Origin of the sequence: Pseudomonas sp. D(2018), assembly GCF_005502555.1 — a bacterium.
GTDB lineage: Bacteria > Pseudomonadota > Gammaproteobacteria > Pseudomonadales > Pseudomonadaceae > Metapseudomonas > Metapseudomonas resinovorans.
Map to the genome: position 1 here is coordinate 1 of NZ_SCOK01000046.1, position 42,894 is coordinate 42,894.

33 protein-coding genes and 1 pseudogene are annotated in these 42,894 nt (G+C 60.9%); 13 read left to right on the forward strand and 21 right to left on the reverse strand.

What is annotated here, in order from left to right:
- Together FFS60_RS29500 and FFS60_RS22680 are read right to left on the reverse strand one after the other, a co-directional pair.
- On the reverse strand, window positions 1-194 hold a 194-nt coding region (locus tag FFS60_RS29500; RefSeq protein WP_177474084.1), incomplete at its 3' end, for a hypothetical protein.
- An 18-nt stretch (window positions 195-212) separates the two neighbouring features.
- A complete protein-coding gene (locus tag FFS60_RS22680) occupies window positions 213-545 on the reverse strand; it encodes a hypothetical protein (protein WP_137823214.1) in 333 nt (110 codons plus the stop codon).
- Between the two features lie 190 nt (window positions 546-735).
- On the opposite strand from FFS60_RS22680, the gene FFS60_RS22685 reads away from it, so the two are divergent.
- The 4 genes from FFS60_RS22685 to FFS60_RS22700 all read left to right on the forward strand — a co-directional run bounded on the left by FFS60_RS22685 (window position 736) and on the right by FFS60_RS22700 (window position 5,192).
- The gene (locus tag FFS60_RS22685) at window positions 736-1,590 is read left to right on the forward strand and encodes a DUF6502 family protein (RefSeq protein ID WP_028628293.1); all 855 of its coding nucleotides are present in this window, start codon (window positions 736-738) and stop codon (window positions 1,588-1,590) included.
- Window positions 1,587-3,050, forward strand: a complete 1,464-nt coding sequence (locus FFS60_RS22690) for a DUF5666 domain-containing protein (RefSeq protein ID WP_028628294.1) — start codon at window positions 1,587-1,589, stop codon at window positions 3,048-3,050. Before FFS60_RS22685 ends, FFS60_RS22690 begins: the two co-directional genes overlap by 4 nt.
- A gap of 200 nt (window positions 3,051-3,250) precedes the next feature.
- Window positions 3,251-4,006 (forward strand): hypothetical protein, encoded by a 756-nt coding sequence (locus tag FFS60_RS22695; RefSeq protein WP_028628295.1) that lies wholly within the window; start codon window positions 3,251-3,253, stop codon window positions 4,004-4,006.
- Between the two features lie 517 nt (window positions 4,007-4,523).
- Window positions 4,524-5,192 (forward strand): TIGR04211 family SH3 domain-containing protein, encoded by a 669-nt coding sequence (locus FFS60_RS22700; protein WP_028628296.1) that lies wholly within the window; start codon window positions 4,524-4,526, stop codon window positions 5,190-5,192.
- Window positions 5,193-5,238: 46 nt separating this feature from the next.
- Here the strand turns inward: FFS60_RS22700 and FFS60_RS22705 are convergent, their stop codons facing one another.
- Together FFS60_RS22705 and FFS60_RS22710 are read right to left on the reverse strand one after the other, a co-directional pair.
- Window positions 5,239-7,242, reverse strand: coding sequence for a U32 family peptidase (locus tag FFS60_RS22705; RefSeq protein WP_028628297.1), 2,004 nt, complete (start codon window positions 7,240-7,242; stop codon window positions 5,239-5,241).
- Between the two features lie 90 nt (window positions 7,243-7,332).
- Entirely contained in the window at window positions 7,333-7,749 is a 417-nt protein-coding gene (locus FFS60_RS22710) for a PaaI family thioesterase (protein ID WP_028628298.1), read from the reverse strand.
- 163 nt (window positions 7,750-7,912) lie between these two features.
- Here FFS60_RS22710 and FFS60_RS22715 point away from each other — a divergent pair, with 163 nt between their 5' ends.
- Entirely contained in the window at window positions 7,913-8,692 is a 780-nt protein-coding gene (locus tag FFS60_RS22715; RefSeq protein ID WP_028628299.1) for a CHAD domain-containing protein, read from the forward strand.
- Between the two features lie 14 nt (window positions 8,693-8,706).
- On the opposite strand, the gene FFS60_RS22720 is transcribed toward FFS60_RS22715, so the two are convergent.
- Entirely contained in the window at window positions 8,707-9,321 is a 615-nt protein-coding gene (locus FFS60_RS22720) for an NAD(P)H-dependent oxidoreductase (protein ID WP_028628300.1), read from the reverse strand.
- Window positions 9,322-9,429: 108 nt separating this feature from the next.
- Here FFS60_RS22720 and FFS60_RS22725 point away from each other — a divergent pair, with 108 nt between their 5' ends.
- The gene (locus FFS60_RS22725; protein WP_137823215.1) at window positions 9,430-10,041 is read left to right on the forward strand and encodes a TetR/AcrR family transcriptional regulator; all 612 of its coding nucleotides are present in this window, start codon (window positions 9,430-9,432) and stop codon (window positions 10,039-10,041) included.
- Between the two features lie 18 nt (window positions 10,042-10,059).
- Here FFS60_RS22725 and FFS60_RS22730 read toward each other — a convergent pair whose 3' ends face one another.
- From FFS60_RS22730 to FFS60_RS22740, 3 genes are all read right to left on the reverse strand, one after another.
- The gene (locus FFS60_RS22730) at window positions 10,060-10,905 is read right to left on the reverse strand and encodes an alpha/beta fold hydrolase (RefSeq protein WP_137823216.1); all 846 of its coding nucleotides are present in this window, start codon (window positions 10,903-10,905) and stop codon (window positions 10,060-10,062) included.
- A 157-nt stretch (window positions 10,906-11,062) separates the two neighbouring features.
- Window positions 11,063-12,439 carry a Na+/H+ antiporter NhaA gene (nhaA, locus tag FFS60_RS22735; RefSeq protein ID WP_171016559.1) on the reverse strand — a complete coding sequence of 459 codons (1,377 nt, stop codon included), beginning with the start codon at window positions 12,437-12,439 and terminating at the stop codon, window positions 11,063-11,065.
- 153 nt (window positions 12,440-12,592) lie between these two features.
- Window positions 12,593-13,144 (reverse strand): GNAT family N-acetyltransferase, encoded by a 552-nt coding sequence (locus FFS60_RS22740; RefSeq protein ID WP_051246572.1) that lies wholly within the window; start codon window positions 13,142-13,144, stop codon window positions 12,593-12,595.
- Between FFS60_RS22740 and FFS60_RS22745 the strand changes: the two genes are divergently transcribed.
- A complete protein-coding gene (locus FFS60_RS22745; RefSeq protein ID WP_137823217.1) occupies window positions 13,143-13,568 on the forward strand; it encodes a hypothetical protein in 426 nt (141 codons plus the stop codon). The genes FFS60_RS22740 and FFS60_RS22745 overlap by 2 nt on opposite strands.
- A gap of 129 nt (window positions 13,569-13,697) precedes the next feature.
- Here FFS60_RS22745 and FFS60_RS22750 read toward each other — a convergent pair whose 3' ends face one another.
- The 5 genes from FFS60_RS22750 to FFS60_RS22770 form a co-directional block, all read right to left on the reverse strand.
- Complete coding sequence (locus FFS60_RS22750) at window positions 13,698-14,897, reverse strand: serine hydrolase (RefSeq protein WP_137823218.1); 1,200 nt, start codon at window positions 14,895-14,897, stop codon at window positions 13,698-13,700.
- Window positions 14,898-15,013: 116 nt separating this feature from the next.
- Window positions 15,014-15,994: a Rieske 2Fe-2S domain-containing protein gene (locus FFS60_RS22755; protein WP_137823219.1), complete on the reverse strand. Its 981-nt coding sequence runs from the start codon at window positions 15,992-15,994 to the stop codon at window positions 15,014-15,016.
- Between the two features lie 66 nt (window positions 15,995-16,060).
- On the reverse strand, window positions 16,061-17,056 hold the full coding sequence (locus FFS60_RS22760; protein ID WP_171016560.1) for a methyltransferase domain-containing protein: 996 nt from the start codon (window positions 17,054-17,056) through the stop codon (window positions 16,061-16,063).
- A complete protein-coding gene (locus FFS60_RS22765; RefSeq protein ID WP_137823221.1) occupies window positions 17,043-18,383 on the reverse strand; it encodes a cytochrome P450 in 1,341 nt (446 codons plus the stop codon). The genes FFS60_RS22760 and FFS60_RS22765 overlap by 14 nt, the downstream gene beginning before the upstream one ends.
- A 14-nt stretch (window positions 18,384-18,397) precedes the next feature.
- On the reverse strand, window positions 18,398-20,149 hold the full coding sequence (locus tag FFS60_RS22770) for a carbamoyltransferase C-terminal domain-containing protein (protein WP_137823222.1): 1,752 nt from the start codon (window positions 20,147-20,149) through the stop codon (window positions 18,398-18,400).
- A gap of 451 nt (window positions 20,150-20,600) precedes the next feature.
- Between FFS60_RS22770 and FFS60_RS22775 the strand changes: the two are divergent.
- Window positions 20,601-20,910: pseudogene (locus FFS60_RS22775) on the forward strand (IS5/IS1182 family transposase); the annotation flags it as partial.
- Window positions 20,911-20,984: 74 nt separating this feature from the next.
- On the opposite strand, the gene FFS60_RS22780 reads toward FFS60_RS22775, so the two are convergent.
- Together FFS60_RS22780 and FFS60_RS22785 are read right to left on the reverse strand one after the other, a co-directional pair.
- Window positions 20,985-22,241 carry an OprD family porin gene (locus FFS60_RS22780; RefSeq protein ID WP_137823223.1) on the reverse strand — a complete coding sequence of 419 codons (1,257 nt, stop codon included), beginning with the start codon at window positions 22,239-22,241 and terminating at the stop codon, window positions 20,985-20,987.
- A 303-nt stretch (window positions 22,242-22,544) separates the two neighbouring features.
- Window positions 22,545-23,006: a hypothetical protein gene (locus FFS60_RS22785; protein ID WP_137823224.1), complete on the reverse strand. Its 462-nt coding sequence runs from the start codon at window positions 23,004-23,006 to the stop codon at window positions 22,545-22,547.
- Window positions 23,007-23,162: 156 nt separating this feature from the next.
- Here FFS60_RS22785 and FFS60_RS22790 point away from each other — a divergent pair, with 156 nt between their 5' ends.
- Window positions 23,163-23,837: a nitroreductase gene (locus tag FFS60_RS22790; RefSeq protein ID WP_137823225.1), complete on the forward strand. Its 675-nt coding sequence runs from the start codon at window positions 23,163-23,165 to the stop codon at window positions 23,835-23,837.
- 116 nt (window positions 23,838-23,953) lie between these two features.
- Here the strand turns inward: FFS60_RS22790 and FFS60_RS22795 are convergent, their stop codons facing one another.
- Window positions 23,954-25,222, reverse strand: coding sequence for a HAMP domain-containing sensor histidine kinase (locus FFS60_RS22795; RefSeq protein WP_137823226.1), 1,269 nt, complete (start codon window positions 25,220-25,222; stop codon window positions 23,954-23,956).
- Between the two features lie 229 nt (window positions 25,223-25,451).
- Complete coding sequence (locus tag FFS60_RS22800) at window positions 25,452-27,503, reverse strand: multicopper oxidase family protein (protein ID WP_137823227.1); 2,052 nt, start codon at window positions 27,501-27,503, stop codon at window positions 25,452-25,454.
- Window positions 27,504-28,121: 618 nt separating this feature from the next.
- On the opposite strand from FFS60_RS22800, the gene FFS60_RS22810 reads away from it, so the two are divergent.
- Window positions 28,122-28,268, forward strand: coding sequence for a lmo0937 family membrane protein (locus FFS60_RS22810; protein ID WP_137823228.1), 147 nt, complete (start codon window positions 28,122-28,124; stop codon window positions 28,266-28,268).
- A gap of 60 nt (window positions 28,269-28,328) precedes the next feature.
- A complete protein-coding gene (locus FFS60_RS22815; RefSeq protein WP_137823229.1) occupies window positions 28,329-28,475 on the forward strand; it encodes a lmo0937 family membrane protein in 147 nt (48 codons plus the stop codon).
- A gap of 187 nt (window positions 28,476-28,662) precedes the next feature.
- Here the strand turns inward: FFS60_RS22815 and FFS60_RS22820 are convergent, their stop codons facing one another.
- From FFS60_RS22820 to FFS60_RS22830, 3 genes are all read right to left on the reverse strand, one after another.
- Window positions 28,663-37,374 carry a GH36-type glycosyl hydrolase domain-containing protein gene (locus tag FFS60_RS22820; RefSeq protein WP_137823234.1) on the reverse strand — a complete coding sequence of 2,904 codons (8,712 nt, stop codon included), beginning with the start codon at window positions 37,372-37,374 and terminating at the stop codon, window positions 28,663-28,665.
- A gap of 352 nt (window positions 37,375-37,726) precedes the next feature.
- Window positions 37,727-38,149, reverse strand: coding sequence for a cupin domain-containing protein (locus FFS60_RS22825; protein ID WP_028628310.1), 423 nt, complete (start codon window positions 38,147-38,149; stop codon window positions 37,727-37,729).
- Window positions 38,146-38,595 carry a carboxymuconolactone decarboxylase family protein gene (locus FFS60_RS22830; RefSeq protein ID WP_137823230.1) on the reverse strand — a complete coding sequence of 150 codons (450 nt, stop codon included), beginning with the start codon at window positions 38,593-38,595 and terminating at the stop codon, window positions 38,146-38,148. Before FFS60_RS22830 ends, FFS60_RS22825 begins: the two co-directional genes overlap by 4 nt.
- 115 nt (window positions 38,596-38,710) lie before the next feature.
- Here FFS60_RS22830 and FFS60_RS22835 point away from each other — a divergent pair, with 115 nt between their 5' ends.
- Both FFS60_RS22835 and FFS60_RS22840 read left to right on the forward strand, forming a co-directional pair.
- A complete protein-coding gene (locus tag FFS60_RS22835; RefSeq protein WP_137823231.1) occupies window positions 38,711-39,631 on the forward strand; it encodes a LysR family transcriptional regulator in 921 nt (306 codons plus the stop codon).
- 827 nt (window positions 39,632-40,458) lie between these two features.
- Window positions 40,459-41,751, forward strand: a complete 1,293-nt coding sequence (locus FFS60_RS22840) for a site-specific integrase (RefSeq protein WP_171016561.1) — start codon at window positions 40,459-40,461, stop codon at window positions 41,749-41,751.
- A 109-nt stretch (window positions 41,752-41,860) separates the two neighbouring features.
- Here the strand turns inward: FFS60_RS22840 and FFS60_RS22845 are convergent, their stop codons facing one another.
- Window positions 41,861-42,682 carry an inositol monophosphatase family protein gene (locus FFS60_RS22845; protein ID WP_137823232.1) on the reverse strand — a complete coding sequence of 274 codons (822 nt, stop codon included), beginning with the start codon at window positions 42,680-42,682 and terminating at the stop codon, window positions 41,861-41,863.
- Between the last annotated feature and the right edge of the window lie 212 nt (window positions 42,683-42,894).

Here is a 42,894-nt window from a genome sequence, read left to right on the forward strand (position 1 = left end):
GCGGTCATGGAGGTGGCGGTAGTGGCAGTGGAGGCGGTGGCGGCCACGGAGGTGGTGGTAGCGGCAGTGGAGGCGGTGGCGGCCACGGAGGTGGTGGTAGCGGCAGTGGAGGCGGTGGCGGTCATGGAGGTGGCGGCAGTGGCAGTGGCAGTGGCCACGGCGGCGACGGAGGTGGCGGAAGTGGAAGCGGTCACGGCGGCGGCCACAGTGGGTCAGGCCACAGCGGTGATGGTGATGGCAATGGCCACTCCGGCAACAGTGGCCCCGGCAGTGCCAACAGCGGACCTGGCAGCGCCAACAGCGGGCGCGGAAACGACAACGATAATGACCACGATGACGGTGGGCCGCACGGTGTCGGTCATGGTGCGGATGACGGCCCCGGCCATGATGTAGGCGAGGCACATGGCGTCGGTCACGGCGCAGATGATGGTCCCAGCCATGATATGGGCGAAGCTCACGGTGTAGGACATGGGGCAGACGATGGCCCGGCGCATGATGTAGGCGATGATCGCGGCGGCGCCTAGACAGCCACTCCGCGAGCGCACAAAACCCGGCGTGGCTCCGGGTTTTGTGCTACTTGGCTGGAAATGCCGTCGGTTGTGATTGCTTGAGGGAATGGGCTTGGGATAGCCGCTCAATCAGTACCGTAGTAGATGGCGGTTGAAGCTCCGTTCGGATTGCCTGGGGCTGCCTCCCGCATCGACCTTTGTGTTCAGTTCTTCAGGAATGCCTTGAATGCATTTGCCCTCTTTCCCTTCGTCTCTACTGCCGGCGCTCATGCACGTCATGCGCCCGTTAGTGAGACTGATGCTCAGAAAAGGGGTTTCCTATAGCTGTTTCGCCGATTTGCTCAAGGAAGTCTTCGTCGATGTCGCCGAACGCGAGTTCCGCCTCGACGACAAGCCGCCGACTGACAGCAGGATCAGTTTGCTCACCGGCGTACATCGCAAGGACGTCAAACGCCTTCGGTCCAAGGTAGTTGAAGGTGCGAGCAATCTGCCAGAGAACATTTCGTTTGGCGCGCATCTGGTCAGCATATGGCTGAACAGCGCGCCTTTCTGCGCGCAGCCTGGCGAACCGCAGGCGTTGGCTCGCTTGGCCAGCAACGGCGGGGAGCGCTCGTTCGATGCACTGGTAGCGACGGTCAGCAAGGACATCCGTGCTCGCGTTGTGCTGGATGAGTGGCAGCGCCTGGGCATTGTGCGAGTCGATGACCAGGACTGTGTCCACCTGGAGACGATGGCTTTTATTCCACAACGTGGGTTTGACGAGAAGGCAGCCTATTTCCGGCATAACCTTCACGACCATGCCTGCGCGGCCGTACACAACCTTACCGAAGCGTCCGAGCCTTTCTTCGAACGCAGTGTCCACTACGACAGCCTGTCTCCAGCCGGTGTCGATCAGCTACGCGAAGCTGTTCGGGTGGAAGGCATGCAGGTCCTGATCGCGTTCAACCAACTGGCTGCGGAGCTGGAAGACCAGGATGTTCCGAGCCCCGATAGTCGGCAGCGAATCACCATCGGCCTGTACTTCTACACCGAACCCAACCCGTCAACCGTTGCCAATTCCACTGCGGCCGGTTCGTCATGAACATCGCCTCGCGCATTCTTTGCACCCTTGCATTAATAAGCGGGCCTTTGTTGTTCGTCTCGCCCTTGAGCGCAGCACCCGCCTGCCTTGAACCAGGCGGCATGGGCGGGACGGGCGCTGTTGCCACCGGCGGGATCGGTGGCACCGGAGCACCGGCCGACAACGGTGGAATCGGTGGCACTGGAGTGAGGGACGACGACGGCGGAATCGGAGGCACCGGAGCGAGGGACGACGACGGCGGGATTGGGGGTACCGGCATTGTCGGGACCATCACAGGCTTCGGTTCGATCTGCGTCAACGGCGTGGAAGTTCACTTTGACAGCAAGGCCTCGCTCAGCCAGAACGGCGTGCCTGCCAGCAGCAAGGAGCTGGCCATTGGGCAGGTCGTTGCCGTCGAGGCCCACAAGTCCTCGAGAGGGCTGGAAGCCCGAAGCATTGCGATACTCCACGCCTATGAAGGCCCGATTACAGCGGTCAAGCCGGGGGCCGCCTCCATGCGAGTAATGGGGCAACCCGTACGCGTTGCGGCAGACGCCCGTGTGCCGCAGGGCCTGCGTCTTGGCGAATCGGTTCGGGTCAGCGGCTTGCGCAATGCCCGGGGAGAGGTAGTCGCGAGCCGGATTGATCGGGCACCGGACCTTACCCAGGCAAGCGCTATTGGCACCATCGAGCGTGCCGGCGATCTTCAAGGGCTGCCCCTCAGCAAACCGCTGGCGCCAAGCACCGAGGTGCTGGTTCGCGGTACCTGGAATGGACAGCGGCTGAATGTCGCCGAGAGCCGCATCGATCCGGGGCTGCCCTTTGGCGGGCGAGCCCGTAACGCGCTGGTGGAGGGCCTGGTGCGGTCGCAGCACGGAGATCGCATCGAGTTTGGCGGGTTCACGGTCCAACTGGACCGCAGTACATCCTTCGGCAGCTCTCGGCCCGCGGACCTCGCGGTGGATCAGCGCATCCGAGTATTCGGTGTATTCGACAGCGGACGGACCATTCGTGCGGAACGGATCGAACTCGTCCGCGAACGTCCCGAAGGGGCCAATCGGCAAGGTTCCGGTCACATCGACACGGACGCATCCGAATCAGAGCACCACGAGAGCGGTAACTCCGGGCGCGACGGTAACGAATCCCGTCTGCAAAATGACACCGGAGAAACACGGGAGAGAATCGAGCGACGAGAGGAATCCGCCTCTGGTGATTTGGAACGCCGCGAGCGGATAGAAACACGAGAATCAGGCGACCGTCTTGAAACTCGGGAGCGGATCGAAATATTCGAGAACGGTGTACGTGTAGAGCGAATCGAACGGATTGAGAGAATCGAACGACCGGACCGGGCCGACAAGCCGGAACGCGTTGAACGGGTGGAGCGAGTTGAACGCGTTGAGCGCGTCGAGCGGCCCGATCATGTCGAGCGGCCGGAAAAGGTCGAACGGGTCGAACGGTTGGATCATTCCGGCCCGCATTAGGGTGGGTAAACGCAAACAACCGCAGCCATGCACGCCCCAAAACGGAATCCGGCGCGCCGTCTATGCTGGGAAGGGTGTCCCATGCCAGGCGTCAGCCTGGTAGCCAGGAGAACGGATGCCTTTCGTCCTAAGCGGTGAGGCCATCCTCGGGACAACGCATTTGATCTGAGCTTCGATGTCCGTATCGTAACGAGGTAATCATGAGCCCCACGCGCGTGATTTCACCGGGCCTGCTGGTGTTCCTGGCATTGCCGGCCTTGTCGGACGAATTCACGATGTCGATGGGGCTCGATTATTCGCGGGGCGATTATGGAAGCCCGACAACCAGTGAGACCTGGTATGTCCCAGTGGTCGGCAAGTATGAAACCGGCCCGATGATCTACAAGTTGACCATTCCATACCTGCGTATCACCAACCCGGCGGTAGGCCCGGATGGCGAACCCTTGGCGGGTGACGACTGCGGCAGCGTCGAGAGCGGCGTCGGCGACACCGTGGCAAGTGCGGATTACGCACTGCTGGACGGTCGCGATGGAGGTAGCCTGCTGGTGGATCTGGTAGGCAAGGTGAAACTGCCGACGGCCGACGAGAACCATTGTCTCGGAACCGGCAAGACTGACTACTCCGCCCAAGTCGACCTCACTCAAGCCTTCGGTGCAATCAGCGGGTTCGCCACGCTGGGCTGGAAGAAATTCGGCGATCCATCGGATACCGACTTCCGCGATCCAATCTTCACCTCGATCGGCCTGGTCACCCGCTTGGCGCCGGCCACCTCCGTGGGTGCGGCTTACGACTGGCGCGAGAAAGTGACGTCTGATGGTGACGAAATCCAGGAGTTCACCCTGTTCCTGACACAACGGCTCAGCACCGAGTGGAGGGTTCAGCTATATGCGCTCAAGGGATTTTCCGACTCCAGCCCGGATACCGGTGGCGGCTTGGTGCTCAGTCACAGGTTTTGAGCCGAAGACTCATGCACGCGTGAGACGATATTTGTCCCGGTTTTAGTCCGTCGCGAAAATAACCAGGATGGCCCGTGTTATTTTCGCGTTTCCTGTGAAAGTCCTTCGCCGTCTCGCGGCGGTCTGGAGGCTCTGATCTTCGGCACACTCGCTGCCCCAGGTGCTGGCCCGGCACAGCACCGCCGCCCGCCTGCGCCATTCACTGATCATCGGAGCCCAACACGGCACTTGCTCGGGGGGTGATAGCAGGCCCCACGAGCAGACTGACAGAGCATCGCCCGGATGCATTCCCGGAACACCGCCCATCCCGCGCCGGTTATGCGAGTGAACTCCTTCCGGGTGCCCGGTGTCTGTCTGCTGTCGGCCCATTGGGTGGATTGCATGGCCATTCGCTACTTGGGCGGCTGCGCTGTCCTTCGCTCCATCTGATCGCGTTCCTGTCTAGAGCACTTCGCGTGGCCGGCCACTTTCGCGCCCGTATGCCGGGTTTTGTCCCATCGCCATGTGAAGATTGCCCATGCCCCTATCCCGTCATTTCTCCGCCGGTGTTTCTCCGTTCCAGCCTCGCGCCTTCGCTGCCCTCTTGTTGGGTGGCCTGCTGACGGCGGGTGCGCCGGCCCAGGCCGAGGAGCCCGCCGGCAACGTGCGCTGGGTAAGCGACAGCCTGACTACTTACGTGCGCAGCGGCCCGACCGATGGCTACCGCATTGTCGGTACGCTCACTTCAGGGCAGAAGGTTGAGTTGTTGACGACCCAGGGGGACTACAGCCAGGTGCGCGGTGAGAACGGCAGCACCGTGTGGATTCCCAGTCGCGACCTGCAGGAAGTGCCCGGCCAGACCGAGCGCCTGCCTCAACTCGAACAGAAGGTGGCCGAGCTAACCGCCGAACTGGAAGGTATCGACGGCACCTGGAAGACCCGTGTGCAAGGCATGCAGGAGACGCTCGACGCGCGCAAGAAGCTGATCGACGAATTGCAGGCAGCACGCTCGGCACTGGACGCCGAACTGACTCAGGCCCGCACCGAATTGCGCGATGCGCAGGCGCAACTGGGTGAGGAGAACAAGCAGGTATTGATGCGCTACATGGTTTACGGCGGCAGCATCGCCGGTGCCGGGCTGCTCGTCGGTCTGATCCTGCCGACCATGCTGAGGGTGCGGCGCAAGCGTAACGATCAGTGGGTCTGACGACGCGAGAAGCCCATCGGCCTTCCTTGGCGGTGCGCGCCGCAACTCAGTGCGGCGCGCGGTGGCGGATGGTCTTCAGCAGGTCATCGGGGGTGATCTGGCCGACGACGCTGCTCGCTGCGCTGCCCGGTTGAGGCAGGTCGAGAATGTGCCCCTTCATCTTGCCCACCACATGCATCTCGCAGGGTTTGCAGTCGAATTTCAGGGTCAGCACTTCGTCGCCGTGGACCAGTTGCATCGGCGCCACCTTGGTGCGCACGCCCGTGACGCCCTTGGCCTGTTTCGGGCACAGGTTGAAGGAGAAGCGCAGGCAGTGCTTGGTGATCATCACCGGCACTTCGCCGGCCTCTTCATGGGCCTCGTAGGCCGCGTCGATCAGTTGCACGCCGTAGCGGTGGTAGAAGTCGCGCGCTTTCTGGTTGTAGACGTTGTAGAGGAACGACAGGTGCGCCTCGGGGTAGACCGGCGGCGGCACGCTGACGGCCTTGCGGTATCCATGCGGATGGGCGGCAACGCGGGCAGCGGTCAGGGCCTCGATGGCTTCGCGGCGCAGGGCCTTGAGCTGTGAGTTGGGGATGAAGAATGCCTGCGGGGCATCCAGCTCGATCTTCTCGGCGTAGTACTGGGTGGTGCCTAACTGACCGAGCAGGTCGTGCAGTTGTTCCAGGGCCTGTTCGGGCTTGTTCGCTGCGCCGAACGGGCCGTCCAGTGTGACCGACGCGCTCACGCCTTCTTCGCTGGTAGCGACCAGTTCCAGGCGCGCTTCGCGCAGGGTGGCCTTCCACTCGACGCCAATGCGGCGCTCGGCGGAGGTCTTCAGCAAGGCCTGTTGCCAGTTGTGGTCCAGGTTGCGGGAAAGCGGGTGGTTCGGGCGCAGACGGAAGAGCCCGGCCGGCATCTCGTTGGGCTCGACGCGGTAGCGCCAGCGCTTCTCGCCGTCTTCCTCGAACTCATCCTTGAGCTCGGCGATGTTGGCGCGGAAACCCACCACTTCGCGCTTGACCAGCACGTTGAGGCCGTCGCCGTTGGACAGCGGCTCGCGGGTCACGGCGATCAGGTCGCGCTTGCCGACTTTCTCCACTTCGCCAACCAGCAGGCCGGTGAAGGTCGGGGTGTCGAAGGCGCCGATGTCGATCTTGCGTTCGGTGACGAAGTAATCGGTGCTGCCCCGGTGGAAGGTCTTGTCCGGGTCCGGCACGAAGAAGTGGTCGGTACGGCCACTGGAGGCGCGGGCGAGGTCCGGGCGCTCGGCGAGGATGCCGTCCAGGCGCTGGCGGTAGTAAGCGGTGATGTTCTTGACGTAGCTCGCGTCCTTGTAGCGTCCTTCGATCTTGAAGGAGCGCACGCCGGCATCGACCAGGGCGCTGAGGTTGGCGCTCTGGTTATTGTCCTTCATCGACAGCAGGTGCTTCTCGAACGCCACCACGCGACCCTGGTCGTCTTTCAGGGTGTAGGGCAGGCGGCAGGCCTGGGAGCAGTCGCCGCGGTTGGCGCTGCGGCCGGTCTGGGCGTGAGAGATGTTGCACTGCCCGGAGAAGGCGACGCAGAGCGCACCGTGAATGAAGAATTCGATGGCCGCGTCGGTTTCATCGGCAATGGCGCGGATCTGCTTGAGGTTCAGCTCGCGGGCCAGCACCAGTTGGGAGAAGCCGGCCTGGTCGAGGAACTTGGCCCGTTCCAGCGTGCGGATGTCGGTCTGGGTGCTGGCGTGCAACTCGATTGGCGGGATATCCAGTTCGAGCACGCCCATGTCCTGCACGATCAGCGCGTCGACGCCAGCGTCGTAGAGCTGGTGGATCAGCTTGCGTGCCGGTTCCAGCTCGTCGTCATGAAGGATGGTGTTGATGGTGACGAACACCCGCACATGAAACTGGTGGGCGAACTCGACCAGTTTGGCGATATCCGCTACTTCATTGCAGGCGTTGTGGCGCGCGCCGAAACTCGGGCCGCCGATGTACACGGCGTCGGCGCCATGCAGGATGGCCTCGCGGGCAATGTTGACGTCACGGGCGGGGCTGAGCAGTTCTAATTGGTTTTTTGGCAGAGGCATGTCAATCACGTTCGGCACGGGTGCAAGTGGCGCATTGTAGCGGGCATGCGCCACCCGGGCATCCATCGGGTGCCGGATGGCGGTCGAGGGTCAGGTGAGGCGGGCTGGAGGAATCGAGTAGGTGCCCACCACGTGGGCCACCGGTTCATCGAGGCCCTCCGAATAGAGTGAAACCTCTCCCACGGCCAGGGTCTTGCCGACCTTCATCAGCTGGCACTCGCCAATCACGCGTTTGCGTGCTTCGGGCTTGCGCAGGAAGTTGATGGTCAGGCTGGTGGTGACCGCGAGCGGCACGATGCCGATCTCGCCCAGCAGGGCGATGTAGAGCGCCACGTCGGCAATCGCCATCAAGGTGGGGCCGGAGACGGTGCCGCCAGGGCGCAAGTCAGACTCGCCCACCTCCTGCGAAACCCGGGCGCTGCGGTCGCCCACGGCTTCGACCACGACGCGGGTCTGGGGAAATTCCTGCTGGATGAATCGGGCTATCGCTTCTTTCTTGTCGGCCATTCCGGACTCCCTGGTGTGCCATGGTCGAGCGGACGCTGCCACAACCATCCCGGCCTGTCCATGTCCGCTGCCTCAGACGCCAGAGGCGTATTTGATCTCGTGCAATAACACGCTCATGTTCCTCGACTAAGCTCCCCGGACTTGGTTTCGAAGGGTAGCCGGGATGTCTTTCATCGATTCGATCGTCGCTCAGGTTCTGGTGCTGGAAGTCGGGATTCATCACGCCTATGCGCGCCTGGCCTGCCGGACCGATGACGAGGCGCTCCACGACCTGCGAATCAACCTGCGCAAGTTGCGCAGCCTCCTGCGGCCCATGCGCCGACTGGAGGCTGCGAGGGAGCTGGATGCCGCCGCGGCTGACGTAGGCCGCTTGACCACGCCGGTGCGCGACCTCGAGGTGCTGATCGCCGAACTGCAGCGGCAGGGCTTCCATGACCAGGCAGAACGGCGCAAGCACCTGCTCGAATCCCGCTATGCCGTTATCGAGAACAGCGCCACGGTGCAACGCTTCATGGCCGTGCTGGATGGCTGGCCGGCGCGGATGCGCGAGGCCGATAGACAGGGCGAACTGGACAAGCTCCGCGACCGGGTACGGATTCGCCTGCAGCGGCAGTTACAGCGTCTACGCGAAGCACTGGCCAATCCTGCGTTCGACCGCCATGCGCTGCGTCTGCTGGTCAAGCGAATGCGCTACGTCCATGAGGCATACCCGAAGCTCTCACCCATTCCCCATGACGCCGTCCCGGCCCTGAAGGCCGTGCAATCCGCCCTGGGGGATTGGCACGACCACTTCCAGTGGTGCCTCAAGGCCGACCAGGAGGCGGACCTGCTGGTGCTCAAGGATCGCTGGGAAATCGCCGGCGAGGCGGAACTGAAGGCCGCCGAAGTCGAGCTTTCGATCCTCGCGGAGTCCCTGGCGGAACAGGCGCCCACCGGAGGGTAGGGCGCCCTGGCTATTCAAGCGACGCCAGCCATTTCGCGCTGCGGAGTAACCTCGAACAACCTGAGGCCGATGGAGCGCGCGGCCTCCAGGTGAGGCACCGGGTCGCTGGACTCCGATTCGAAGAACAATTCGGAGGTCAGCACGCGGGCACCGCAGTAGTCGAATATCCCGTGATCGATCTGCGTCTTCATGGCCTGGCTATAGCCATGCCGCTCGAAGGTGCCGGCATCCGCGCCGGCCACGCCAATCAGGTGAACCTTGAGGTTTCGCAGTTTCTTCGTCAGGCCGCCTTCCAGGCTGTACTCAAACGCCCAGCCGTTGGCGAACACGCGGTCGATCCAGCCCTTGAGCAGCCCTGGCATCGACCACCAATACACAGGGAAGACCAGCACCAGGGCGTCGGACCGGTCGATGCGGGCTTGTTCGGCGGCTACATCGGCAGGCGGTGCTACCTGGTGGCGGTGGACGGCATGGTCCGCGAGGTTGAACCTCGGGTCGAAACCTTCCTGGGCGAGATCGCCGATCTCGGCGCTGTGGCCGGCCAGGCCCAAGCCTGCGGCGACCTGTGATGCGAGGCTGTGGGTGAGCGAGCGGGGATCGTGATGGGCAACGACGATCAGGGCATGCATGGTAAGAACTCCAAGAGGCTGATTGCGGCTGAGAGACGCGCTCGATATGCTGAGCGCAAGTTACTTTCAGTAAGTTACGATTGGTAAGTTACTTTCGGTAGGTTTTCCGTGTCAACACATGAAGATCAAACGCGTCCGCGTCGCCGTTTATCCAGGGAAGAGCGGCAGCGACAACTGCTGGATACGGCCTGGCAGTTGATCCGGGAGGAGGGCACCGACGCCCTGTCCCTGGGCCGGCTGGCCGAGCAGGCCGGCGTTACCAAACCGGTGGTTTACGACCATTTCGGTACCCGGGCGGGGCTGCTTGCAGCGCTGTTCATGGAGTTCGATGCACGCCAGACGGCAGCGATGGATGCCGCGCTGCGGGCCAGTGAGGAGAGTTTGCAGGGCAGGGCGGGGGTAATCGCCTCGTCCTATGTCGAGTGCGTGCTGCTCCAGGGCCGCGAGATCCCTGGCGTGATCGCGGCACTGGCTGGCTCGCCGGAGCTTGAGTCCATCAAATGCGGGTTTGAATCGGTGTTCCTGGAGAAATGCCGCAACGCCCTGGTGCCATTCGCTGGCGGAAACGGTGTTGCCACAGCAGGCTTGCGAGCGATGTTGGGGGCGGCGGAGGCGCTGTCCCATGCCGCCGCCACCGGGGAAATCACGCCGCAGGAAGCGCAGGACGAACTCCGCGAAACCATCGTGGCCATGGTCGAGCGCAGTGCCCAGCGGGGCTGATCCCGGCCCTGATTCTCCTCAGCCCGCAACGAAAGCCGCTATGTGCCTGGCGCTGGCGTGCGGGTACTGCAGGTGCGGCCCATGGCCTGTGCTTGGCAGCGTCACCAGGTGCAGGGTGGGGAGCGCGCGGCTCAGTGCGTGCCAGTTCTCGACCGGGAATACGATGTCATGGTCGCCGCCGAGATGCAGGACCGGTGTGCTGGTGGTGCAAAGCGCATCCAGCGCAGGCTGCAGAGGGAACATCGGATTGCGCGGCCCATCCCCCAACTGCTGGCCGGCCCATTCATGGGGTACCTCGGGGCATCGCCCGTCCTGGCGTGCAGCGATGCGCTCGGCGGAGCGTACGGCGGCTTCGCGGCTGGCAGCCGACGCCGGTTCGAAGAAGAGCTTCACGAAATCCTCGAAGTCGTTTTCCCGACGTGCCAGTTCGTAGAACAGCGCCTCGCCGGTTTTCACCAGTTGGCCGGGGGGCGTAGTGCCAATCAGTACAAGATGGCTGACCAGTTGCGGCGCTTGCAGCATGGCCACCTGTGCAGCAATGCCGCCCAGGGACCAGCCGCCGAGCACGACCCTGCTCAGCCCCAAGGCGTTGATCAGTTCGAGTGTGTCGCGCGCCAGCGATGCCGGGTCATAGGTGCGCGTACCGCCAGACAGGCCCAGGCCACTGTAGTCGAACACATGCACCTTGAAGCCCAGTTCCGCGAGTTCGTCGAGAAAGGCGGGATCCCAGGAGTCCATCACACCGCGAAAACGCAGGCACAGGACCATCGGCGTGCCTTCGCCGATCACCCTGTAGGCCAGACGGCGGCCATTGCATTCAATGAACTGGTTGGGCACCTGACTGGCGGATTGGGCGTTCGGCATGACGTGGCTCCTTCTCGGCGTTGAGCGGCTGGACCAGGAATGGCGGAAATGCCGCCAGTGCGCTCCGCGGCCGCAACACCTGGTCCGCAATGCAATGGTGGCAACCATGCAGGGTAGACCAGGCTCCGGCGGCGGACTGGAGTCGTCGAGCGGTTCCTCAGTGCTCGACAGGGCCTTGACCGCCGATCGCTCGAGCGCGGGCTGCCAGTACGCGTCCATAGGCCAGGCCGATGACGCCCGCTACAACGGAGGCCGCCAGGACACCGAGCTTGGCGGCGCTCAACAGGTCCTGCTGGGTGAAGGCGAGATTGGCGATGAAGATCGACATGGTGAAGCCGATCCCGGCCAGGCAGCCGATCAGTGCCATCCAGGACCAGGTCATGCCTGGCGGCAGGATGCACCAGCCCAGTCGAACCATCAGCCAACTGGTACACAGGACCCCCAGCGGCTTGCCCACGACCAGGGCCAGCGCGACACCGGAAAGCACCGCCAGGGAGTCCGCCTCACCGAGATCCACGCCATCGAGGCTCACCCCGGCGTTGGCCAAGGCGAACAGCGGCATCACCAGAAAGGCGACCCAGGGGTGCAACGCCAGTTGTATGCGTGTTACAGGGGGCAGGAGCTCGCGCTGGGCCTGGCGGAGCTGTTTGATGGGTTGCATCAGCTCTGCGGAATCGCCGTTCGCATGATGTTCGCGCGCGGCAAGATCACTGATGGCACGGGTTGCCGTTTGCAACGGCGGCTCCGTGAGCTTGGCCGGGCGGACGGGTGTCATCAGGCCCAGCACCACACCCGCCAGCGTGGGGTGGGCGCCGGTTTTCAGCAGGCCGAACCAGAGCAACGCACCGGGTAGCAGGTAGGCATAGGCCGAACCGATTCCGATGCGCTGCAGGCCCAGCACCAGCAGGATTCCCGCTGCGGCGATGACGAATCCCTCCGGGTCCAGGCCGCCTGAATAGAACAGCGCGATGATCAGCACCGCGACGATGTCGTCGATGATGGCCAGAGCGAGCAGGAAGATGCGCACCGAAGCGGGTACCGAGCGCCCGAGCAGGGCCAGCACGCCCACCGCGAAGGCGATGTCGGTGGCCGTCGGGACCGCCCAGCCCTGGCGCAAGCCATCGGCATTGTTGAGCGAGAGATACAGCAGGGCGGGTACTACGACCCCGCCAAACGCAGCAACCATCGGCAAGGCGGCCAGTTTGATGTTGGCCAGTGCGCCTTCGTGGATTTCCCGGCGAATCTCCATGCCGACCACCAGGAAGAACACCGTCATCAGGGCATCGTTGATCCAGAAATGCAGCGACTTCGAGATGACGAAATCACCCAGCCCGAATGACAGCGGCAGGTGCCACAAATGTTCGTAGCCACTGGCATAGGGCGAGTTTGCCCAGGCCAGTGCAACGGCCGCCGCAATCAGCAGGACGATGCCGCTGGTGGCCTCGGTGTGGAGGAATTTATCAAGTACGGAGAATGCCTTGTCGGCAATGCGCTGCGCAGCCGGCAGCACCTTGGGGGAAGGGGCTTGGTTCATGGTCGCTAATACTCAGCAGCTTGTGCGGCGGCCCGACCTACACATGAAACCTGTCTGGCAACAACCAGACACCCGGCACGTAAGCTACAGCGCCTTCGCCGATTTGACTAGCCCACTTTCCCGTCCCTTCATCCAAGGGGGACGCCTCGTCCTTCACAGCAGCAAGCTGTAGATCACTTGGGCCGAGTCCTGCGGGTCCCGGTTGCATTGGAAACCCAGTTCCCGGGCGAGGGCGTGCATGGGCGCGTTCGCTGCGGCATCCATCGAGTACATTTCCTTGAAGCCATTCTCGCGGGCAGCCTGGATGAGGTGGCGCATCAGGACGGCGCCAAGCCCACGCTCCTGCCAGCCGTCAGCCACCGTTACCGCGCATTCGCATTGGCCTGGTTCAGCGGTGTCGGCATAACGACAGATACCGACTTCGACCAGCTTGCCGTCCTGGTGGACGAGCGCGACGAACGCCATCCTGCGCTGGTAATCGACGTCCATCAGGCGTTCGAGCAAGGCGGGGCTTGCTTCCTTGATCGCGCACAGAAATCGGAAATGCCGGGTTTCAGGGGACAGGTTGCGGATGAACTCGACCTCCCGCTCGCGGTCCTCCGGGCGCAAGGGTCGAATCAGCACGTGAGTGCCATCCTCGAGGGGTTCGACCCAGTGGTCTTCGGCAGATACGGCGGGGATGTCGGCGATAGACTGGGTGGACATGCTGCGTACTCCGTTCGTGATACCGGCTTTGACTTCTACGCCACCCCAACTGCGCTCATTTGATCGGGATCAAGCAATCGCTGGCGTCGTCCCATTGGCTGACGAACAGCAGGTATCGCAGTCGATACATCATGTTCATTTGCGGCGGGTCAATTCGACGGTCGATACCCGGGTGCACGCTGGTTTCATCAACCAGATGATCATCAGGAGGTTCGACATGGCCAAGATAATTCCCCTTCGTTCCGCTGCCGTTCCAACGGCCAGGCGGACCGGTTTGCGCGGCTGGATCGACCGCATGCGCAGTACCGTCGACCGTCTGGTGTATCAACTGATCAGAATCCCGTCCGGGCGTGCTGGCAGCCAGCGGAAAGCAGGGCACGATGAAAAGGGGCAGGGCAGTGGCAAGGACAATGCCAGACGTTAGTATCTGTACTAGAAACGCCCTCTCGTGCAGGGCGTTTCCGGTGCCTGAAGGGTATTAAAATGCTGGCCCTGGCGCTTCGACAAAAGTCGAGCTGACAAATCATTGGCGGGCCATGAGGCTGCTGGCACTTCAGTCATCAATTGCCTGGTATACGAGCGACTGAAAGTGTTGCCCGATTTGGCAATGCGTTGCCCAGTAGAGCTGGACCATCAGCACGGCCACCATCTCTTCCTTAGGATCGGCCAGCCAGGTCGTGCCATATGCTCCGGGCCAGCCGAACTGACCGATTGACCCCAGTGTTGCCTGATGAACAGTGTTGTCGATCACTGACAACCCAAGGCCAAATCCCTGAGCGGCCCAGAATCCGGGAATGCCCATGAAGGGAGTGGCACGCTCTTCGGGCGTCAGGAAATTTGTGGTCATCAGCTCTATTGATTTGCGGGACAGGATGCGTCCGGCGTCGCTGCGGCCGGAGTGAAGCAGCATCCGCGCAAACTTCGCGTAGTCGTCGGCGGTCGATATCAGCCCTGCGCCTCCCGATGGAAAGCCTGTTGGATTCCAGATGCGCCGTTCGGGGTGATCATGGACGATTAACTGGTTCGGCTGGTCCCCGACGACATAGCCAACTGTCAGACGCTTCAACTCGTTCACCGGAACGCTGAAGAAGGTGTCGTTCATGTCCAGAGGTTCGAAAATCCGGGATTCCAGGAATTGCTGGAACGAACACCCGGCGACGCGCCCAATGAGAAGTCCGAGCACATCCGTCGACAGTCCGTAGTGCCAACGTGTTCCCGGCTCGAACAACAAGGGAAGTTCGCCCAGCGCCCGCAGCCACCCGTCAGGATTGCCCGTGGGCAAGACCTCGGCATTGAAGCGGGACAGGGGTTCGGCCAGAGAAGGTGACGCGGTAACCGGATAGGCCAGGCCCGACCTATGCAGGAGGAGGTCGCGAACCGTGATGTCCCGTGGTGCGGGATAGACGTCGTCAAGCGGCCCGTCGGGGTTTCGCAATACCTGCCGGTTGCCGAGCTCCGGTATCCACCGGCTTATGGGATCGTCCAGCAGCAGGCGCCCCTCCTCGATCAACATCATTGCCGCAGCGCTGGTGACCGGCTTGGTCATTGAGGCAATTCGGAACAGCGAGTTTCGGCGCATCGGCGTACGCGTCTCGATGTCCTGGCTGCCCAGGACATCGCAATGAGTGAGGATGTCCTTGCGGTACACCATTGCCACCAGTCCTGCGACTTCGCTTCGCTCGACGTAGCCTTGCAGAACCGATGACAAGCGTTGCAGACGCTCCGGTGACATACCTGCATCGTTAGCTTGCATATACAGATTCCTTGATAAATTGACTTCTTCCGCAATTGCCCGCTTGAGTCTTTCCGGCTGGACAGAAGCCTTGGTTGAGTGAATATCTGGATTTCAGTCGGCTTGTCTGGTTACTTCTAAGTAGCTGCATTATTTGGGTGGAATGTTTCGTACCACTTCCTGAAATCCGCGATATAGGTTCCTGCATATCTGGGCGATCCCGGTCCGTGCTCCCTTCGCTTGTTTTCCCAAATGACAATGTCCGCCTCCAACTGGTGCCGGACGTTTTCGCATGCCGTCGCTGCGACAATTGACAGGGAGTCCAGTGCGTCTGAGTCGAACTCGTCTACAAGCAGTCGGCACACCGAGCGGATGTCCAGGGTGTCTTCGTCAATTGGCGTGGCATAAAAGGTGTTGTGGGCACGGTATTCTGGATAACCCCAGGCCGCCCCTTCAGCCTTGCCATGGCCAGGGCCGATGAGCATGGCGTTCATTTCGAAGTCGTACGGTGAGTCATTTCCCAGGGTGCTCGCCAAGACTGAGAGTTGATGCGGGAAAAGCGGATCAACCTGAACCTTGTTCGCATGCACAGGGTTGGTTCCATGCACAACATGGAAATGCTCGAAATCAACGATGTTTTCAAAGACATCCCTGACCTGGGTGCGTACTCCTGACAGAAGTATCCTTTTTGCGAATTGAGGGACGGGCGGCTCCGGATGCAGTGGAACCTGCCATTTCGGCACGCGATTCAAGGCATCGTGCCAGACCAGAATGATGTGGTTCTGCTCGATGACGGGCCACATGGAGAGATGGGCCTTGGGCGTGAGTTCGCGACAGGGGGCGTCGATGCATTGCCCGTTTTCGGAGAATTTCCAGCCGTGGAATGGACAGCGGATGGTCTCTCCTTGGACTGTTCCGCCCTTGCCCAGGTGCGCGCCCATGTGTGGACAGTAAGCGTCTGCTACGCAGGCCTTGCCTGAACCGGTTCTGAACAAAACCAGCTCACGTCCGAAGTATCGTAAGGGGACCAAGGCCCCTGGCTCCACATCGCTGGAGAACGCCACTGCGAACCAGCCGGTTGGGTAATGCCTGATCCTAGATTGATGATCGTTACTCATCACGCCTACTCCTTTAGGTATCAATCAGCCATGTCGGGGGCAGTACGTTGTCTTGCAGAGTTGCCACTATTTCATGGTTCCAACGTAAAGCAACTTGGCTTTGTCCAATTGTTGATCTACAAAGCCGGCATCCTGATACCAGGACAGTACCTCGGCTTCCTCATGTCGAAACTGATAGCGCGGAGTAATGTCATCGAAGATGATCAACGAGGCGCTTCCCAAGAAATCTAGTGCCGTTACCGAGTTTGGGCTCTCTGAGAAGAAGTGGCGGTACTTACTAAATCGCAGATAAGGGAACATCAAGAATGCATAGGCATATACAAGAGTCGCTCGAATACCGTTTGGGAGTAGGTAACCAATACCTGCGAAGTGTGTGTCACGAATCCGGTAGTAGAGTTTGTAGAATGGAACTTCTCCCGCAGTTGGGTAGAGCCAGGTGATCATTTTTCCGGCGGGACGAACAAAGGGGGCTACTGCATCAAAGCTGATGCGGGTGTTGTCGGTGTGGTGCATGACGCCGATGCTGTATATGACGTCCATGGACTCTTCCAGGAACGGGAGATGACGAATGTCACCTCTGATTAATATGACGTTTGAAGGAAGCTCCGGGCGGTTGGCAATTTCGAAAACCGACGTGCTGTAGTCAAGTGCGATGACCGTCGCCCCCGAGTATCTATTTGCAAGTTCAATCGCGATATCTCCAGCCCCGCACCCGGCATCCAGAATGATTCCAGGAGATTCCCCGGCGGGAAACAGATCGGAAATATCCTTCGCCCTCCTGGCAATGTTTCGCCCGTAACTCGTCCCTCGCTCAAAGCCCCCTCTACTACGCTTCTGCCATTGGTAAGAAAAGCCACTTTGAGTCTTCTGGTCGTCTACCGTCATCGAAAAGTCGATAACTCCATGGCTGCAAGGATAGACCCTGGAACAGCTCTGGCAGATCAGCGATCCGACTGCCTCGGTGGTTCCACACTCCCTGAGTGATTTCCGGCAGGACGGGCAGCAAAGTATGGTCGAAACCCAATTGAATTTTTCCCGCGAAAAACCGTCAAGCCTTTCCATGTCGCCTCCTGTATCGCACACGAAGTGGCGCACTTGGAACATTGGCACCACCTCTTCCTTTGTAAACTGGCTCGTCGACCAGCTCGAGATCGAGTTCCTGTACCAATGAAACTACTGCGACCTTTATGAAGAGTCGCGCGAAGTTAACCCCTGCGCAGCGATGCGCGCCGCCGCTGAAGCCGATCAAGTAGGGGGGCACGGGCGGAGCGCCAGACTCGCTGTCTAGGAAGCGTTCCGGGCGGAAAGCGTAAGGGTGCTCGAACAAGTCCGAGCGAAGATGGGTGACCGCGGGCGCTGCGAAGATTGTTGTGCCGCGTTTGACGAGGTGTGGGCCGAAACGTATGTCTCGCTTGGCTGTGCGCATCAGGATATTGATTACAGGATGGCGTCGCTCCGATTCCAGAATGACAGCATCAAGGTACTTCATCGACTGGATTACATCCCAGTTCAACTCGTCGATGTTATGGGCAGTTTTCGCGTCGACTATCTCATCAAGCAGTTTCCGTTGGACGTCTTTGTGCAGCAGCAAGTTGACGATGGCCCACATCATCGAGCCGGCGCCTGTTTCCTGTCCGGCCCAGCCCAGCAGTAACAGAACCAGTGCGATCATTTCGTCATCACCACCATAGCGGCTTTTCTCAAGTTCCCGATGGATCCGGACGAATGGATCTGACTCGTCTACGTCATTCCGGAGTTTCTTAGCGCGGAAGCTCAGCATCAGGTCGGTCAGGGTTCTCTTCGCTGTTTGGCTGCGCCTTATGTGTTTGAGTGGCAGCCATGTAGGCAGAACAAGTTCCAAGCCTCCAGAAAACTCGTTGTAGAGTTTGTAGATATCGTCAGATATCATTTCCCTGAAATCAGGCCCCAGGAATACACTTGCGTTGAAGTTGGCAGTCAAGCGTCCTAAAGTGGTGCTAAGTTCCAGTTCGCCGGAGCCTTCGAGAGACTCTATTAGCAAGCGAGCTTCTCTGCGAAGCTTGGAAACGTACGATCTGAGCGAGTCAACCTTGAATAAGGTCTTTACCATCTCCCGCTGCTCAACGTACTGATCGTGAGGGGCGAAGAAGAAAAAGTTGTCGGAAAACATCTTGGCAAAGGAAGGGTATGATTCGCGAATGGATAGTTCCCCATCCGTATGCTCGAACAAAATCCGGTTGTATTCAGGCGAGCAGATGGTGACGATATTCTTTCCCATCATCTTGAACTTGAATATATCGCCATACTTACGGTGTGCGTCGCGCAGAAATTCGCCTGGATTTTTTGAGAATTGCAAAGAGTTCCCGAGCAACAGGCGAGCGCCATCGACACTCGGTATTGAGTGTTCCATGTTGAGTTCCTCGTTCAACTATGTTTCGAAATGACGTACCGATCTATTACAAGATGGTCTATCTGAGAACCCAGGAAAGTTATTAACGCATCTTCGATGCTGTGCACTATTGGCCGCCCCATGACGTTGAGGCTGGTGTTCATCAGCACTGGGATACCGGTGATATCGTGAAACGCCTTGATCAGTCGATAGAACCTGGGGTTTCGCGATTCAGTCACACTTTGCAGGCGCCCGGTGTGGTCGGCATGGCAAACCGCTGGAATCGAACTTCGCTTCTCAGGTCGGATTGTCAACGTGCGCTCCATGTAGGGGCTGTCCTGGTAGTCATGGAAGTATTCATCAGCGTACTCGTCCAGGATTGCCGGCGCGAACGGGCGGAATGACTCCCGAAACTTCACGATGCCATTCACCCGTGCCTTCATCTGAACATCTCGCGGGTCGGCGAGAATGCTTCTATTACCAAGAGCACGGGGGCCGAATTCCGCTCGCCCTTGCATCCACGCAATGATACTTCCATTTGCCAGAAGGCTCCCAACGTGCGCTGTCAGATCGGAATCACCGTCAAAGCGCCTGAAGTTCAGACCGCTGCGGTTATCCAGCATTGCTTCGAGTGGTCGGAGATCGACATCAGAGCCCAGATACGGACTCTGGAAACCTCCTGCTGCAATCGTTTCTTCTTCGAAGTCGCGAGATGCCAGGATGGCTGCGCCGACGGCGTTGCCGTCATCCGCAGGCGCGGAAGGAACATAGAGACTCTTGAATGGCGTACAGGTCGTAAGTCGCCCGTTGTACGACGAATTGAGTGCGCAGCCGCCGGTCAGCACTAGGTTGTCTTCGCCAGTACGCTTGTGTAGTTCAGTGAGCAAGCGGCTGGCGATATCCGAGTAGAACTTTTGGAACGTGTATGCATAGTTGGCCGCCTTCTCGAAGTTCTGCTTGTGGGTCACCCGTTTTTCGAGCAGCCCCAGAAACAACGGTAGCGAGTGTTCAGTGCAATTCACCGTCAGGCCGTCGACCCTGTAGAAGCTTTCCAGCGTCCGATACAACTGCTCATCAAGGCGACCGTATGGCGCCAGGCCCATGATTTTCCACTCTTCGCCGGATACTGCTTCGAAGCCACACGCCAGGCACACCATGATTCCGTAGTACAGGCCAAGGCTGGCGTAGAACTCGATGAGTGGGCCGGAGTAGGGCTCTTTCTCTACTGGAATCAGCTCTCCATCCTTGAAGTGCCAGAAGGCGGTTCCTGTCCCTTCTCCCTGACCATCGAGTACCGCAACGGCAGCGGATCGGAATGGACTGCCATAGGCCGCGAAGGCTGCATGGCAGAGGTGATGATCATAGTGACGTACACCAACGATAGGCTTGCCGAGGCTGGCCGCTGCGCGTACGGTGCCATGGCCGGACAGGTCGATGTTGGGTTGCAGGAAACCGTTCCAGCTATCCAGATGGTAGGCCTGAAATTTTCGAAGGACTTCAGAGTATTCGGTGAAATGCTCAATGCTTTCGTCGAGCAGGGCGTTCTGCCTCCGCCAGATGCTTCCGGCATCAGTGCTCCACGATTTTGCCAGTACGATCTCATCGGCATCGAGATGACGAAGCATAGCGTTTCGTGTGTAGTGATATTCGTCTGGCGCCTGATTGATTGCGAACTTCTTTTGATAATGCCGCTCGGCCGCTTCGGCGAAGCGGATTATACCGTGCTGCATAATTGCAAGTGCACCATCGTGACCAGTACAGGAAAGACCCACAAACGCTTTCGTCATCCTTGATCTCCACTAGTCATCCATTCTTGATGAGACATCATTAGTGCGATTACGGGGGTGATATTTCTTGATTGTTTCCGGATGGGCATCATCCATTTGGACTATATGTGGATCGGATGTTCGGGAACCGAAGCGAAGGTTGCGGACTACTGCTGCGCCGAAATCCTTTTCTTCTGCGCAAGGTCAAGAGCTGTCAGGAACGCTGGCCATCATTGGTGATAGAGCCCTGCAAAGGCTGATCCCTGGTGCCCGGGCCCTGTCGAGCCGATTCATATAGCCGCCAGGAAAGCCGGCATATGGAGGCCATGGCACTGTCGCAGCTTCTCCTCAGTCTGAACGTTTTCACCGCTACGCCAGCTTTGAGCCTGTTCCTGCAGGGGAATAACTCCCTCTTTCGCGCACGCTCTGGTCGGCCGAGGAGTCAAGCGCTTTGTCGTGGTCATGCTGACCTGCTCCTACTGGCGCTGGAAAAAGGGGGGGGGGCCGGAAGAACCGGTAGATCATGCTATGGGACGTAGTCGGGGCGGCCTGACCACTAAGATTCACCAGCGCACCATGAAGCGCAGACCCAAGCCAGGACTACCCCGACTGTTCGATCGTCCGAAATACCGGCAACAGAACTTCATCGAGTGGATGTTTGACTGGCTGAAAGAGAACCGGAGAATCAGCACCCGCCACGACAAGCTCGCCAGAAGTTTTGGCGCGATGGCCACGCTGGCTGCACGCTGCGATGCCTACGGCAGTGTTTTTCGTACAGAACCTCGCGACGCCCAATGGATTTCCTCGCAACGCAGGAGAATGGAGTCGCGCCGGTGAACCGGCGCGACCGTGCGCATCAGAGAATGCTGAGCGGGTACTCGATGAAAGCGCGGACTTCGTTGAGGTCCGGACCTACCTGATTGTCGGCGCGGTAGATGGAGTTGCGCAGCTTGAAGGAGAGGTCCTTGGCCGGGCCGTCCTGCACCACGTACTTGAACTGGTTGAAGATCTCGCGCTCGGTACCGTCGTTCTCGCCGCCGGCGACGATATCGGTGCCGCGCACGTAGGCGAACTTGTAGCTCAGGCCCGGTACGCCATAGGTGCTGAAGTCCAGCTCGTAGCTGGCCTGCCAGGACTGTTCGTCTTCCAGGTTGAAGTCGGAGTAGTAGGAGTTGGCCACGTAGATGGTGCTGCCACCGTCGCCGAAGTCGTAGGCATAGCCGGCATCGCCGGTATTGCGCTGGTGGGCCACGATGAACGCGTGGGCGCCGATGCTGTACTTGGCTGCCAGGCTCCAGAGGGTGTTCTTGTCGTCCTGGCCATCACCGCCGAAGGCCAGCGCGGCCACAGAGCCGTCGTCGTACTTGGTGCGGTAGATGTTGAAGTCGAAGTTCAGCGCCTGCTCATCGCTGAACGGGATGTTGTAGTTCAGGTTGGCGTAGTACTTCTTGTACATGTCCTCCACGTCGGAGTGGTAGAGCGACACACTGAAATCATCACTGACCGCGTAGCTGCCGCCGATCACATCGATGCTCTTCAGGCGGTTGGGGTCGCGCGCCGGGTCGCCCATGGGGCTGTCGCCGGTGAAGCGGCCGACGTTCAGTTCCAGGTCCTCGATTTCCTTGCTGGTAACCAGGGTGCCGGTGAAGGCCTGGGGCAGCAGGCGGCTGTCGTCATGGGCGAGTACGGGCAGGTTGGGGAACTGGTTACCGTACTTGAGCACGGTGTTGGAGACGCGCAGCTTGAGCACGCCACCGGCTTCAGAGAGGTCGTCCACCGGATGGCCGTCGCTGTCGGTATCGAAGAAGGCGCTGTAGTTGCGGCCCCGGCCACTGTCCAGCTTCACGCCGAGCAAGCCGTAGGCGTCGACGCCGAAACCGACGGTGCCCTGGGTGAAACCGGATTCGAAGGTGCCGATGAAACCCTGGCCCCAGGTCTTGGCGTCGTTGGTGCGGTCCTTGAAGTCACGGTTGAAGTAGGCGTTGCGCAGCAGCAAGGTCGCGCTGGCGTCTTCGACGAAGCCCTTGGATTCGGATTGCTCGCTGGCGAGGGCGGGCAGGCTGATGGCGGCGGAAACCGCCAGTGCCAGGGCGCTCAGAGGATTGAATTGCATCACGGGTGCTCCTGATGGTCGCTTTGTTGGTATTGGGATTGGCAGGAATTCAAGGCGCTATCAATGACCAGGAACAGCGACACTGCCCGGCCCTGACAAGCATATCCATTCATTATCGTTCTGGTGGCCGGCTGTGCCGACGCGATGCGCGCAAACAGTTATCACGGTTCGGGTAACTGAAAAAACTGTAATCATCAATTTCATGTATCAATGATATCAATGTTTACGAAATTTACAGTACGGGTATCCTGCGCCTGATGAAGGATGAACTTGCACAATCGTTTGTGTGAGTTGGCAGATGCTTCATCGAGTTACTCTTTGATTTAGGCCGCCTCTTCGGAGGCGGCTTTTTTTATGCGTGTAGCCATGCAGGGGTTGTCTGGATCCTGTAAATGCGATAGGGAGGTTTGCAAAATTGCCCTGAGCATTGACATTCAGCTTAATGTGTTGATTCACATGCATTTTTGACTCCCTGAATACCAATTGGTAACAAGTTGTCAAGCCCCGAAAAGTGCTGTCGGCGGAGTGGATAACAGCTAAATCGAAAGATTCCCATGGGTCGTCATCAATAGTTGCTATCAAGGCGTTTGATTTGGGCGTCGAGGTGAAACCAGTAAACTGGGCCCCGATGAAGATATTGGCCGGACGCACTTTCTGGTCCTCCCCCAAGAAGTGCGATCGGCTGCTCCGCTTCATCATTCCTTTGGTTTTATTTAATGGCCGCCTTGCCCAAGGCGGCCTTTTTTTATTTCTGGAAACAGTCACTGAACGCTCTTGCAGACGCAGGCAAGGTGCAGTTGTTCGCCCGCTGCCAGTATGAAGGTGGGCTCATTGAGGAAATGAGGGCTGTGCCTCACCAGGGTATTGATGTTCGAACCGATCTCGAGTTGACTGCCGTTGAACCCGCCAGGAAAACAGACCATGTCCGTAGCCGAACTCCTGAAGAAGCGCATTTCTGTCCGCGCGTTCAGTGACAAACCCGTCCTTGCGCAACAGGTCCTGGACTTGCTGGAAACGGCGCGCTGGTCGCCCTCGGGGGGCAACCTGCAGCCATGGAAGGTGATAGCGGTCAGCGGCGCCGAAAAACTTGCCGTGGAACGCCTGGCCATGGAAACCCTGGCGCGCAACCCAAGGGGCGAAGCGGGTGACTACCCCATCTATCCGGAAGGGTTGGCCGAACCCTACCGGACACGTCGTTATCGAGTCGGCGAAGACCTCTATGCACTGATGGGCATACCGCGTGAAGACAAGGCCGCACGGCTGCGCGCGGTGGTGCGCAACTATCAGTTCTTCGGAGCGCCAGTCGGGCTGTTCTTCGTCATCGACCGCGCCATGGGGCACGGCCAGTGGGCGCATCTGGGGATGTTCATGCAGTCGTTGGCACTTGCAGCGGAAGAGCAGGGGCTATCGACCTGCATGCAGGAGGCGTGGGCGATGGTGCGCCAAAGTCTGCATCGGCACTTCGGGCTGCCGGAGCAGGAGTTGGTTTATTGCGGCATGGCCCTAGGCTATGGGGATCCGTCGGCGGCGGTGAACAATTTGCGCTCCGAGCGCGCGCCGGTGGAGGAGTTTGCTGTCCTCAAGGGATTTGATTGACGGGGGCCGGGCTTAGCCGTGCGGTCATTTCGGGGCTGTGTTCACGGGAGGGAAGGGTGGAGACATACCCCAGGCGTTATCCGAGGCCCCGATAGCACATCGACTCACTGACGACTTCAGCCTGCAAACGCCATCTGCAACGCCTGGCTGTGTCTAATGTCGAACTCCAGGACGTATCGGTTACCTCCCGAAGTCGCTGACGTATGGCGCACCGCCCAACCCAAGTGATCTGCCACTCGCTTGACGATGGACAAATTCAAACCAGGCCCGCTACTGGTTTCGCCATGAGCGGATGTTGGTCGTTTGAAGGGTCCCCTGTTGGGGGCGTCAACTACCCCGGTCCCGTTGTCCTCGATTGCGATCCCTCCAGCGCTCAAATGTATGGTTATTACCCCCCTTTCAGTGTGCAAGCAGGCATTACGAAGGAGGTGGCTCACCGCAATGGAAACCAACTCCGGAATGGCGGGGACGAGCACGTCATCAGTCGCGATAAACTCGATCTCCACAGGTTTTCCCAGCAGCAGCGGCTGGCAGCGCTGCAGTTCCTGCTCAATCAGCGGGCGCAAGGCTATACGGAAAAGGTGGCTACTCTCGGGCACCCGCGCCAGTTCCAACAAGGCGCCCATTTGTTGGGCGATGTCCGCAGCGTTTTGCCGAATGCACTCGGTCATCGCCTGCAATTTGGGATGATCCTTCAACCGCCGCCTCAGGGCTTCCGCTGCGCCGAGCAAAATAGTCAGCGGACTGCGCAGTTCATGACTGACGTCAGCCGTGAACCAACGCTCGCGCTGGAGGGCCTGGTTAAGTTGATTAGTGCGATCCTCGATCGCACGGGCCAATACGCCGAGCTCGTCAGTTGCATCGAGCCCGGGAAGCCTTTCCTCTCGCTGCTCATCCTGAACTGCGGAGGCCAGTTCGGTCAGGGGCAGAATCACCCTGCTTGCACTGGCCCGCCCAACGAGTAACGCCAATGCGAGGCCGCCCAGAAACGCCAGGCTCAAGGCAATATAAGTGCGGTCTTCAATCGCTTCGAAGTCGCTTTGGTCATCCACGACGGCATAGCGCTGGCCATCCGACTCGCCAATCAACACGTGCAAAGTCCGGCCGTTTAGACGCAACTCATGGATCCCCGAGTTCAAGCTCCGCAAAGACTGTGGCAGCTGCTGACCGACGAAGAAACTCAGGTCACTCGCCTGCAGCTGAGCTGTGCTGTTCAAGCCTTCGGTCCAGAGTTCGGTTACTCGAACCAGGCGCTTATCGATTAGTTGGCTCTCGATCTCCTCGATCACGAAGAAAGCTGAGCCGGCGAATACTCCACCAATGATCGCCGCTAACAGCATAAAGGCAGCGACCATTCGGCCGCGTATCGAACTACGGTTTTTCATCGGTAGCCACCAAGCAACGACCCGTTGCGGTCATGTTGCACATTTTAGGCTGGGCAGCGGAGACGCTGAGCCGTGAGCATGCACCAGGCGATGCAGAGCCACCCACGCAGGATCAACGGTCGCTGGCGAGAACGCTTGCCTCAACGCTTCCCGGATCCCTGCGTCCGAGGGTCCATCGACAGTCGCAGGGATGGCTGGGGGCAGTGGGGCCGTCCAGTTACCGCATCGTTCAAACCACCTGAAGTATCCGCATCATCTCGTGGTCCTCATGGGAGAGGATGTGGCAGTGCCATACATACTGCCCTGACTTGTTGAAGTGGGCTTTTACCCGAACCATCTGGCCCGTGGGATTGCCGGACTCGGGCTCGGGGTTTCCCGGCAACGCGATGACCATGTCCCTGGGGGCCGCCTCGAAGTACTCCGGTCCAACGGGAGCTGGGGCAAAATTTGTGACGAAGGAAATTTCCGGTGCCTCGCCGGTCATACCGTCGTGCTGATGCGTCATCTGCGAGCCGGTGACCTGGTATTCGAATACTTGTCGGTCGAGGATCTCGAAGTTGACCAGATGCAGGTGGACCGGGTGTGCGTCGGCGGTGAAGTTGTAGATCTCCCAGATCTCCGTGGTGTCTACGCCCGGAGTTTCGGTTGTGGGTTGGAACCACGCGTACGCGGTGGCGACATTCGTGGCGTTGAGGTTGCCATCCTTGACGGTGCCCAGCAGAGGCTGGAGCCGCCCGAATCCATCCATGCCTTCGAAGAGTGCGACCCTGCGGGTCGAGGCACCGCCGGATACGCCCGCATAACTGGGGAGGCTGACCGGGTTGAAGGTATCCGGCACCCCGGATTTCGGCTTGACCACATCGAAGGCCATGACCCGGTCGGTTTGGCGATCGTCGAACAGGTCTTCCGGGGCAAGCTCATCACCGAAGGCGCCGCCAAACGGCGTATCGCCCCCGAGGTTTTTCATGATGACACGGCTACCGGCGGGGACCTGCGAGAAGTCGACGACGACGTCATAGCGTCCGCCTGGCTCGAACACCAGGGTGTCGGTCTGGCGCGGAGTGCCAAGTCCCTGATCGCTGCCAATGACCCAGAAGGGCAGAGGTGCGCCTGCGCTGGGGTGCTCCGGATCCGTGACGTGCGTAGCGACTGCTACGAACTGGAGCACCATGAACCGCGAGTCGCAGCCGTTCACCAGGCGCAAGCGATAGTGACGCGGCTCTACATTGGCCTTGGGCCAGATCTTGCCGTTGACGACGATATGATCGCCGAAGAACTCGGCCAGCGCGGTCGGGCCACCGTTGGGGAAGAGTTCGGGAGGTAGTATCGCGCCTTCTCCGGTGATGAAGTCGGCGTAGGCGGGATCGCCCGGAAAGGCCGGATAGAACAACGCGCCCTTCTCGGTGAACATCCGGTCCTGGATGAGATAGGCAAGTTCGTACGGATAGGCGGGGAGGTTCAACGGGTTGTCCTGACGCCCCGTATCGAATTCGTCGCGGACGAAGTACTGGCCCGCGAGGCCTGCATAGACGTTGAGGCGGGTAATGCCCAAGGCATGGTCGTGGTACCAGAGGTGGTTGGCTGGCACAGCGTTGTTGTAGTGGAAGCGGTCGGTGAATCCGCCTTCAACGAAGTCCCACTGCGGCCCTTTTACCGTGGCATAGGGGCTGTAGAAGAACTCGGGATTGCCGTCGAACTGGAAATCGCTGTTCCCGCCATGGAGGTGGGTGCTGATCGGTACGCCATTCTCCCTGACGCTGAACTGCCGGTAGTCGACGCCGTTGGCCGAGTGTTCGCCGTGCAGCGAGTAGCACCAGTGCAGATTGGTATCGAGAGGAAGCAGGTGCTGCCTGCTCTTGAGTTCGTTCCTCCAGCGCACCAGAGTCTCGTCGGCTCCACCCGCCGAGCTGCTGACGACCTGGATGGTCTGGCCCGGCCAGCTCACGGTCTTGTTTCCGTACCCCCAGACCCGGGTCCACAACTTCTTGGCATTCTTCGGGTTGATCAGCCCAGTCTGCTGCTCGGTTTCACTGACGCGAATGTTGAAGTTCGGCAGCTTGCTCGGGTGACCGTCACTGTTGAGGTCTTTGAAAAGGAACGCCGGGTCCAATGCGTTGGGTGCAAGCTCGACGAACTTGGGTTGTAGCGCTGGATCGCTCAGTAAGCCGACATCGGAAAGGAGTGCGACCGCCTGGGCCTGACGTAGAAAGGGGTGGGCGGGAAGCAGATAAGCGCCTGCGGCGAATGCGCTGTACTGCAAGACTTGACGTCTCGTGATCATATCGAAATCTCCCCATGCAAGGGACGAGAGACTGGTGGAGCCCTTATCCGCAATTGGCTGGAGGAAGGGTTGATCACTTGTGGGCCGTGCTGAGGTGTTTCGATTTGACCTGAATCAACAGTTGAGGCTGCGAACTGCAATTGCACGCACGAACGGTGCTACCAGGGGAGCGAATGGTGTCGGGACTCAAAAAACTGAAGTTCTTCTCATCTGCGCGCCAATGACCTCGAAGAGTTTGTAAGAAATGGCAAGGCCACCCTGGCCGGCAACGTCGCGGAAGACGTCAAAAAGGACCTGGCCAAGGAAATCGCACTGGGTGTTAGTGGACTTGCCTATGGCCCCTATAAGGGGGCATCGCGGATGCAGCCGGCCAGATCGTAGCCTGGATGAAATCCGGGAGCGACGATTGGACGTTCCCCGGATTACATCCGGGCTACTGAAAATCCGACTTCATCCTGTAAATCAGGTATTTCGATCTTCACAGGCAGAGTCGATGACTCATGACCATGGTCCGGGTTCTGGACCGCACGCGTACGATGGCGCACAGACAGCCTCCGGCCAGCGCCTCCAAACTGGTTTCCTCGATACAGGTACGAAGTCATTCGTGGAGGTGCAGTCATGGTAGGTGCAATGGTGATTGTCTTGCTCACCCTGTGGGCGCTCGGGCTTATCACGTCGTTCACGCTGGGCGGACTCATTCACATTCTGTTGGTCGTGGCGCTGGCGGGGCTGGTGTTCCTGATGCTCCAAGGCCGGCGATTCTGACGCAGCAGATGACACTGCACCGCGGGTACCGTGGGCGCAGACTGCAAGAGGAGAACTCAAATGCTCCAAACCATTCTGATCGTGTTGCTGGTTCTGTGGGTGCTGGGACTGGTCACGTCCTACTCCATGGGCGGGTTCATCCATATCCTCCTGGTCGCGGCAGTCGTGCTGCTCGTGCTCCAGATAATTCAGGGACGACGTTCATGACCATGACGCAGGAAGATCGGCGATCTTCTCGCAACTAAGGAGCAGTCCCTGGCCTCCAGGGCCTCGCAAAGAGGCCAACCCTCCTGGTGGTCAGGGCTCAACACAGACCACAGGGTCGTTACAGGTTCCAGCATTTCTCCTGGGCAGGCCTCTTCGCCGAGGGCAACGGAAGCTGCCTTGTGTTGCTTCAGGCCGTGCCATCTCCATGCCCCGACGTGTGCGCGGCCCTGTCCTCGGGCCAGGCTCGCAGTTGTGCGGGGCCACAGGGTTGGCAGTGGACTTCGACGTGGTGGTCCTTGCCATCGTCCAACAGGGGCACGCGGCAATCATCCCGCCTTTCGCCATCGAGGCTCACCTGCTGTCCTCCGGGCACGACATCGGTCTGCACCAGGTTGATGTGGTACAGCGTCGAGCCGAAGCGGTAGTCCAGTCTGTACCCCGGCGAGGCTGCCAACAGCACGGGTGCGAAGCGCAGGCTTGTACCCTCGCGGTGCACGCCCAACAGGGATTCGAGGATCAGGCGGAACATCCAGCCAGCCGCGCCGGTGTACCAGGTCCACCCGCCACGGCCTTCGTGCGGAGACACGGCATAGACATCGGCCGCCAGCACGTAGGGCTCGACCTTGTACGCCTCGATGGCGCCAGCGAGGCCATGGCTGATCGGGTTGATCATGTCGAGCAGCTCCCAGGCTCGTGCGCTGTCGCCCATTTCGGCGAAGGCCATGCTCGCCCAGACCGCTGCATGGGTGTACTGACCGCCGTTCTCGCGTACACCGGGGACATAGCCCTTGATATAGCCAGGATCGGGTTGCGAGCGGTCGAACGGCGGCGCAAGCAGCAGGATCAGACGGGATTTGCGCTGCACCAGGTGCTCATGGAGGGAATCCATGGCCTGGCGTCGCCGTTCGGCCGGAGCCGCGCCTGAAAGTACACACCAGCTCTGGGCGATGGAGTCGATGCGGCATTCCTCATTGCCGGCCGAGCCGAGCGGCGATCCGTCATCGAAGTAGGCACGTCGATACCAGGCGCCATCCCAGCCGTGCGTGTCCAGGCTTGCGCGTAGCCGCGCGGCCTGCTGGTTGCAGCGCAAGGCAAAGGGGGTATCGCCATGCTCCAGCGCGGTCACCGCGAACTGCTCCATGACCGCGTGCTGGAAAAAGCCCAGCCACACGCTCTCGCCCGTACCCAGTTCACCGACCCGGTTCATGCCGTCGTTCCAGTCGCCGCCTCCCATCAGTGGCAGTCCGTGGGCGCCGCGTGCCATTCCGCGTTCCAGCGCGCGCAGGCAATGCTGGTAGAGGCTTTCCTGCAGCAGCGAACGCTCCGGCAGGTCGTAGTAGGATTCCTCGCCCGCATTCAGTTCACGTCCTTCGAGGTAGCCGACCCGCTCCTCGAGCACGGACCGGTCGCCGGTCATCCGTACATATCGGCTGACCGCCAAGGGCAACCACAGGTAGTCGTCCGAACAGCGCGTGCGCACGCCGCGGTCCAGGGGAGGGTGCCACCAATGTTGTACATCGCCTTCCAGGAACTGATGGGCTGCGCACAGCAGCATGTGCTCGCGCGCGCTCGCGGGCGCCGTGTGCAGCATGGCCATGCTGTCTTGCAGTTGGTCACGGAAGCCGTAGGCGCCGCCAGACTGGTAGTAACCGCTGCGGGCCAGGAAGCGCGAGGCGATGGCCTGGTACAGCAGCCAGCCATTGAGCAGGAGATCCACAGCCGGCTCTGCCGTTTCCACCCGCACTTGGCCCAGGGTTTCGCGCCAGTACTCGCGCACGGCGTGCAAGGCTGTGTGGGCTGCACCAGTGTCGAGGGCATTGCCCAGCAGGTCCCTGGCGGCCCCGGCGTCCCGCTCGGCGCCCAGGCAGAACACCAGCTCGCGTGAGGCTCCGGGGGCAAGTTCGATGCCCACCTGGAGAGCGGCGCAGGGGTCAAGGCCGCCGCCGCAGTGGCCCAGGAGTTGCCCCTGGGCCATCGCGGCCGGTGCCTGGAGATTGCCGTTGCGGCCGATGAACTCGCTGCGGTCGGCGGTGTGGCTGCGGCTTGGCGGGGCCACCGCGAAGAAGGCCACCCGTCCGGGAAACTCCATTGAGTAGGCGTTACGCGCGAGCAGCGCGCCGCTTCCGCTGTCGAGTTCGGTGACCAGGTGCATGGCGGTCTTGTCCCGCAGGTCGCCCAACACCCACTCGACGTAGCCGGTAACGGACAGTTTGCGGGGGCGCCCGGAAAGGTTGCGGACTTTCAGCAGGGAATACTTGATCGGCGCATCAAGCGCCACGTAGACCCAGAGTTCGCTTTCGATACCCTCTTCGCGGTGCTCGAAGCAGCTGTAACCAAAACCGTGACGTGTCACGTACGGCCCGCTGCCGCGCCGGGGCAAGGGCGTCGGCGACCAGTAGTGGCCGGTCTCGTCGTCGCGCAGGTAGAGCGCCTCGCCGCCGGTGTCTCGAACCGCATCGTTCTGCCAGGGCGTCAGGCGGAACTCGTGGGCGTTCAGGTTCCAGGTGTAGGCGCTTCCACTTTCCGAGATGACGGTACCGAACGCCGGATTGGCCAGCACATTGACCCAGGGAGCAGGGGTGGCGACACCGGGTTCCAGCTTCATCACGTACTCCTTGCCGTCGCGACTGAATCCTCCATAGGCGTTCGCCAGGCACAGAGCGGGGTCGGCGACGCCAGTGGCTGGAACCGGCGGCTGTGTCGGCGGGAGGATGAGGTCCGGGTCGAAGCGCTGCCACGGTGCCTTGGGCTGCCGGCGAAGCACCTGGTCGTGCAGTGTTCCTGCGGTGTCGCTGAGAATGATCCGCGCGACCGCTTTGATCAGGGTGCGATCTTCTTGCGAGAGCTGTTGTGCCGGCCTCACGAAGATCCCGCCGGGCCGGTCGATCAGGTTGGCCTCGGCGCCAGAGGTGATCAGCCCCATGATCAGGTCCTGCAATTTCTGCCGGTAGCCCGCGCTGTCCTCGTTCCAGATCACCAGGTCGACCGCCAGGCCCTTCTGCCGCCAGTAGGCATGGGCCTGCACCAGCTGGCGCACCAGCTCGATGTTGGCCGGATCGGCGATCTGCAGAAGCACGATTGGCAAGTCGCCTGAAATGGCCTGGCCCCAGAGACCGGACTGGTTGCGCTGATTGCTGGTCAGGGCGCCGTTCTTCGCCCGCAGCGCCGCATTGGCATAGAGAATGGACGCGGCCATCTGCTCGTACAGCCAGGCATCTGCCAGGGAGGCGTTGAGCTGGCGCAGCAGCACCTGGCTGTGGGTCCAGGCGAGGTCGAAAACCCGGTCGGCAAGGTGACGGTCGCGGTACTTGTCGATCAGTTGCAGGCAGCCGTCGCGGCTGTCGCTGACGCCGCTGACCAGATCGAGGGTGACGCTCTCGCCTGCATCCAGGGTGATGCGGCAGCGAATCGAGACAATAGGGTCGAGGACGGAGCCGGCGGCGCCACCCAGTGCCTGCGCGTCGGAATCCATGGCCGCCGGGTTGACCAGGCTTCGGCCTCGGCCGATGAAGCGCGCGCGGTCGGTCTCGTAGGAGATGGCATCGATGTCCGCCCCATGGACCGCCAGCAGATGGCAGAACCAGGGTGCCTGCTCCTCGCGCGAACGTGGCCGGCGCGTGCAGAGGATCGCCTGGAGTGGCTCGAGTAGCTCGGTCTGTACAAAAAGATTGCTGAACGCCCGGTGCAACGCATCGCTCATGGCCGGTGCCAGTACCACTTCGGCATAGCTGGTGATTTCGATGCTGCGCCGGGCGCGAGCGCGGTTGGTCAAGGTGATCCTGCGCAGTTCGATGTCATCTTCCGGGGAGACGACAATCTCACTGTGGGCGTCGAAGTCCCGATGGCGAACGCGAAACTCCACACGGGCATCGGAGAAAATAGCTTCGTACTGGTCCGGGCGCTTCAGCGTCGGCTGGTGCGCGGCGGACCAGAATTCACCGCTGGCGATATCGCGCAGGTAACAGAACATGCCCCAGTCATCGCAGGTGGCGTCTTCATGCCAGCGCGTTACAGCCATCTCGCGGCAGCGACTGTAGCCGCCGCCGGCGCTGCTGACCATCACGTGGTAGCGGCCATTGGAAAGCAGTTGCACGGCGGGCTGACGGCGTCCCGGATCTGCGTATATCCGCAGCCTGTTCTCGACGGGACGGGTGGCGGTGCTGCCGGCCTGGAGGTCGTAGGCGTACTGGTACTCCTGCGCGCTCTTGGGCACGCGCTCCTGCAACAACAGGGCACTCGCCTGGAACTGCGGATCCGACTCGAAGCGCTTCTGCATGGGGCGATCGAGCAGCAGGCTGGCCAGTGCCAGCAAACTCATGCCCTGGTGGTGGGCCATGAACGAGCGCACCACTGCAAAGCCTTGTCCGCGGGGCAGGCGCGCCTGGGTGAAATCGATGGCTTCGTACAGGCCATAACGTCCGGCCAGGCCTTGTGTGGCCAGGGCTTGCAGATTCCGGCAGGCCAGCTCGGGAGCTATCAGCAGGGCGAGTGCGGAGGCGTAGGGTGCCACCACCATGTCATCGCCAAGGCCACGCTTGAGTCCCAGGCCGGGAACGCCGAAGGCCCGGTACTGGTAATTGAAGTGGGCATCCAGTGTGTTGTAGCCGGATTCCGATACCCCCCAGGGAAGCCCCATCTGCTGGCCGTATTCGATCTGCCGGGCGACCGCGGCGCAGCAGGTCTGGTCGAGCAGGGTGCCTTCGTAATTCGGCATCACCAGCAGCGGCATCAGGTACTCGAACATCGAGCCGGACCAGGACAACAGGACCGGTACTCCCCGGGTGCTGGTGAGCAGGCGGCCGAGGCTGAACCAGCTCGACTGGGGCAATTGGCCCTGGGCGATCGCCACGAAGGTGCTCAGCCGTGCTTCGGACGCGAGCAGGTCGTAGTAGCTGCCATCCCGGCGGCGTTCGTCGACGTTGTAGCCAATGCAGAACAGGTTGCGCTCGCTGTCATAAAGGAAGCCGAAGTCCATGTCCGCGAAGCCGGCTGCTGCCTCGGCCAGGCGCTCGGCATCGCCGATCCGCGCGGCTGCATGGCGGCGCACTGCGGCCACGCTGCCTCGCACCGTTTCCGGCCACAGGCCGGCGTCGAGTTGGGCGAGTTGGCGCCAGGAGGGCAGGGGCGAAAGGTCTGCGCAGGAGGCCTCAACGTCGGAGCTGGGCAATTGGCAGAGTCGCAACTGGTCGTGCAGGTCCGCGCATTGTGCGCGTAGGGCTTGCAGCCAGAACGCGGCATCGCTGTCGGGCGCGGCTTCGCTGGCCGTTGCCAGATCCTCCACGCCATCGCGCAGTGTTTGCAGGCAACCACAGGCTGCTGCCAGCGATGTCGGCGGTTCCGCCAGTACGGCATCCAGCAGGTCGCGAAGCCTGCGCAGGGCAGGCCTCGCGTGCTCTTCGTCGGCGCAAGCGACTTCCAGTACGGCAAGGGTGTCTTCGAGACCACGCAACTGGTTCGCTTGGAACGGGCTGTCGTCCGCCAGCGCCAGAAGTCCGGGGCCCAGGGTCAGCAGCATTCCCGCCAGGTTGCCGCTGTCCACGGTCGACACATATTGCGGGGCCAGGGGCTGCAAGGTCTGGGTGTCGTACCAGTTGTAGAAGTGCCGGCGGTGCCGGTCGAGACTCGCCATGGTGGCCAGGGTGTGTTCGCAGCGCTGTAGCAGGCGTGTCGCACTGAGGTAGCCGAAGTCATAGGCGGCCAGGTTGGCCAGGAGGGCCGCGCCTATGTTGGTCGGTGATGTGCGGTGGGCGAGGGTAGGGGTGGGGTGCTCCTGGAGGTTGTCGGGTGGCAGCCAGTTGTCCTCGGGGGCGACATGCTGGTCGAAGAATGCCCACGTCTGGCGCGCCAGGTTGCGCAGAAAGCGCAGGTCTTCCGCCGCTGGAGCGAAGTGCTTGGGTGTCGACGGCCTGCTCAGTCTCCAGGCGATGGCGGGGCTGGCCAGCCACAGCAACAGCAGGGGGGCGGCCGCCGCCAGGGCCACGGGTTTCATCAACAGCAAGGCCACGAGCAACAGGGCCAGTGCCGGGCCGATCCACATCATCCGGTACAAGCCGCTCAGTTGGTTGGTGCTGGTGCGCTCGACCTCCCGTGAGGGGCTCCACTGCAACAGCCAGGATTTGCTGACGTACATGCGCCATAGGGTGCGGAGGATGGCGTCGAGGCTGTAGTGGCTTTCATGGGGCAGCCAGGCCAGGCTCAGCAAGGCGCGGGAAAAGTGCTGGGAGGAGGTGCGCAGGCAGGCTGTGAGGTGCTGCCCCAGCGACATGTCGTGGGGTTTGCGCAGCAGGTCGAGCAATGATGCGAGCAGCGGCGTGAGCATGCCGATAGCGAGTATCGCCAAGGTCCAGGCCAGCGGCTGGTCCACAAGAAGCCAGCCGGCCAGGAACATCGACAGAAACGCCGCGGGTTCGAGGCTGCGCCGCAGGTTGTCGGCGATCTTCCAGCGCGACAGGGCATCAAGATGGTTGCGCTCTTGGCGCCCTTGGGCGTTCGGCGCCCAGGGGAGGGTCCAGGGCAACAGTTGCCAGTCGCCGCGTATCCAGCGGTGGCGGCGCTTCACATCACTGCTGTAGCGCGACGGAAATTCCTCGTACAGCTGCACATCGCTGAGCAGCCCGGAACGCGCGAAGCAACCCTCGATCAGGTCATGGCTGAGGATCCGGTTATCCGGGAACTGGCCGTTGAGGGACCGCTCGAAGGCATCCACCGCGTAGATGCCCTTGCCGATGAACGAGCCTTGTTGGAACAGGTCCTGGTAAACGTCCGACACGGCGCGGGTATAGGGGTCGACGCCGGCATCGCTACCGAGCAGCTGGGCATATACGGAGCGCGCCGTGCTCGGCAGGCTGATGCCCACCCGTGGCTGCAGGATGGCGTACCCACCGATGATGCGTGGCCGACGGGGATCGAACCGGGCGCGGTTGAGCGGGTGAGCCAGGGTGCCGACGAATTGCCGCGCGGCATCACGCGGCAGCTGAGTATCGGTGTCGAGGGTGATGACGTACTGCACCTGCCGGAGGATGTCGATCCTGCCGACGATCAGGGCGAAGCGATCCAGGCCGGTACCGCGCAACAGGGCGTTGAGTTCGGAGAGCTTGCCACGCTTGCGCTCGAAGCCCATCCAGGTTCGCTCAGCCGGGTTCCAGCGACGCGCACGATGGAACAGGAAGAACCGGTCCACCGCCGCGTCGGGGTACTTGTGGTTCAGCGCCTCGATACACTCCCGCGCCAGGGACTGCAGTTCGACGTCCTGCTCCTGAACTTCGGTGTCGGCGTCCAGGAAGTCGCTCAGAAGGGCGAAATGCAGGTTGTCGTCGCGGTTGGCCAGGAATCGGACCTCAAGGCCTTCGCACAGCTCGTCGATGTCCTTGGCGCAACCGATCAGGGTGGGCACCACCACGAGGGTGCGCGCCTCGGGGGGGATGCCTTTGCTGTAATCCAGCCGTGGTAGTTGGTGAGGCGTCACCGTCAGGGTGACCAGCCAGTTCACCAGGCTGACCGCCAACCGGCTCGCCATCAGAGCGGCGGACAGCGCCAACAAGGCCACTGCAATGGTAGGCAGCCCGCTGGCCAGCGCCCAATGGATGAAGGGCCAGGTCAAGCCCAGTGCCAGCGCTATCACCGGGCCCAGATAGAAGAGCAGGGGGGCGCTCCGCAATAAGCGTTCCCAGCGTTCCTGGAGTGTCAGGCGCACGCCCAGGCGCTGTTCGAGTTCAGACCGTCCGTTGTCGACGAGGTAGTAGCCAACGTGGCCGGCGATCGCCTCGGCCGGTGCGCGGCTTGCCAGCTCGAGGGCGATACGGGCAACGGCTGATTCCGAGTGTTCGCAGCGCTTGGCCAGGTGTTCGACCACATGCCGATAAAGGTCCCGGGTAGCGAACTCCATGGTGCTGTACACGCCGGACGGGTCCTCTTGCAATGACTGCTCGACATGGCTCATGGCTTCGACGAAGTCACGCCAGTTGGTTGCCGACAACAGGCGCAGGCTGGCAATGCTGTTGCTGACGGCTACCTGGTCGGCGGCTTGCTGCTGGGCATCAGCCGATACCAGGCGCTCGATGCTCAGCCCCGATTCGGCCAGATGCTGTTCGATCCAGCTCAGCGGCAATGCCAGCGCCGCGCTCTGACCTTGCAGGCGGCGGGCCAGTTCGGCGACGAAGGAGCTGGTCATCGGCGGCGAAGCGCGCGCCATGTCGGCCACTGTCAACACGACGCTCTTCGGGTCCTGCTCGGCGGTCTCGGCCAACCGGTCCGCCCAGTCATCGGCCAGGTTGCGGTCATCCCAGTTGGCCATGACCCGCGAGGCCACGCGGCGCAGGTTCTCGATCAGCGCCAGGCGCAGCATGATGGGAATGGCCCAGAGCTCGCCGAGCTTGAGTGGCGTCGTCGCCTGGTAGGCGCTGACGAATCGACTGAGGCTGTCGCAGTCCACCCGTCCATCTCCGTGGGAAATGGTCTCCAGGGCGATGTCATAGACCCGCGGCAGCCCCTCGGAGCCGCCGGCGGCCAAGTGCGGCAGCTCCCGGCAGTATCCGGTCGGAAGGTGTTTCCGGGCGGTGCGGATCTGCTCTTCGATGAGGTAGTGGTTGTCCAGCAGCCATTCCCCGGCGGGCGTAATGCGCCGGCTCGACAGCGCGGCAGCCGTAAGAATCCTGCAACTGCTGGCGAGGGTCGTTTCGTTGTCGGCCAGCCGCTGCAACAACCCGTCCGGCGTCTTGAGCGGGCTGAGCCGGTGCAGCCCAGCGAGGAGAGGGCCATGCTGCTCCATCTGTTCCGCGCTGAAGAGGTCAGAGCGCAAGTCGGGCTCATACTCGAAATGTCGGAAGGCCATCCGCCAGCGCGAGAGCAGGGCGTTGAGGCTGGGTAGCCGGAGCGATGCCAAGGTACGCAAGATATTCATCGCGGTAACCGCCAGTAGCGTCGAAATGCTCGTGCGCATGCCCGGCTCCTGGGGTCACGGCACGCAGTGCCGCAACCCCATCGTGCAGCTACCCGGGCCACGTGCTGTGCAGAGTTGCCTGATCGAGTCTGGGAGGAGAGTCCACGGGCGTCTGTCTGCTAGCGCACATAGCTGGACGTTGCGCCGTTGGCCGGTCGGGCGGGGATACCCAGCGCATTATCCGGAACGTGACGTTCGAGTAAGGGTGGCGCTCTCGTTTCCATCGAACGTTGCGAGAGCGCCGATTTCCGCGTGCAGCCGGCTGTGACGTCCTGCGCAAGTGGGGGACGCCGCGTTGCCGCTGCAGGGCGAACTAGGGTTTCAACTTGACGGGCTGGACGAGCGCCTCTTTGCCGTCGGACAGCAGCCAGGCCACCAATGAAGCCGGTTCCGAAGCGCTGGCATTGCGGGTGATGCGGTGCAACTGCATGGGGCTTTCGTACCAGGCGTCGCCTGCCTTGAAGCGTTGCGGAGGTTGGCCGTCGAGGGCAGATTCCACTTCACCACTCAGCACCACCACAAAGACGTGTCCGGGGTGGCGATGGGGCGTCGAGGTGGCGCCAGGGGCAAAGTCCACGCGAAGCGCGGTGGCCGTCCTGTATAGCTGGGGCGGCAGTGTGGTCTGCGCGACCGGCGTGACGATTTCGTCTCCGGCACCGCCGCTCCCGTGGGCCAGGGCAGCGGTACTGAGCAACCCCATGAAGGCAATTCCGATGGTCTTGGCGAGCAGGTTCATTGCGCCAACTCCGGCTGCATCGCAAAGCCGACGCCGAAGCGGTTCCAGGCGTTGATTGCGGCAATCACGAAGGTCAGTTCAGCCAGCTCCTGCTCGGTGAACACGGCGGCCACCTGTTCGTAGATCTCATCCGGCGCATGACGAGTGGCAACCAGAGTCAGCGTCTCGGTCCACAGCAGGGCGGCACGTTCACGATCGTCGAAGAACGGCGTTTCCTTCCAGACGCTAATCGCCATAAGACGCTGGAGGCTTTCGCCTTCCTTGGCCGCATCGCTGGTGTGCATGTCGATGCAGTAGGCGCATCCGTTGATCTGAGAAGCGCGAATCCGTACTAGCTCACGCAGGGAACGCGGCAGCACCGATTCGGATGCGGCTTTCTCGAGGCCCATCATGGCCTTCATGGCTTGCGGGGCGGCTTGGTAGTAGTTGAGGCGTTTGGAACTCATCGCTGAACTCTCCAGAGTGGCCGAAGGATTTCGGCTCTGGAGTGCACTTTATTGGTCGGAAATTCGTGGATAAACTAGCTTTCATCGTTTTCATTGTGCGGAAATCAGGACAATCATGGCCTTCGATCGATTGGAAGCAATGCGTGCCTTCTGCCGGATCGTGGAGGTGGGAAGCTTTACCCGGGCAGCGGAGGCGTTGAACGTAGCGAAGACCACCATCTCCGGCCAGATTCAGGGGCTGGAAGCGTTGCTGGGTGTGAAGCTGCTGCACAGGACCACGCGACGAGTCACACCGACCACTGATGGTGCCGCCTATTACGAAAGGGCTCGCTCTGTACTGGATGACCTCGACGAACTTGAGGCGTCGGTTGCCCAGAGTCGCAGCGTGGCACGTGGCAGGGTGAGGGTTGAGATGCCTTCTGGCGTCGCGACGTGTCTTTTCATTCCTTCACTACCGGAGTTCACCGCACAACATCCGCAGATTCAGCTGGATATCGGGTGCAGCGAACGAGTGGTCGACCTGGTCCAGGAAGGCATCGACTGTGCTTTCCGCGGTGGCCCGGTCGCAGATCAGGACCTGGTGTGTCGCCCTGTGGGGCTGATGCGCTTCTGCCTCTGTGCTTCGCCTCTGTACCTGATGAACGCCGCGCCCATTCTCAAGCCCGACGACTTGCTGCATCAGCGGTATCTCGGCTTCACATTTCCCGGCTCAGGCAAGCAAATGATCCCGATACTGCGGCGAGGCGACGACAGCTTCAGGATCGAACAACTGCCGGCAATGCGGTTCAACAATGGCGGCGCATACATCTCGGCCGGTATGGCAGGCCTTGGCATCGTTTCGGTGCCACGCGCGGAGGCGAGTCCCCATTTTCAGTCGGGGACTCTGGTTGAGGTCCTGCCTGGCTGGGAGATGGATGGCATGCCGATCAGCCTCGTGTATCCCCCGACACGGCATTTGTCTGCGCGGGTCCGCGCCTTTGCGGAGTGGGGAGCAGCGCTAATGGCCAACGATCCGCTCTGGACGATGAAACGCTAGGTCCAAGGCACCTACACATGCCATAGATTTAACATAATATAGATTATACGTATTTATAGGTCCTCACAGCTGTGTCGTTCTCGCCAACATTTTCCAGGCATCCACTACGCATAATCGTAGATTCTGTTCACTTCATGGCCTCAAGGCGTCTGTTGATACCTCTCAATGATGCGAAATCTGACTTTTGAATTCAGTAATCCCTTTCGATCAGTGACTTACGAGATATCGACACGGCCTCCGGTCTATCTTCGTTAGCCTCGGTGATTTTTAAATCTGAAACTGCATCTCCTCCAAGCAGATGCAACTCCTCTAAGCGTAGATGCAGGTGAATAGTCCCCCGGAAAACCCTCCGGGCGCGCGTGCTATGAGCTTGAAACGACCTGCGCCAGCTTTCTTGGCTATCCGTTACCTCCTCACGCAGCAGCCGGTGTTTCTATCAGTGAGCTCATTGAGCGGGTCCAAGTGTAGATATGGTTCGCTGGATTCTCAGGTTACGCGTTAAAAGGTAGCGGCGGGCAGCGCTGCGGGAACAGCTAGCGCTTCTTAGCTAGCTGAAGTGCCGAGGGGCTGCACACAGACTCTCATTTACAAAAGTCACGACGAATCCATTGAGCTTTGAAATCTAAAAGAAAATTCGATGCTATTTCTCTGAGTGCGACTTTTAAAAGTCAAACACGTCGAGTCGCTCTAACAGCAACCTTCTCCATACGCAGATGGAGTCACGAATGAAATATCCGATAACAGCTAGACCCGGATATTGCATTACACCCACCGAAAGCCCATGCTAGACACATTCAGCCGGACCGCATCGAGGATCATTTCCCAGCATGGCGCAAACTCCACAGCCGCTTTTCGATACCTTCGATCGCTTTCACGACCTCAATTTCCTACACCTGAGTGGCGAACTTCCCGTGGTTCGCGAGTTTCTCCAGAGCTTTCCCGAGGAAAATCAGGCTGCCGAGGGCTATCGCGCGGTCCGTTCCTTTCTCAAGTCCTATGGCGGCAATGAAGCAACCTTCAATTCATATCGGACGCACGTTGAGCGGCTGCTGCTCTGGTCGCTGCTGGTAACGCGTAAACCCCTGCTGGAGTTGCGTCGCCGAGACGCTGAGGCGTTCATGGAGTTCTGCCTCAATCCCCCGGCCGACTGGATCGGCCCGGTGGTCAAGTCCCGCTTCGTGCGAATCGGAGGCAGGAAGAAGCTGGAGTCCGATAGCTACATACTCAACGGCGAATGGCGCCCGTATAGCTCCACCATTGCCAAGCGCGAACGCAAGATCGCCGCTGAATCTGTCACTGCCCTTCCCTCCCGGGCCTACCGCATGTCCCAGGGCTCGGTCGCCCAGGTCTTCGCCGTCTGCGGCAGTTTCTTCCAGCACGCCATTGATGAAGGGCTCACGGAGGTCAATCCGTTCCGGGCCGTGAAGCAGAAGTCCATCTACAAGCAGCGCAATACCCTCGATGTCGCCTCACGCTCGCTGACCCAGTTGCAGTGGAGCTACGTCATCGAGACAGCGGAAATCATGGCCACCGACGACCCCGTACATGAACGCACGCTGTTCATCGTCGCCACGCTATTCGCCTTGTACCTGCGGGTTTCGGACCTGGTCGGGCGGGATAACTGGACGCCGACCATGGGCGACATCCGCCGCGATAGCACCGGCAACTGGTGGTTCCATGTGGTGGGCAAGGGCAACAAGGCTGCGAAGATCAGCATCCGAGATGACTACATCCAGACCTACTTGGCGCGCTATCGCCAGCACCTGCAGCTGCCTCCCCTGCCCTCCGCCCACGAGAAGACGCCACTAATCAGCACTCTGAAGGGGCGCGCCGGGCTGTCCGATCGGCATATCCGATTGCTGTTGCAGAACGTGTTCGATCGTTCTCTAGTGCGGATGGCCGAAGAAGGTTGGAGCGACGATGAGATCGATCAGCTGCGCTCAGCGTCCCTGCACTGGCTGCGACATACATCCGCGACTTTCGATGCGCCGCACCGCGACATGAAGGACCTGCAGGCCGACCTGCGGCACAACAGCCTCAGCACCACGCAGAACACCTACTACAACTCACTGGACGAACAGCGAGCGCATTCGGTTAAAGGGCTGAAACTAAAGCGCTAGTACTGCGCGGTAGAAGTCCTCGGAAGTAATTCTTCTGCCAAATTCGGAAGTAATGAGCTGACAAGCAGGAAACTCTCCTTGTCACTTATTTGGTTCCGGGGCAGCGACTTCATACGCGTGATCCCAATACCCGATTCCAGTCACGCCCCAGCAAATCTTGGCAGGCTTGCGGCGCACCACCGAAGCAGCGATTAGACACGACGGCCATTTCGCCTTCACTGTGGTAATGGACTGGCTGACTATCCTGATCAAGCAGGACGCCTCCACTGGCACGCAGCAACGCGTGACCAGCGACCACGTCATGGGCCGACACCGGATACAGCGAGACGGCGCAAACCGCATCACCGGCCGCGACTCGCGCCAGGCGGTAGGCAATACTTGGCATCGCATGAAACTGAGCGGGCGCACAGAGCTCAGCGTTTACCTGAGGTTTAGCCTCGGCACCCGCACTCACCATGACCATGACCCGCTCACTTAGTCGCTGCTGACGGAGGTCGTTCACGACGGGTTGGCCATTGCGCAACAGGTGCGGCAATCCCTCGGCCCACGCGATGCAGTCAGCGCCACGATCTGGCGTAACCGGCGCATGCACGACACCCAGTACCGGCTGTGCATCTCGCAAGAGCCCGACCGAGATGGCCGAGCCTTTTCGGCCCTGCAGGAAGTCGCTGGTGCCGTCGTTGGGATCGATCACCCAACACCATGAGTCTCCGGTCAGGACATGCCCGGTTTCCTCGCCCCAGAAGTCGCAGGGCAAGAGTTGTAATAACGCTTCACGCAGTTGTTGCTCGATCTCAACGTCCACGGGTGCCTTGTCACCATGACCGCGCGGCCCCTCAGCTCGGTCCCATTCGGCAGATAACAGCCTCCCGGCCTGCAGCACCTGAACCACTACGGGGTCGAGTAAGGTTTTGAGGTCGGGCTGGAGCATAATCAGAGCCTGTATAGCGTTAGTGAGGTAGGCCCCAGTGCTGGAGGCGAAAGGAATTATCCTATACATCCACACGCAGTTGGCTGCTGGCAGCTGCTATGTAGTGGTCAAGTTTTGGTGGACACCGGGATAAGGGATTTCAGGTAGTGGCCTTCTCGTAGTCGGCTGGCGATCGATAGCCGAGGGTGGAGTGCAGCCGGTGGGTGTTGTAG

Coding starts and splice junctions, on each gene's coding strand:
- FFS60_RS22685 (WP_028628293.1), top strand. CDS start 736: ATGCATTTGCCCTCTTTCCCTTCGTCTCTACTGCCGGCGCTCATGCAC.
- FFS60_RS22690 (WP_028628294.1), top strand. CDS start 1,587: ATGAACATCGCCTCGCGCATTCTTTGCACCCTTGCATTAATAAGCGGG.
- FFS60_RS22695 (WP_028628295.1), top strand. CDS start 3,251: ATGAGCCCCACGCGCGTGATTTCACCGGGCCTGCTGGTGTTCCTGGCA.
- FFS60_RS22700 (WP_028628296.1), top strand. CDS start 4,524: ATGCCCCTATCCCGTCATTTCTCCGCCGGTGTTTCTCCGTTCCAGCCT.
- FFS60_RS22705 (WP_028628297.1), bottom strand. CDS start 7,242: ATGCCTCTGCCAAAAAACCAATTAGAACTGCTCAGCCCCGCCCGTGAC.
- FFS60_RS22710 (WP_028628298.1), bottom strand. CDS start 7,749: ATGGCCGACAAGAAAGAAGCGATAGCCCGATTCATCCAGCAGGAATTT.
- FFS60_RS22715 (WP_028628299.1), top strand. CDS start 7,913: ATGTCTTTCATCGATTCGATCGTCGCTCAGGTTCTGGTGCTGGAAGTC.
- FFS60_RS22720 (WP_028628300.1), bottom strand. CDS start 9,321: ATGCATGCCCTGATCGTCGTTGCCCATCACGATCCCCGCTCGCTCACC.
- FFS60_RS22730 (WP_137823216.1), bottom strand. CDS start 10,905: ATGCCGAACGCCCAATCCGCCAGTCAGGTGCCCAACCAGTTCATTGAA.
- nhaA (WP_171016559.1), bottom strand. CDS start 12,439: ATGAACCAAGCCCCTTCCCCCAAGGTGCTGCCGGCTGCGCAGCGCATT.
- FFS60_RS22745 (WP_137823217.1), top strand. CDS start 13,143: ATGCTGCGTACTCCGTTCGTGATACCGGCTTTGACTTCTACGCCACCC.
- FFS60_RS22740 (WP_051246572.1), bottom strand. CDS start 13,144: ATGTCCACCCAGTCTATCGCCGACATCCCCGCCGTATCTGCCGAAGAC.
- FFS60_RS22750 (WP_137823218.1), bottom strand. CDS start 14,897: ATGCAAGCTAACGATGCAGGTATGTCACCGGAGCGTCTGCAACGCTTG.
- FFS60_RS22755 (WP_137823219.1), bottom strand. CDS start 15,994: ATGAGTAACGATCATCAATCTAGGATCAGGCATTACCCAACCGGCTGG.
- FFS60_RS22760 (WP_171016560.1), bottom strand. CDS start 17,056: ATGGAAAGGCTTGACGGTTTTTCGCGGGAAAAATTCAATTGGGTTTCG.
- FFS60_RS22765 (WP_137823221.1), bottom strand. CDS start 18,383: ATGGAACACTCAATACCGAGTGTCGATGGCGCTCGCCTGTTGCTCGGG.
- FFS60_RS22770 (WP_137823222.1), bottom strand. CDS start 20,149: ATGACGAAAGCGTTTGTGGGTCTTTCCTGTACTGGTCACGATGGTGCA.
- FFS60_RS22780 (WP_137823223.1), bottom strand. CDS start 22,241: ATGCAATTCAATCCTCTGAGCGCCCTGGCACTGGCGGTTTCCGCCGCC.
- FFS60_RS22790 (WP_137823225.1), top strand. CDS start 23,163: ATGTCCGTAGCCGAACTCCTGAAGAAGCGCATTTCTGTCCGCGCGTTC.
- FFS60_RS22795 (WP_137823226.1), bottom strand. CDS start 25,222: ATGAAAAACCGTAGTTCGATACGCGGCCGAATGGTCGCTGCCTTTATG.
- FFS60_RS22800 (WP_137823227.1), bottom strand. CDS start 27,503: ATGATCACGAGACGTCAAGTCTTGCAGTACAGCGCATTCGCCGCAGGC.
- FFS60_RS22810 (WP_137823228.1), top strand. CDS start 28,122: ATGGTAGGTGCAATGGTGATTGTCTTGCTCACCCTGTGGGCGCTCGGG.
- FFS60_RS22815 (WP_137823229.1), top strand. CDS start 28,329: ATGCTCCAAACCATTCTGATCGTGTTGCTGGTTCTGTGGGTGCTGGGA.
- FFS60_RS22820 (WP_137823234.1), bottom strand. CDS start 37,374: ATGAATATCTTGCGTACCTTGGCATCGCTCCGGCTACCCAGCCTCAAC.
- FFS60_RS22825 (WP_028628310.1), bottom strand. CDS start 38,149: ATGAACCTGCTCGCCAAGACCATCGGAATTGCCTTCATGGGGTTGCTC.
- FFS60_RS22830 (WP_137823230.1), bottom strand. CDS start 38,595: ATGAGTTCCAAACGCCTCAACTACTACCAAGCCGCCCCGCAAGCCATG.
- FFS60_RS22835 (WP_137823231.1), top strand. CDS start 38,711: ATGGCCTTCGATCGATTGGAAGCAATGCGTGCCTTCTGCCGGATCGTG.
- FFS60_RS22840 (WP_171016561.1), top strand. CDS start 40,459: ATGGCGCAAACTCCACAGCCGCTTTTCGATACCTTCGATCGCTTTCAC.
- FFS60_RS22845 (WP_137823232.1), bottom strand. CDS start 42,682: ATGCTCCAGCCCGACCTCAAAACCTTACTCGACCCCGTAGTGGTTCAG.